Origin of the sequence: Parabacteroides hominis (genome assembly GCF_014287585.1) — a bacterium.
Lineage (GTDB): Bacteria > Bacteroidota > Bacteroidia > Bacteroidales > Tannerellaceae > Parabacteroides > Parabacteroides hominis.
Genome location: NZ_JACOOJ010000012.1, coordinates 57,672 through 111,245, shown reverse-complemented (window position 1 = coordinate 111,245; position 53,574 = coordinate 57,672). Strand labels below are relative to the sequence as shown.

Genomic DNA, 53,574 nt, shown 5'->3' with positions numbered 1-53,574 from the left:
ACCGAAGGATTTGTCAACAAATTAAAGATGATTAAAAGAATGTGTTATGGACGAGCAAGCATAGAACTTCTCAAAAGAATGATGATTTGTGTATAAGGCAGCAAATGTGAACAAGACCCAATCGATCTACACAAGCGGGTAATATTATTTAACATATTATTATTAAGGCAAAACCGCAGAAACAGGTTGCAATTTGTCAATTCATGGGAAGACTGGGCTATGTCCTATTCGAGCTTACAGCCCAAAGAGAACCTTTCGTCAAAAACTAATGGCAGGAGGAATTACCGATCAGGCAGACCAGTATGGACAGGATGTCGAGGCGCACCAAGTGATTGCGTATCTCGCTCAATGCTTTGGAGATATGTTTTTCTACCGCCTTCTCGCTGATTTCCAGGCAGGCGGCTATTTCTTTGTTTCGCAGGTTCTTTTCGCGGCTCAGCTTATAGACTTTCCGGCATTGGGGCGGGAGGGTGTCGACAAACCGGTTGATCTCATCGGTGATCTCTTTCAGCAGAAGGGTGTCGTGCTGGTTATAGCTGAGGATTTCCTGGTTGATCAGTTCGTCGATCGTGTCTGCTCCCTCGATTCGTTTCTGCACCAAGGCGGAGTTCAGGTAGTTGATGGAACGGTTGTAGGCGGCACGGTAGAGGTAGGGCTTGATCGGGTTGTCGAAATCTATTTCCTCTTTCTTTTCCCAAAGTGCCATAAAAACATCCTGGATGATATCTTCTGCCGTCTGCCAGTCGTTGACGAAGCGGTAGGCGTAGGTGGCCAGGGACTGAAAATAGGCGTCAAACAGTTGCCGGAACAGAGAGATGTCGCCTGCTCTGCTGCGTACTGTCTTTAGACTGTTTTTCTCCGATCTTTTCATTTCTGCCTCACTGCCTCTGATTATTTTTTTGTAAAAATAGTGTTTTTTTCTGGTTCGAAGGTAGGGATATTCCTTTTTGTTTTGTGATAGATATAAAGGTGCATAATAAAAGATGAACGATATAATCATAAAATATTTACAAGGTGATGCCTCGGAAAACGAGAAACAAATTATTCTAAACTGGCTGAAAACAGGCGAGGCGAATAAGAAGACTTTTTCCGAAATCAGGGACAGGTGGTTAGCCGCCGGTGCAACCCCGGTAACCGCTCCGGGATATGTGGAACAGGCTTTTGCGCGTTTCACGGCACAAGTTGGAGAACAGGACAGGAAGCGGAAACAACTTCGCAACTCCTATTATATGAAGGTTGCGGCTTCTGTCGCTATCTTGCTGATTTGTTCGCTGGGTAGCTATTTTGCCGGGCAAAAGCATTTCTTCAGCCCATCCTCTTCGAAGCAATTGGTCATGAACCGCGCTATTATGGGAAAAGACAGCAAAGGCGCTGTGACATTGCCGGATGGCACAACCGTCTGGCTGAATGCCAACAGTGTGTTGGTTTACCCGGAGCATTTTCAGGCAGGCAAACGCCATGTACAGTTGGAAGGCGAGGGCTATTTTGAGGTGATGCGGAATGAAAAAGCGCCTTTCCTCGTCGAAACGGACGGGATGGTTGTCAATGTGTTGGGAACTCACTTTAATGTAAGCAATTATAAGGGGAAGGAAACAGTCGAAACTACTTTGGTTTCCGGAAAAGTGGAAGTCTTCCTGCCCGGATTGGATAAGAGCATCATATTGAAGCCTAATCAGAAAATATCCTGCAACAGACGGAACGGGGCTTATAAGCTGGACGATGTGGATGCTTCCGATTATATCATCTGGATAGGCGACAAACTGGTTTGTACGAACGAAAAGCTGTCTACTGTCCTGCATAAGATGAAGCATTGGTATAATATGGATGTGGAATGTACGAACGGAGTCCTGCTCGACCAGCGTTTGTCGCTCACAATCCGGAAAGAATCGCCGGAAGAAATCCTGAAACTGCTGGCTCTGATCAGCCCGATCCGGTACACGATAGAAAAAGATAAAATAATTATAAGTCCTAAGTAATAACAATAAACAAAATTGCCTATGATCTGAAAAAGACGGAAAAACACTCAAAAAAATCAGGCAGATGTTACCAGCATCCGCCTGATGTAAAACTAAACAAACTGCTCTCAAAGGTAAGAGAGTGAGAGCAAAATGTAAAACTTTAAACATTCAAATGTATGAAAAAAAAGTCCACGTATGGGATAACCATACCTATTCTTAACATTAATTTATTCAGGAAAATGAAGCTAATACTTTTATTTGTTACCATTTCCCTTGTTCAACTCTCGGCAGTTGAAAGCAACGCTCAGAATGCGAAGATTAACCTGAGTCTGTCCAACGTAACGCTTGAAGAAGCGATTAAAACTATTGAGGCGAAGACGCAATTTGTCTTTTTCTTTAATAATTCTTCCATCGACATGACGAAACATGTCGATCTGGATATCAGAAACGGGAATATCAAAGAAGTTCTGAACCAGATACTGTCTTCCTACAAATATCGTATTGAAGATAATAAGATCGTTCTGCTGGGCGAAGTAAAACAGCAGGATGGCAAGATCTCCGGTGTCGTTTCGGACGCTTTCGGCCCGATCGCCGGCGCCAACGTGGTGGTAAAGGGCACGACAAACGGGACGATCACCGACATGAACGGTCATTTCTCGCTCGATGCCCCGAAAGGAGCCAGATTGCAGATTTCCTATATCGGCTACATCACAAAGGAACTGACGGTAGGCGATAAGACAGACTATGCTATCCAGTTGGCCGAAGATTCGCAGGCGCTGGAAGAAGTGGTCGTTGTCGGCTACGGTACGGAAAAGAAGGTGAACGTGATCGGTTCGATCGCCCAGATCGGTAGCGAGAAACTCGAAAACCGTTCGACTCCGCAGTTGTCGAATGCACTGACCGGACAGATGGCGGGTGTGACCGTAATCCAGCGTTCGGGACGTCCGGGCAATAGCGGCGGCGAGATCCGTGTACGCGGGGTCGGCACGTTTACCAACTCGAACGACGACAAGGCGGCTACCAAGTCGGATGCCTTGGTGCTGATCGACGGTATTCCCGGCAAGCTGAACGATGTCAGTTCGGAAGATGTGGAATCCATCTCCGTATTAAAGGATGCTTCTACGGCTGCTATCTACGGGTCACGCGCTGCAAACGGCGTCATCCTGGTGACCACCAAGACGGGTAAGGAAGGCAAGGTATCGGTGGGTTACAACGGATATGTCGGTTTCAATACGCCGACGGCTTTGCCGGAATTTGCCGATACGTGGCAGTATGCGACTCTCTATAACGAAGCGGTAGGCCGTGAAGCCTATACGCAGGATGAAATACGGAAGTTCAAGGACGGAAGCGATCCGGATCATTATGCCAATGCCCGCTATCTGGACGAAGTGTTCTCGCGCAAAGGCTTGCAGACCGGACATGACGTGACGGTGAACGGCGGGAATGCGCAGAACCGCTATATGGTATCTTTCGGTTATCTGAAACAGAACGGTATTGTCGAAAAGAACGACTATCAACGTTACAATGCCCGCGTCAACCTGATCAACGAAATTCTGCCGGGGCTGAAACTGACCAGCCGCTTGTCCGGTGTTTACGGCAACCGCAAGGAACCGATGGCTCCGGGTGGGGATGATGCCGATAATATGTTGGTTTTGATTCAGAAAGCGTTGCGTTTCCCCGGACTGACACCGACTGTTTTGTCTGACGGGACGTTCGGCGCGGGACGTGAATTGCACGGGACGCCTGCCGGATGGATCAAGAGCGATTCTTTCTATGAAAATCCTGAATTTTCGTTGAATGCGAATGTCCGCTTGGACTATAACCCGATCAAGGACTTGCAATTGTCTGCCATCGGAGCTTACACCTATACCAACGGCGAAGAGCGTACGTACCGTTCTACGATGAAGCTGTCCGGCGACCGCGTGTTGGGACCTTCCGAGCTGATACATAAAATGGGGAAGACGATCTATAAGACTTTCCAGGCAACGGCGGAATACAATAAGAAGTTTGGCGGACACTCTTTCGGAATCCTGGCCGGTTACTCCTGGGAACAGGAAGATTACCGCTACATACAGGGTTCACGCGACAAATTCCCCGGTAACGACCTGCCTTATATCAACGCCGGTTCGCCGGATAACCAGAAGGCTACCGGTTCGGGTAATGCCTGGGCTATCCAGTCCGGTTTCGGACGTCTTCGTTATAATTTTAACGAACGCTACCTGTTTGAATCGACAGTGCGTTATGACGGTTCTTCCCGTTTCCCGAAAAATAAGAAGTTCGGTTTCTTCCCGTCTGTTGCAGCCGGTTGGAGACTTTCGGAAGAAAACTTCTTCAAGGAAAACGAATCGCTGGGCTTTATCTCCAACCTGAAACTGAAAGCATCATGGGGACGCCTGGGTAACCAGAATATCGGTAACTATCCGTACCAGTCCGTATATGAATTGGGACAGAACTATCCTTTCGGAGATACTTATATGCAGGGGGCAGCCGTTACGACTGCGGTAGACCCGACGATCAAATGGGAAGAAACGGAAACGATCGATGGCGGTCTGGAAGCTGTTTTGTGGAACGGCCTGCTGAGTGTGAACGCTTCTTACTTCAACCGCCGCACGTATGACATCCTGTATAAGCCGAGCGGAAGTGTCTCTACGATCCTTGGACAGAAGATTTCGGAAATGAACACCGGAAAGTTGAAAAACTTCGGTTGGGAATTCGAAGTCGGACACCGGAATACGATCGGCGATGTCTCTTATAATGTCAATGCGAACCTGTCTATCATCAAGAACAAACTGACGACTTTGGGCGTCGGCAATGTCGAACAGTTGAACGGCATGGTCGGAAACGGTAGCGATCTGTTTGTCGGTTATCCGATCAATATGTATTACGGTTACGTGTCGGACGGCGTCTTCCTCGATGAAAATGACATCAAGGCTTGGCACGACCAAAGCAAGGTGACTCCCAATGCCCGTCCCGGAGATATCCGCTACAAGGATATCAGCGGACCGGACGGTGTGCCCGACGGCAAGATCGATCCGAACTACGACCGTGTATATCTCGGTTCCCGGATTCCGAAGTTTACGTTCGGCCTGAATTTGGGCGTGGAGTATAAAGGCGTGGACTTGTCTGTCCTGTTGCAGGGTATTGCCGGTGTGACCGGTATGCTGGACGGCTTTGCCGGTTGGGCATTCAGAGGTGACGGTAATATCCAGAAATGGCAGGCCGAAGGACGTTTCGATCCGGCTAACCCGACCCGCTACCCGGCTTATCCGAGACTGGAAGACCTGAGCAATTCGATCACTCCGAATATCGAAACTTCCGATTTCTGGACACAGGATGCTTCTTATATCCGTCTGAAAAATATCCAATTAGGCTATTCTTTCCCGAAAAAGATGTTGCAAGCAGCGAAGATAAGCAATCTGCGTGTGTATGTGCAGGCCGAGAATCCTCTTTGCTGGAATAAGTATAAACCAGGATGGGACCCGGAAATCAATACTTCCGGAAACTATTATCCGATTTTGGCGACTTATACAATTGGTGTAAACTTTAAATTTTAAAAAGTCATGAAACGAATCAAATATTTTATTTTCACTTTGCTGGCAGCAACAGCTACTTTCGTATCGTGTGATCTGGACCGCACTCCGCTGGATCAGTTCGCTGAAGATGATTTCTGGACCAGCGAAGATAATGCAGAGTTGGCTTTGACCGGCGTTTATAAAGGAAACATCTTGTTTAACTCGCCTGAATATACACCGACGGACTGGTGGTCGTATGGAGGTCTGATCTTTATGGAGTTTCCGACGGACAATGCTTATGACCGCCGCGGGACGAATTCCAATTTCCATAAAATGTCAAACGGGGCGTTATTGTCGAATAATGCCTACACAAAAGCATATTGGGACAATTCGTATGCCAAGATCGCCCGTTGCAACCGTTTTCTGGAAGGTATCAGCCATCTGAGCGATCCGGCTGTCGTGGCTCGTTTCACGGCAGAGGCCCGTTTCATACGTGCAGCCCAGTATTTTTATCTGTCCCAGTTCTTCCAGGACGTGCCGTTGGTAACGAAAGTGCTGACCAAGGACGAGGCAAACACGGTAAAGAAGAATACGAAGGAAGAAATAACGGACTTTATCATTAAGGAATTCACCGAAGCGGCTACCGGTCTGCCCCGTTTCAAAGATTTGAAAGCCTCCGAAACGGGACGTGCCTGCAAACAGGCTTCTCTCGCATTCCTGGGACGTACATTGCTGGCCGCCAAGAAATATAGCGAAGCCGCCGCCGCTTATAAAGAGATCATCGATTTGGGCGACAATGCGATCGATCCTGATTATGCCTCCCTTTTCCTGCCAGGCAACGAGAACAGCAGTGAAAATATCTTTTCTATGCAGTATTTGCAAGATCAGGCCGGAAATGCACTGCCGCAGCATGCTTTCCCGGTGAAAGACGGGGGCTGGTGTCTGATTAACGTTGCTGCCGGTTTGTTTGAAGCCTACCAGTTCAGAGACGGCACGCCGTTCAGCTATGACAGTCCGCAGTACAACCCGAATAACTTAGGCGAAAACAGAGATCCGCGTCTGGATTATACCATTTATTATAACGGTTCTGTTTTTAAAGGTTCCACTTATGATTGCCATCCGGATTCTCAAAGCCCGGATAAGGTGATGGGCGGACAGACTACACAGACCGGCTTGATGATGCGCAAGTATTTCGACGAGACTTTCTCCGGTGACCTGAACAGTTACGGAGGAAACGTGCCTGTTATCCGTTATGCCGAAGTGCTGCTTAGCTACCTGGAAGCCAAACTCGAAGCCGGCGAGGGAATTACCCAGGCTTTACTGGATGAAACAATCAATAAGGTAAGAGGTCGGGCATCTGTACAGATGCCCGCAATCACGGAAGTGAATGCCGGGAAGCTGCGCCCTATTCTTCGGAACGAACGCCGCGTCGAACTGGCGATGGAAGGTATCCGCTATTGGGACTTGCTTCGTTGGGGTATTGCACATGAAGCATTAAATGGCGATATTTACGGTGCTCCTTTCCCCGGTTCGAAGCGTACGAGCATTAAGCCGGACGGTGAACCGGACAAATACGGCAGATGGTGGGTGAACAGCCGCGCTTTCCGCCAGGATCAGGACTATAAGTGGCCGATCCCGCAATCCGAACAGGATATCAATCCGAATTTGCGATAAGGTGCAGTCATGTGAAGCGATATAAATAAATTATTATCATGAAATCAACAATCGTATTAGGAATAGGAGCCACCTTGCTGGCCTCCTGTTCCGGAAACAAACAAAAAACGGAAGAGAAAGTAACGCAGCAACAGAAGCCGAACGTTATTTTCCTGATAGCCGATGATATCGGTTATGGCGACCTGAGTTGTAACGGATCGAAAACGATTCATACGCCGAATGTGGAAAAGCTTGCGGCACAGGGCGTCCGTTTTACGGATGCGCATGCGGTGGCGGCTACCAGTACGCCGTCGCGCTATTCCCTCTTTACCGGGCATTATGCCTGGCGACGGAATGATACGGGAATTGCTGCCGGCGATGCCGGAATGGTGATCCGTCCCGAACAGCCGACCGTCGCCGATATGTTCCGCGAATGCGGCTATACGACCGGTGCGATCGGGAAGTGGCATTTGGGATTGGGCGACAAGACCGGCACGCAGGACTGGAACGGCTTTATCACTCCCGGACCGAAGGATATCGGTTTCGATTATTCCTACCTGATGGCGGCTACCGCCGACCGTGTCCCCTGCGTTTTCGTAGAGAACCAGCGGATCGTCAACCTCGATCCGAACGATCCGATTGCCGTCAGCTACAAGGAGCCGTTTCCCGGCGAACCGTTGGGAAAAGACCATCCGGAACTGCTGACGAAGCTCAAACCGAGCCCGAACCACGGGCATGACATGGCGATCGTAAACGGTATTTCCCGTATCGGGTATATGAAAGGCGGCAAGCAGGCTTTGTGGGAAGACGAGAACATTGCGGACAGCATCACTTGCAAAGCTGTCCAGTTTATCGAAAACCATAAGGACGAACCGTTCTTCCTGTATGTCGGAACTAACGATGCGCACGTTCCCCGCTGGCCACATCCCCGCTTCGTAGGCAAAAGCGGCATGGGACCTCGTGGCGATGCTTTGCTGCAATTCGACTGGACAGTCGGCGAAGTGATGGCTGCACTCGAAAAGGCAGGCATTGCTGAAAACACGCTGATTGTTTTGAGTAGCGACAACGGCCCTGTCGTAGACGATGGTTATGCAGACCGTGCCGTCGAACTTTTAGGCGACCATAAACCCTGGGGACCCTTCCGTGGCGGCAAATATAGCATCTTCGAAGCCGGAACGCGTATTCCGATGATCGTGAGCTGGCCGGCACAGGTGAAGCCGGGCGTTTCCGATGCATTGGTTTCGCAAGTGGATCTCTATGCTTCCATGGCAAGCCTGATGGGTAAGACGCTTGAAGCGGGAGCCGGCCCTGACAGCCAGGATCATCTGGATGCTTTCCTGGGCAAAGACCTGAAAGGGCGCGACTATGTGGTCGAAGTCGCCGGTTCTCTCTCTGTTTCCGATGGTGAATGGAAGTATATTGCTCCGAGCAATGGCGCTGCCTACCAGAAATTGACTAATATCGAATTGGGCAACAGCAAGGAAGAACAACTTTACAACTTGAAACAGGATATTGGCGAAAAGAAAAATTTAGCTGCCGAACATCCTGAAATCGTTGCAAAATTGAAAGCAATATTGGAAAAAGAAAAGGCTAAATAGTCTTTTTTCATAAAGTGTGAAAACGCCTGTAGGTAATCTAAAAAACATTCCTGCAGGCGTTTTTTTAGTTAAAATGAACAGGTTCATTTTATTCTGCTCTCGGTTTGCGTTATCTTTGCAAATCATTTGGCAGAAAATAGAAGGATAATGCTGGGATTGATAAGTAAAGGAATTGTAATTGGCGTACTGGTTTCCGCCCCGATGGGTCCGATCGGTATGCTGTGCATACAACGAACGCTGAACAAAGGACGCTGGCACGGATTTGTCACCGGATTGGGGGCTGCCCTGTCGGATGTGATTTATGCTGCGCTGACCTGTCTGGGGATGGGGGTCGTGGTGAATTTTGTGGAGGCGAACCAGGCTCCCTTGCAATTGATCGGCAGTATCGTATTAGGTATTTTCGGCTATTATATATTCCAATCCAACCCTGTCCGGAATCTGAAAAAACGGCGGGAGAAAAAGTTATCCTTCACCCAGGATTTTATTACAGCTTTTCTTCTTACCTTTAGCAACGTTTTAATTGTCTTGCTATATATCGGTTTGTTTGCCCGCTTTGGCTTTGTCCTGCCGGAACATTCTGTCTGGATGTTGTTGGGAGGCATTGCTTTTATCGGGGTGGGAGCTGTCCTCTGGTGGTTCGGAATCACTTATATAGTGGCTAAATTGAAGAAATGGTTTAACGTGCGAGGTATATGGTTGTTGAATAGGATTGTGGGATCGGTCATTATTGTCTTGGCGATCATCGGAGCTTTATCCGTATTGCTGACTTCTTATTTGCATTTGCCATTACTCCAAATCTATAATTGAAATGAAGAAACTGAAAGTCCCTTATTTGGAAACGCTGGATGTACTGGACCTGTCGTCCGTAGGCTTTTTGATGGAAAAAGCCCAGCGAGAGTCGATCGATGTGATTAACTGGGAGGAATATCCCTATAAACCGATCGTGGCATTCGATATTGCAAGATCGAAGTGTAATTTGTATATCCGTTATTTTGTAAAAGGAAACTCCCTGAAAGCGCTTTATGAAGCGGATGGTTCGCCTGTCTATCAGGATAGTTGCGTGGAGTTTTTTATGAAGCGGCTGGATGATCCCAATTACTACAATTTCGAGTTTAATTGTATCGGGACATGTGATGCCTCCTACCGTGAATCGCGTGATTCGAAGAAATCGCTGACAGCTGAAGAATACGCTTCCATACGTCGTTTTTCGAGTTTGCCGCATACTGCTTTTCCTGAGAAACTGGGTGTCTATAGCTGGGAATTGGTGGTTGCCATTCCTTTCCGCTTGATGGGCCTCGATCCTGACAACCTGCCGGAAAAGATAATGGGTAATTTCTATAAATGTGCGGACGATACGGAATTTCCGCATTTTGTCAGTTGGAACCCGATCGGCCTTCCTTCTCCAAACTTCCATTGTCCGGAGTTCTTCGGGGAAATCTATTTATAGTTGAAAGTTGAGAGTTGAAAGTTAAGGGGAAATATAAACTTTCAACTCTCAACTTTCAACTATAAACTTTCAACTATAAACTTTCAACTCTTAAGCTCCTTGATTTTTACTTCCGAAATACTTGCATTGCCGGAGGTTATTACGATACGGATATCACTGGCGGTCGTGCCTTTGAACCGGTAATTCTTCAGTTCGTTCGTAGCCTCCACTGTTCCTTCATATACGGTCAGGAACTGGCCTCCGCCACCGGAGAGTTGGATTTCAAATTTAGCATCTTTACTTTTTTCTTTCCAGGCAATCGCGATGCTGTTAGGCGAAGCGTTGTTTTCGAGTGCAAATGTGATGTATTCGCCTTTGTTGGCTTTCCAGGCCGTAGACAGGTTACCATCCAATACCAACGTGGCAGACTCTTGAGAAGAGCTGGCAATAACTGATTTCTGCTGCCGGGAAGCTGCCGATGCGTTTGTTGGCTCTTTACCATATTCCACTACAGTGAAACGGTCGTTCAGGCGGATGTCTTCGGACGAGGCGCCGACCATGACCTTGAAATCTCCCGGTTCTACCACCCAATGGTTATCGCTGTTCAGCAGTTGCAGGTCGCGCGGCTCGATCGTGAAGGCAAGCTCTTTCGTTTCTCCCGGATTCAGATGGATACGGTCGAAGCCGACGAGGTTCTTTTCGTAGGTCGTAACGGTGCTGAGAACATCGCGTACATATAATTGTACCACTTCATCTCCGGCGCGTTTGCCTGTATTCGTTACCTTGCAACGGACGGTGACCGGTTGAACCTGCGTCACGACAGCAGGCTGAATCGAAATGTCCGAGTATTCGAAAGTCGTATAACTCAATCCGTAGCCGAACGGGTACAACGGGCCGTTCACGCGGGACATGTTGCCGTCCAACCCTTTGTTGCGTCCGCCGTCGACCTGTGCATTCGGTTTGGTCGGGAAGTTGAACGGAATCTGTCCGACTGTCTTCGGGAAGGTAACGGTCAGCTTTCCACCTGGGTTATAGTCGCCGAACAGAGCGTCTGCAATGGCCGTACCGCCTTGCGAACCCGGATACCAGGCTTCGAGGATGGCCGGAACATATTTGTCCGCCCAATTGATCGACAACGGACGTCCGTTGATCAGCACCAATACGACCGGTTTTCCGGTGGCTACGACAGCTTGCAGCAAGTCGAGCTGGCGGCCCGGCAGTTCGAGGCTGGAGCGCGATTTGTTTTCCCCGCAGGTGCGGTTGCTGCCGCCCAGTACGACAACGGCTACATCACTTTTCTTTGCGTTTTCGACCGCTTTGTCGATTTCACTTTGTTCTTCGCCTGTCAGCGGGTAACGGATCAGCTCCGATTCCGGCCAATTGGCGTCTACCAAGTCGCAACCTTTGGTAAAGAGCACTTCCGTACCCGGTTTTACCTTATTCTGAATACCTTCCAATACGGTTGTCACCTCTACGGCAAGCGGGCCGTAGTGTGTCAAAGCGTATGCCTCTTCATTGGCATTCGGGCCGCATACGGCGATCTTGGAAACGCTGTTAACGTCTAAAGGAAGAACGGCGTCCTGGTTCTTCAACAGAACGAGCGATTCTTTTGAAGCCTGCAAGGCAACCTGCTGGTTTTCGACGCTGTTCACCTCTTTGTCCGCTTCTTTCAGATCGATCTGATACGGGTGGTCGAACAATCCGACGAGGAATTTGACGCGCAGGATGTCACGTACGCGGTCGTCGATCGTGGACATCGGCAGAGCACCTTCCGCGATCAGTTCGCGAAGCGGCAAGACGTATGAATCCGGTGAGCGGAACGTACAACGTATGTTCAATCCCGCCAATACGCTTTGCAGCACGGATTCTTTCATGTCGGCGGCAGTCCCGTGCTTGGAGAAAAGATATTCGACGGCGTCGCTGTCCGATACCACATAGCCGCGGAAACCGAATTCGCCGCGCAGACGTGTCGTCAGCCAGTAATAGCTGCTCTGGATCGGGAACCCGTCGTAATCGTTGTACGAACTCATGACTCCAAGGATGCCGGCCTCCTTGATAACCCGTTTCCAGGGATATACATGGATCATCTCGACTTCGCGTGGTGACATTTGCGGGTCTACGCGCGCCATCCCTTCACGTCCGCCTTTGTTGTTGCTGTAGGCGATGTAGTGTTTGGAAGTAGCGGCCACCTGGTAATCGGTCTGCATGCCTTTTGCCATTTCCACGCCCAACTCGGCTACCAGATACGGGCTTTCGCCATATACCTCTTCATAGCGTCCCCAACGCTGGTCGCGACCGACATCGAGGATCGGGGCATAGACGTTGGTATATCCTAAGAGACGTCCTTCGCGTCCGGTGATATACCCGACTTTGTGGACGAGGTCGCGGTTCCAGGTATGTCCCAATCCCAACTGTGTCGGGAAGTTGGTGGCGATGTAGCTTTCCACCCCGCGAATGCCTTCGTTCGTGAAATCGGTCGGGATGCCGAGGCGTGTCTCTTCGATAAAGAACCGTTGCACTTCGTTCAAAGCCCAGGCGTGGCGCGAAGCCGGCCAAACATACGGGTTGTCGGAAGGGGGAAGCCCCCATTGCTGGAAACCGTTCAGATGTTCGTCGATGGCTCCCATTCCGTCTTTCCAGAGCTGGTTTTTCCACTCCGGCGTCGGCAGGTCGTCTTTCAGCACCCGCTTGTAGCCGTAGAGCGTAACCATCTGGCAGGTCTTCTCTTCGACGGTCATTTGCGAGAGAAGGTCTTCGATACGTGCGTCGATCGGGGCCGCAGGATCTTCATATACATCCTTTTTCCCGTTCTTGTTGAAGTCTATCCAACCGTTCCGGTAGATGGACTTATTCGTTAATTTGTAGGTATCCGGTATCCGGATTTCCTGTGGCGTTTTGTTTTGCGCCTGCGTGCAGAGTGTCCCTGACAGGACAAGGCACGACGCGAGGAAAGTAAGTTTGTTTTTCTTCATGGATTATAATTTGATGTCGTTTAGTTCAACTAATTTGTTAACAATGGCGTATACGGTCAGACCACTGGCACTGTGTACCTGCAATTTCCGGGCGATGTTGCGTCGGTGCGTGACAACGGTGTGTGTGGAAAGGAACAGGCGGTCGGCTATTTCGCGGTTTGTCATCCCTTTGACGACGCAGACCACGATTTCCTTTTCGCGTGTGCTGAGTGTCTGCTGTTCTTCGTTTTCGGCCTCCGCTTCCGGCGGCGTATGGAGGCGTTCCAGTTTGTGGCGAATCTCGTCCGGGCTGTCGTAGATGCTGATCTGGTCGTCGTAGGGCCGTAGCAGGGCATGGTCGGCGACGGCATACAGCAGGGCTATGCATTTCGTCTCCGTACAGCCGGTTTCCTCCCTGAGAAGCTGCATGGTGTAGCAACCGGGAAGCGACGGGTTGATAATCAGCATATCCGGTTTGTGCGAGCGAAGCGTCTCCTGCAAAAGCTCCGCAGTGGCTATTTCGATGATCTGGATGCGGAATCCGGGAAGCCGCTTCAATACCGCTTCGAGCCCGCTCCGGATGATGGCGGACGGTTCGGCAATCGCTATGTTTAATAAGGTGCTCATAGGCATCACTGTATTGTTTTTTCGAGAGCCAGGATCGCCGGCACGAAAAGATAGTCTTCCACATGATTATGGGAAGCCAGATCCTGTTCGGTCGCGAAGATGTCGAACAATACGCTGTTCAGCAGGTTGCTGCCGGGCCCCGGATAGTATTTGATCAGGATGTTTTTCAGCTCGATGATCTTCATCTCGATCTGGTCATGATGTTTCCTGAAGATCGTTATATTGTATTTCGGATCTTTCACGCCTTTCAGCAATCCCCGTACATAAGGGAATACCGTCTTTTCCTCATACGACATGTGTTTGTTCACCTCTGCCGCATATTCATCAAAGAATTTAGTGATGACGAACGCCACATCTTTCGGGCAGCCGGCAATCGCTTCCGTCAACTTGCGGCGGATATGGGGCAACCGGAAGTCCAGGAAATAGGCGTGTGCATTATGCAGATAAGTGATCAAAGCCTCGATCGACAGGCATTTGTCAATGTTTGTCATCGGCGCGGAGACCTCTTCCGTCAGAAAGTTCACGACGGTCAGGAACGTGCAGGGATCGACACCGTTTTGGCGGCACACCTCTCCGATGTTCTTTTCTCCGAATCCGAGTGCAATACCGAAGCGGCTCATAACAAGCACCATCGGATAATTCTCGCAGATCAGATCGCTCATTTTATCGGTCTCCCGATATTTACCATTCTTATACATAGGCTTTTCTCTCTTGTCTTGGTGTTTGAATAGCCAAAGATACAACTTTTTTTGTAAGTATCTCTTTCTGTAATCATTCCGTAGCTTTCCAGTTACGGGCCTCTTCGTTTTTTTCAGCATGTTCATTTGCATGAAAATAAATTTTCATGCCGGTGAAAATAAATTTTCTCACCGAGGAAAATAAATTTTCATGCTGGGGCAACAAAAAGAGGGATGTGTTCGGGGATTGGCCTCATCTTGTTCAGGGGAGGAATTCCGCTGGCGTTTTTTTGCCAAAATAGGGCCGAAAATGGGGCAAAATCGCAGAAAGGGCGATTTTGTCATTTTATCGTTTTTGAAAAGTGGTTGATTATCAGCCTAATATAAATCATTAATAATGTACGCATGTACCTATATTATAAGGGCGAAAATGGGGTGAAAATCGTTTGTAAGTGATTGAATATAAAAAGGATAGGAGGCATATTCAAAATGACTAAAGAAAACGTACGTTTAAATTCGTCATTTTTCAGCTACAAAAATACATATACTTTTTAAACCTGCAATCCTTTTCTCAAAGAAAATTTCTTTTTCTATATCCTTTCTTATCAATCAGATAGCTTACTTAGGACGAAAAACGCTCTTTTTAATACGAACTTCCCGTCACCTCTAAAAAAATGACTAAAAAAAACGTACGTATTCGATTTCAAAAGACAATAGTTAACAAACGTACGATAGAACTGAACTTTTTATAAACATTAGTATTAATATTAAATTTAGAATTATGAACAAAAAGTTTTCTACTCTTTTGGCAGGACTTGCATTGTTGGGTGCGATGAATGCCAATGCAGGGGATCCTGTAACATCCTTGAAGAAGACGGGTAATGGCTTGTACCAATTGAAAGCTGATGATGGGGTGTTAGCTATGACTCCTAATGGCGCTTTGAGATTGGAAGCTACTACTACTTCTGCAAATTTAGCAAGTACATTGTGGTGTGTTGAAGTAACTGAAGAAGGTTATGGTAAAGCTCCTATCTTCGACTTCACAAACAAGGCTACCGGCCAACGTCTGGATATCCAGTATGCAGGTACTTTGTTGGAAGGTTTGGGAGGAAGTACGCCTACTTATACTGATACTGATTCTACCCGTGTAGGTGGTGAAGTTTCAGGTTGGGCTTATTTGAACCAGTACACATCTATTCCGGTTGCAGAACAAACAGGTAAGACCCTGTATTCTTATTTCAAAGCCGACTCTGTAATCGGTTTGGTTGCTGATGGCACAAATATTCAGGTTACGAAGTTGGCTGCTGCTGAAGCTTATGCAGATGCTGCTACAGGAAGTGATTTAACAATGTTCTCTCTTGTAGAAGCCGACATGATCCGTTTGCAGGCTCCTGAAATCAATACTATTTTAGGTTTACAGGCTGCTGATAAAGGCGTAGCTTTGACATTTACACCGGATGAACAAGGTGAAAAGGTTACCGTAGCCAACCCGTTCAACGGAAAGAATGCAGGTAAGTTCTTGGCTGAACCAACTACAGGCGGTGATGCTGCTGATTATGTTTTCGTACTGACTACTGACAGTTCTTATTTGCGTGTCGATACTTCTATCGTCAATGCAAGTGGCGAAAGATTCCGTGCATTCAAATGGTCTGATCTGAGCTATGCTAAACGTCAGGCAAGTACAGCTGCAACAAAGCCGACTTCTGCTGCTGACTCTATTAGTAAAGTAACAGGTCTTGCTGATCAGTATAAGTTTGCTTTCTCTTATTATCCTTCAAAAGATAGCTTGGTAATCCAGGTTAAATCTGCAATGGATTATGATCCGGAAAACGCCACTAATGGTTCTAATTGGGTAGCTGATGCTGATGCAACAGTGCTTCCGACAACAGCTGGTGGAAAAGGCACGAACAACTTCGTAACCGTTCAGGATTTGATCGAAAATAAAGTACGTATTGTAACTATCTATGACAAGAAAGAAACTGATATCAATTTAGGTTTCAAAGGTTGTGAAGCCGGTTACAACGGTCGTACTTCTATTGCTGACGGTCTGTATTTCATCATGAACCAGAAAGGCCAGTACTTGGCTTCTCCGATCCACAAGGATGGTGATTTGGAATGGGTTACTGTTAAAGCAGACGAACAACTTCCTGCTCACATGCCGGCTTACCAGTGGGTTGTATTGAAGAAGAACACAGGTGATAAAGTGAAAGATTATTCTCCTGTAAGTGTAACGAACCGTGAATATCCGACTCAGACAACTCTGTCTCAGTTGATGCAGGCTGAAGGTGCAAAATATATGACTGCTTCTGATGCTCTTTATCAGAGTGAAGATTCTCTGATCTTCGTGCAGGTTAAAGAAGCCGAAGGTGTTAAGGGTAACGCTGCATTGATCGCTGAAGCTTATCAGGATACATTGTTAGGTTACAAGAACATTCCGGATGCCAAGTTCTTCTTAGATGAATATACATTCAAATATCTGCACCCGTATGCAACTGGCGAAAACAGCAAGTATCTGGCTAAGGGTGACGGTAAAGACTCTCTGTTGAACGTATTGAATGGCAAGGACGCTTTCCGTCTGGTTGAAAAGAAATGGGCTACATTTGGTTATGCCGGTACTACGGCTGAATTGAATAGAGCCGGTATCAAGAAACTTTATAGAGTTTCTTATTCTATCCAGTTGAAAGACGCATTCATGGGTGAAGCCGCTGAAGACAAATATGCAATGTCTAAATACTTCGGCGCTCCTGCTGACAGCTTCTTCTTCAAAGAAAACAACCATCATGAAGGTGAATGCTTCTATGCAATCGTAAAAGCAGAGGATACTGAGATCGGTGATTATAAAGCCGGTGTAACGGATGATATCCTGGATGCAACAGTAAAAGTTCAGCCACTGGAAGAAACAAGAACATCTGCATTTGCAATCAGCCCGGACAACACTCCGTTGTATCGTCGTTTCAACAATGTAAATCTGGATGAAAGCGCAACTGACGGCCGTGATAGCCTGAGATTCTTCGAAAATGTTCGTAAAGAATATCTGATGGATGAAAACAACCGTGATGGTGGTTTGATGGATGAAAATGTAAACTATGCCGGTATGTGGACTGCCGATAAAGCAACAGGCTTGGCATTCCAGATCGATACTGCTTGGGTTGGTCGTGGCCGTGGTTATATCAAACCACAGTACCTGATCTCTGTAAATCATAAGGATTTCGAAGGTGTAGCCGGTACTCCTTGTACGGAAGGTGCTCCTCATATCAAACCTGACGGAACTTTGACTGACGATCCTATGGAATGTAAACATGCTCATCCGGCTATTCCGGGCTTCGAAAGAGCTAAATATCTGGTAAGCTTCCAGGATTCAGTTGCTCTTAACGGTCTGGATAAACCTTATGCAGATATCGCTGGTGGTTATACTCGCGTAGGCTTTGTTGAAGGTATCCGTATCGCTGATACATTGTGGGTATTGCCGGCAGAATACAGAAGCGTGGCTAACGACAAGATCGACTTCAAAGCATTGGCAAAGGCTGATTCTACTATGCGTGCTGATTATGGTGTAGGTATCAAGAACCTGTTGTCTGGTGACAACCACAAGAACTACACTTGGTCATTCCGTTATGTACATCCTGAAAATGCTGCTAACGTAACTGCTGAAGGTAAAGAAAACTCATTCCTGTTCGAATCCAACAACTATGACGGCGAAAATATCGCTCCTGAAAATGCAGCATGGTTGAAGATCCAGAACGGTTGTGTTGTTCTGACAAAAGATCCTTCTTTGTTCGCTAACGCTAAGACCGGTGGCGACGGCGCCCTGATCTTCAACGTTGAAAACAAAGAAAACGACGAATTGGCTACAGACAATGAAGTAATCGCTACATCTGAAGTAACTGTTATCGCTGGTAACGGAAACATTCAGATCGCTAACGCTGCCGGCAAGAAAGTTGTTATCACTAACATCTTAGGCCAGACAGTTGCTAACACAGTTATCACTTCAAGCAACGCTACAATTGCTGCTCCTGCAGGTGTAGTTGTAGTAGCTGTCGAAGGCGAAGAAGCTGTTAAGGCTATCGTTAAATAATAACGACATATTCATCATAAGGTAGAGATGCGGGTAACCGTATCTCTACTCAGATTGAAATAAAGAATTTATAATCAAATAATGAACCACGTGTCCGGTCTTTCCGACCGTTCAATTACCCCGCGAGGGCGAACAAGTGGTACATTAATACTAAAGTAAAAAATAAGAATGCTGCCCGTACTTCTGTGAGGAAAGAGAGCAGACAAAAAACAAGCCCCGGTTGTATTCGTACTGCCGGGGCTTCGTTATTATTCAAATATAGGAATATCGAAAAACTATTTCTTGTTATAATGCCGCAAACCGTTCATCCCCTTTTGCAGTCACCGCCGTACATTCCATCTCGACCAGCCAGCCGGTCCGGCAAACCGGAGCACGCACGATAATATAAGGGAGATTCGGATGATGTTCGTCCATATACTGCTTCACCCGTGCATAGTCCGCCGTATCGCGGATATAGATCACCGCCTGCATGATATCGTCTAAAGTGGCATCCGCCTCTTTCAGCAGGGCTTCGATATTCCCGATCATCCGGGAAGCCTGTTTCATGACATCGCCGGCGTGTACGATCTCCCCGTACCGGTCGATACTGGCTGTACCGGAGATAAAGATATGGCGGCGGTCGCCGTAGGTGACAGTTGTTCCCCGTTCGAACGTGACGCCATATTCATACGTGCGGTTCAGGTGTTCGGGAGCGTATAGATAGCGGATTTGTTCAGGGCAAATACCGGAAACGGCATACGTGTCCATTGTCACGAACACCATCGGGTCGAAATAGCGGCCCTCGATCCCCGTACTGGCGATGAAATGAGTTTCTTCCGTCAGGTTCTGTGTCGCGAACACCTCTTTGCGGGCTTTTACCACACCCGGATAATTTACGTCTACATTCTGTACGAAGATCCACGTACGCAGGCAGTTGGCAGCCAAAGTGCAATGGGCTTCCGTCAGTTGCAGGATATAATCGCGGAAGATCAGGCGGGTCTGGTATTCCGAATTGGCCGCCCGGTTGCATTGGTTGGCGCCTAAAAGCTGGCCGTATGCACCGTGATGCGCCTCGAACAACCCGCTCGGCAATACCTGTGTCTGTACACCGGTCTGCAACCAGGCCCACAACGCAATCTTCGTCCCGTTCATCGGAGCCTGCTGCACGATAGACAGTGCGCAATAGGGAAAAAGGCGTTCCCGTTCCATCAGTTTGTCGGTCTGATTGGTTACGTCGCTCAGGAAATAACGCCGGAAGATGGCGACCGGATTGCCGGGCAACTCTTCTGCACAACGCATATAAACATCTTGTATATGCTGCAACTGAGAGTGAAAATCCTCCATGCAGTCCGTCTGCTGGAAGAAGATATGGTATTCTGTTATACCTTTGGATGATTGGAATGAGGTGATTTGCACCTCCGTCGTGCCGTATGTTTTTCTTATCAGGTTCATATATGTATTGTGTTTTTGCGGTATAGATCGTAAAAATAAGGTTATTTAATTGAAAATTGAAAATTGAGAGTTGAAAATTACTTAATAACGTAAGGAACGGTACTGTTTTTTAGCCGTTCAAGTCCTTCAACTCTATCAATTTGTTCACGATGGCATAGACGGTCAAGCCGCTGGCACTGTGCACCTGCAATTTCCGGGCGATGTTCCGGCGGTGGGTGATAACGGTGTGGGTGGACAGGTACAACCGGTCTGCAATTTCCCGGTTTGTCATTCCTTTCACCACACAGACGACAATTTCTTTTTCCCGGCTGCTCAGTGTCTGCTGGTCGTCGTTTTCTTCTTCTTCGGGCGGAACTTCTTCGGCGTTGAGGCGTTCCAGTTTATGTTTCAACTCGTCCGCGCTGTCGTACACGGATATCTGGTCGTCGTAAGGGCGAAGTAGGAACGGGTCGCTCACATTATATAGAAGGGCGAAGCATTTCATATCCGGACAACCGCATTCGTCTTTCAGATGTTGCAGGTTGAAGCTCCCCGGAATGGAAGGATTCATAATCAGAATGTCCGGCTTATAAATGCGTAAGCCCTCTGTCAGACAGTCTGCCGCTGTAATCTCGGATATCTGGATACGGAATCCGGGTAAGCGTTTCAGCAGCGTTTCCAGTCCGCACCGGATGATGGCGGACGATTCGGCTATCGCAATTTTAATGTTAGTGGACATGGCAGGTGGTTTTATTGTTTTTCTAAAGACAAAATAGCAGGCACGAAGATGTAGTCTTCTACCCGGTTATGAGAGGCAAGGTCCTGTTCCGTTGCGAAAATATCGAACAAGACACTGTTGAGCAAGTTACTGTCCGGTCCCGGATAATACTTCAGGATCAGGTTCTTCAGTTCCGTGATTTTCATCTCGATCTGGTCGTGCCGCTTACGGAAGATGGTGATATTGTATTTCGGGTCTTTCTTCCCTTCCAGCAAATTGCGGACATACGGGAAGACGGTTTTCTCTTCGTACGACATATGCTTGTGTACCTCTTCGGCATATTCGTCGAAGAAGCGGCGGATCACGAAAGCCACATCTTTCGGGCAACTCACGATCGCCTCTGTCAGCTTGTGGCGGATATGGGGAAGACGGAAGTTCAGGAAATAGTCGTGTGCATTATGCAGATAAGTGATAAGCGAGGAGATGGAGATATCCTTATGGACCTCCGCTACCGGGACTGTCTTCGTTTCCGTCAGAAAGTTGACGACAGTCAGGAAAGTATGTGTGTCGATCTTATTCTGCCGGCATACTTCCCCGATGTTTTTCTCTCCGAACCCCAGGTCGATACCGAAGCGGCTCATCACAAGGACCATCGGATAATTCTCGCATATCAGGTCACTCATCTTGCTTGTTTCCCTGTATTTTCCGTTTTTCATGTTTTCCATATCTTTTATCATTAGTATAGTAGGTTGATTATAAGCATGCATATTGAGGTGCATCCGCCGGTACGACAGCTATGCATTCCGTTTCGATCAGCCAGCCCGGACGGCACACGGGAGCATGTACGATCAGGTGTGGAAATGACGGATAGCGGCTTTCGATATATTGCTTGACGACGACGTAATCAGCCGGATCGCGCAAATAGACGATCGCCTGCATGATGTCCTCTAATCCGGCATCTGCTTCCTGGAGCAAGGTGTCGATGTTTTCCAGCATGCGTTCCGTCTGCTTCAGGATATCGCCCGGATATACGATCTCGCCTTTGTTGTCGATACTTGCAGTCCCGGAAATAAAGATTTGTTTCCGGTCGCCATAGGTTACGGCTGTCCCCCGCTCGAAGGTCACCCCGTATTCGTATGTCGGATTCAGGTGGGTGGGAGCATAGAGGAACTGGATTTGTCCGGGCTGCAAGCCTTTTACGGCATAGGTATCCATCTGGACAAAAACGTCCGGATCGGCATGGCGCCCCTCTATTCCCGTACTGGAGATATAATGGGTCTTTTCCGTCAGGTCTTGCGTGAAGAAAACCTCTTTGCGGGCTTTGACGACGCCGGCATAGTTGACATCCACGTTTTGGACGAAGAACCAGGTACGGATGCAATCGTTTGCCAATTTACATCCCTGCTCGGTCAGTTGCAAGACGTAATCGTTCAGCAAAAGCCGGGTCTGGTACTCGGAGTTGGATGCCCTGTTGCAAGAGCCGCCGGTCCAGTATTGCGTATAATGGTTATGTTCGGCTTTCGACATTCCGTTTTTGATCGTTTCGACGGCGATACCGGTCTGGAACCAAGTCCACATGGCTATTTTGCTCCCGTTCAGCGGAGCCTGCTCCACAACGGAAAGCGGGCAATAGGAATTTTCGCATTCCCAAGCCATCACCAAGTCGGCCTGGTTGGCTGCGTCGCTCAGGAAATAGCGGCGGAAGACGGCGGTCGCATTGTCGGGCAACGCCTCCTGGACAACTGCCGCGTAGGCCCGTTGGATATTCTGAAGTTGTCCGGAAAACGGCAAAGTCCGGTCCGTAATAGCAAGCAGGACGTGATATTCGGCAACCCCGCCTTTCCCGGTAAAAGTAGAAATTTGAACTTCGACAGCTTTGTCTGTATATGTCTTTTTGATATAATCCATGTAGTATGTGCTTTCTTATTCTTTAGCTCCGTTATTGATCCAATCGTCGAGCAACGTCAGGGTGCTGGACGTTGTGATGATGTTGGTATGATCGTATTTGACAATGTTTTCGTGCAGGATGACGTGTAGGAAACTTTCCTCCGCACTTCCCGGCTTGACCAGCTTCAGCCCTTCTTCGCTTTTATCGGCCACGACATCGACCAGGGCCTTGTAGCTTTTCCCTTCCGTGAGGTACAGCCCCGCAGCAGGTTCCGTGCTCCCTCCGTGGCAAGCCGTACAGGAACGGTTGAAGATTTCGGTCTGGATGCTGTTGAACATGCCGGCATCCAGGTTTCCGGCATCCAGGCGTATGGTATCCGCCTGTTCCGTGTAGTCGGCGGTATAAAAGCTGGCGATCCTTTTACGCAGCTTGTTGATGACACAAACTTCGATCTGCGTGACTTCGCCGGGAATACCGGCCAAGACCATGTCTATCGTCCCGTCGGCCGTCTGGCTAATCCCTTTTGCCGTTTGGGCGAAAGCATTGTCGGGAGTGAATCCGGCCAGCACGACGCTGTAGCCGCCCGGCCAGGAATCGACCCCGCTGATTTTGGCGGTCAACTTCACCGTTCCTCCCTCTCTTTCCGTCTGACTGTTTTCATCATATATCTTGCCATCGTCACAGGAGATGGCAAGACCGGAAAAGAGCAACAGTCCGAAGATGCATGAATAAACTTCTCTTTTCATGACGTTACGATTAGAAAGTGTACTGAAGTAAAACGGTTCCGGAATGCATGGCCAATCCTAAGTCGTCGTTGTCGCGGTCAAGCTGCGTGTCATGCCCGGTACGTCCGATGAATTGATACATGGCTTGCAGTTTCAGGTTGCAGCCGGTGAAGAAATAGTTGAAACCGACAGCCGGCATATTCAGGAAACCGTTTGTGTCCAATCCGTTGCGGTTGAAGAAGTCATAGCGGGCTGTTGCCTGCAATTTGTTGGTAACGAAATAACCGCCTTGCACGTAACCTCCTAAATAGTTATAGCTCTCGTCGATTTTCTGCCGTTTGGTAAAACCAACATTCATATAATAGATTTCAGCGCCGAGATACAGGCGGTTCTTCAACATGGCGAATTCGGCTCCTGCCCGGAAGTCGTTCGTACTTTCGCTTTCGCTCTCCACATTCAATGAAGTGGAAAGACCGAACAACATCTTGTCTTCCTTCAAGCGGTTCGGGCTACCCTGGTTTGACGGCATGACTCCTTTCGGCATATAAGTGACGCGGCCGGCATACAGCAATGACGGGATATGCCAGTCGTCGCTGAACGTTTTGGACGCCACGTTGACGGAGCTTCCCGTTCCGTTGAAAATCCCCACTTCGTAGCCGAACTTCTCTTTAACCAACCCGTGTACTTCCACTCCGAGGTCGAATCCCATGCCGATATTCGGTGTCACGGCATTAAGGGAATAAGGCAGGATAACGGATGAGGTGAGCGATGCCGGCAATGTCGGCATTAACGTCTCGCCCAGCGTAGTCAGGTAAGCGTGCGAGAACGGAGTCTTGAACTTGCCGACACGTATGGCGAAGCTCTTCTTCATCTCTACGTCGAACCAAGCCTGTTGCAGGATGTTTCCTCCGCTTCCGGCGGCATTGATGGAGAGGTTGAATGTCACCCGATCGAATGCCTTGCCCGTGAAACCGAGGATGGCGTAGGGGATCGAGAAACCGCTGTTGTGTATATTGTCCTGATTGTAGGCCGGGTCCAGCCCTTCATCGTCGTAGTAGTTGATGTTAGCGCTGGTCTGAACCAACATATAAGGTTTGAAAACAAAATCCCCCTTCTTGGTAGCGATCGTAAAACCTTCTTTGCCGTTTAATGATACGACACCGTTTTCCGTATCTTCCTCATATTGGGCCATGACGGTCAACGGTAAGAGTAATAATGCCGCAATTATGATTATCAGTTGTTTCATTTTAGTCTGTCTTATGGATAAATTATAAGGAGTTGAGGAATGCGATCACTGCCTCACGCTCTTCCTTGCTCATTTGTTTGAATAAATTTTTAGAGGCTTCCCCTTCGCCGCCGTGCCACATGATGGCTTCCGTCAGGTTGCGGGCGCGTCCGTCGTGGAGGAAATAGGTATGACCGTTGACTTTCTCCTGCAGTCCGATGCCCCAGAGCGGCGTGGTACGCCATTCGTTTCCTCGTGCTAAGCCGCTGACATAATTGTCGTTCAACCCGACTCCCATGATTTCCGACCCCATGTCATGCAGCAGGAAATCCGAATAAGGATGGATGGTCTGTCCGCCGAGCCACGGCAAACGTGTGCCGTTGAGCAGCGTGGAACCGCCCGCTTGCGTATGCAGCGTAGTGACGTGGCAGAGATGGCATTTCGCCTCGTAAAACTTTTGTTCTCCCAAGATGACCTGAGGGTCGTTTATGTTGCGCCGCGCCGGCACGCCGAGGCTTTGCATATACAGGTCCACATCTTCCATATCGGCGGTCGATATATCGAGCTGGTCGTACGAGAGTCCCATCATGCTGCCCTGGTTGATCTGAGCCTGCCCTTCGCAAATCTCTTCCGGATAGCGGCTGTTGGTCACGCCCATGTCGCTTGAAAAACCCAGTTCGACGGTCAGGTCGAGATGCTGCGCCTTGTTGCCGGAAAGGCCGACACCGGTGACACCCTTCTCGGTGATATAGTTGCAACGTCCGCTGATGCCGTATTCGGGATAATTGCTTTTGGCTGCAAGCGCTTCGATTTCCCGGCGGTCGATCGCCATCATCTGCCCCATGCCGACGTGGCGTAACGGGATGCGTACGGTACAGAACAAATCTTCCGGGGCGATACTGTCTTTATACCATTCGGTTATCGTGTAATTGGGTTTGCATAGTTCGTAAGTCTCCCCGTCGGGGAAAGAAAAAGTCTGCTTGTCGTATTTGACGGACAACTTGCCTTCCGGTTTGACGCCGTAGATGGCCTGGTCGTGCAATACCCGCCCGTAGTCGCGGAAGAAAGCACCGTTGCGGCGGGAAATATAGACAAGCATGGAAGAGAAACCGTAGTTGCCCGATCCCCCGTTTTCCCACAATGTCGGCTTGGTCCTTCCTGCGTTGCGATGGCAACTGCCGCAGGAATAACCGGCATAGACAGGTCCGAGGCCGCCTCCGTCACCGTTGTTGCTGGTGCGTACGTCGTCGTAGAGACCGTCGCCATTGTTGAAACGGATCGAGTTGGCTCCTGTTATCCAGTCGGCGTTCGTGTCATAGGCGACCGATGAGTTTAGGAAAATCGTTGAAGTCCCTGCTGACAGCGCATATCCGTTCGGGACATTTATTTTATCCATATCCATTTTATCCTGCTCTTCACAGGCAGCGCATGCAAAGAGCAGGAATAGTGAGGATGTTAACACGTAAAATTGCTTCATATATGTCTTAGATGCACGTTTATTTTGCTCCGTCAACAGTACGGGGTTGTCCGTCTTTGAACAGGAGATATTCCAATGTATGGTAACCACGTACGCTCTGTGCGGCCCCGATGGCTTCATCTTCTTCGTCAAAGTTTCCGCTCCATTCCAGATCATCCCAGTTCTGGGAGTTCAATACCTGTACGATACCGTTCTGGTCCAAAGGCCAGCTGTCCATGTTCGGGTCCAGACCTAAGTTGTCAACCGGGCCGATAAGGAAGGCTTCGCTCTTTTCCCACGGTTCGCGTGCCGTGATCCATAAGTTGCAAGCCTTTTCGAAGTTGTCGTTGCTTGGGTTCTGTCTGAACTGGTTCACCGCATCCAGCAAAAGTTTGTTCTTTTCCTGCAAGTCTTTGTAGGTCGGAAGAACGACCGCATCGACAAACTGTTCGGCTATTGCATCCAGGTCATCGTCGTATTCAGGATCGCTGAAAGTTTCGTTTACATACGGTTTTACTTCGTTTAGCAACAGGTTGGCCAGCTCCATGCAAGTGTTCATCGCCGCAACAGATTCTTCACTGTCGATATTGTTGCGGAACGGCTGCGGAATAGCCTGGATCGCCTTTGCAGAAGCGAAAATCAGGGTTTTGATTTCTTCGTCGAGAGCCGGGTTGGTAGATGCGATCAGTTTTGAGAGCGAGTGCTCTGCGATGTCTCCTTCATCGTCGAAGTCCTTGTAAGAGTTGAACGCGCTCAGGTTTCCGTCCACTTTGGACACGTCGTTGTCGTCGATACGTCCGTAATATGTGTTACGGATGGAAAAGATATTGTTCGTATAGTCGTCACGCGAGTGCCAGCTATACCATGATTCGACGGCATAAAGGCCGCCTTCCTTGTCGCCGCTCGTATATTTGGTATACGGGTCCTTGATCTTGGCGTCACCTACTTCGTTGGCGATATTCCACATTCCACCTTCAATCATCTGTCCGATACAGTCGAGCGGGCTTTTATAGGCTCCGGCAGTCTGGTCTTTGAAGATTGTCGAGTACGGGCCGTGTGAACCCTGTTCATCGACGTAGTCGGTTACCCAGGAGTTGTAGAGCGTGGTTGCATCGTTGTTCAGCAACATTGCCACGTTATACATATAGTTGCCCCATGCACTGGCGTTTTCAGAACTGTAATCCAGGCTGACCGGATCTTTTCCGCCACCATCCGGTTCCGGATCGTCGTTGTCGCTACATGCTCCCATCGAGAATGTCATGGCGAGCGATAAGGCTGCCAGATAGAAATAATTTTTCTTTTTCATTTTGTTGATAAGTTATTAAATTGTTTATGTTGTTTTTATTTACTGATGAACCAGCCGATGTAGGCGATAGCCAGGCTGAATTCGTTTTCGCTGTTATATTTTCCACCTCCGATTTTGCGTGTCGTGTAGTCTGCCTTCACGACAAGGTTCGGCAGGGCGTACCAGTTGGCGCCGGCTGTCCACATGCTTACTTTGTTGCGTAAATCCATCGTGTGTTTGCCTTCGCCTTTCTCCTGCGGGTTGTAGTATTCGTAGCGGACGAACGGGTAGATCACGGGCACGCTCATGTTGTCTTTACAAAGCGCACGCAGGTTGAAGCCCACTTCGCCACCGTAGCTGACCGCACGTTTGGCGATCGGGGTTGTCTGCGTGTAAGGCGAGCCGCCGCTCTGGTGGTTGTTGACATTGCTGAGGTCGTCGGCTTTGCTCAGGTCGCCGCATATCATGTTTGCGCGTGCGGTGACATATTTGTTTTTATATTGCAGGTCGGCCGTATAGATGCGCAAAGGGATGTTTCCGTATTTGACGTAGGTTTCCGGTTTGTCGGAATTGGCTCCCGTGTTGTGGCAATAATAGAAGGAACCGCCTATTTTCAACCCCGGTACTCCCAAATAGTTCAGGCGCGCCACGTAGCCCGGCGAGGTGAAGTTGTCTGTTTCGAACAATCCCTGCTTGCCGCCGGCGACCCATGTGTTGCGGTCGAAACCGTTGGCGTTCAATCCGGCGACGACCAAAGCCTGGTAGTTGAAACGCGAGTAGTTACGTCCGAACGTACCGAACACTTCGATACCGTTCTCATGCCAGGTGGAAGGAAGGAGAGTCGTTTCGCCTTCCGGGCGGGAAGTTCCGAAGAAGTTGACCGGCTCGTGATGCTCGTTGGTCAAACCGACCGGGACGATCAGGTGGCCGGCACGGACATTGAAGGCGGGATGGACAAGACGTGTGATGTGGAATTGTTCCAAAGCGACTTCACCGCCTTTTTCCACTTCCATCTCGTATTCTCCGTTTTCCGTGTTTTCTATCTCATAGGCACTTCCCGTACCTCCTGCCTCAAATTCTATTTCTGCTCCTAATACCCATTGGGAATTGAATTTGTAATCGAAAGCCAAGACAAAACGAGGTATGGAGATCGAATTGCGATGGTCTTTTTTGCTCCCGTTGTCCGTACCCCGGAAACGGTTGATGCCGTAGTCCATAAAGTTCGCGAGGATTTCCCCATATCCGCCGAAACGGAACTTATTATATCCGGCGGCATAAATGTCTGCCGACTGTTCCACTGCGGATTTTCCTGTCGTTGTTTCTTCTTGTTCCTGTGCAAATGCTGTTGCACAAGAGGTTAGTAGAGTAATTGTTAATAAATTAGTTAACCTTTTCATTGCGTTTTTTAATTTTTGGCAAAATTAGAGGGGCTACGGACGGTGTGCAATCGCAATTAGTAGGTAAAAAGATGTCAGTGTTACCTATTTGTAGGTATTGTGCGCAAATATCACCCTGATTAGGTAGCAAAAGGCGTTTTTTTACTCACATATAGGTATTGTAGGAGGCCGGAAGTGCCCGTATCTTTGCAATGTCATTAAGTAAAGTAACACTATTAGTATAATCGCTATATCAAAACCTTTCGCTAAATTATGTAAGCATATAAGATGATTAACTATATCGGAAAGTTTTTATTGGTTATTTTCGATATAAAAAAGAAGCCTCTCTGTGAAGAAAGGCTTCTTTTTTATTATAAGGCTTCCGCCTTTTTACCTGGCTACGGGTTCGTAGCGGAAATCCCCCAAAAGCCGTCAGTCTCTCTTTTGCCGTCTGCTTCGGCAGACGGATAGATGATTGCTCCTGCTTTGCCGGTTCCTCTATGGGTTTTACCCCCTTTAAATACATATAGATAAAAGGGTCTAAAGCCCACAGAGGAAGAGGCTTTGCCTCCAGGCCTTTTATACCGTCTGCTGAAGCAGACGGCAAAAGAGAGGCTGCTTGCCATTATGTTTTATTAACAACAGAGAAGCGATGCAGAGGGGCTGATTCCAAAAACAGGTCGATTTGGGCTATTCCGGCAGTAGAGACGGGATGAGCGCGGGTGTTATGTATATAGCTGATAGACTTGGGTTTACAAACTAATATAGGTACATGTGTACATTAATATAAAAAGGGGGAATTTTGCCTTGTTTTAGGCGGTTTTTATGTTTGTAAGTGATTGGATATAAAAAAGATAGGGGTCATTTTCAAAATGACTAATGAAAACGTACGTTTTCTCTCGTCATTATACAGGAATTTAGTTAACTCTTGTAAAACAAGGGCTTTCAGAAGATACGATACATATATAGATATACTATTTATTAATTAAACATTTTAGAATTATGAACAAAAAGTTTTCTACTCTTTTAGCAGGTTCAGCTCTCTTAATGGGTGTTGTATCTGTTAATGCGCAGACCATTGGGAATTTCTGGGACTCCCGACTTCCTGAATTGGAGAAAGACGGCAGTGCTTTGAAAAATTTTGATGCTGCAGCAAAAAAAGGCTCCTATCAATTGGCAACAGCCAGTGGCGATAGCGTGCTCTATTTACGTACTCCCCTGCCTACTGAAAGTGGAGTTACTGATACATTAAAATTTGTTCCGACTCCTGCAAGTTCAGACAGTTTGGCTAACACACTTTGGTGTGTGGATGTTACCGAAAATGTATTGAGCGACGGTTCTACAAACTATGTTTGGGAATTCTTTAACGTAGGTGGACAGAAGCATTTGGACTTCCCAATGCCGGATCTGTCCGCTGCCGGTTATTTCCATAATCAAGCAGCAAAGACGGAACGTATTACTCTGACAGCAAGTGACTCTACTGCAATCGGCGGTGACTTGGGTAGCTGGGCATTCAACCGTAATGTGAATAACTTGAATACCACGGGGATGCCCCTTTATTCCTACTTCACTCAAGACTCTGTAATCGCTTTAGCTAAAAAAGAAGGTGGTCATGGTGTTTACTTTGTAAAGGATGACGCTAACAGCATTGTTTCCAATGCTTATGCAGAAAAGCTCCATTTACAGAAAGCAGGTGAAATCATCCTGAGTGCAAAAGAACTGAACAACAGACTGGGTGTACAGAAAGAATCCGACGGTGTGAATCTGACATTTAAGAGCAAGTTCACACAGAATGCGCTGAAAGACGGTACATTCTTTGCTGAACAGGTTAGAGAAAGTGATTTACGTGGCACAGGTTTAAGCACAAGCGACTCTTTGCAGTATGTATACTTGTATAAGATGAACGGTACTGATACAACAGCTTTCTTGAAAGTCGATACCAGCTACACCAATAGCAATAAGACACACCTGGCATTCAAGTGGGATGATAAAGTGATCAAGGATCGTTTCAATAAGACTACAACTACTATCCATGACTCTTTGAAATTCTCTGAACTGAAAGGTCAGTACATGTTCTTGTTTACTTACAGACCATCTGTAGACAGTATCAACGTATATGTAAAACAAGCTACATGGTTGAAGAACCCGGCTACTTCTCCTAATTTCAGTGCTGCTGATACCACAAGAAAAGCAAACGTACGTGCATACGCTGCAGACGTAGTTGTCGGCTCTGACTATGTATTGAGCGTTGACTCTAACAACGTGCTTACACGTCCGCAGAACACTTGGATCACTTTCGGTGGTGCAATGAGTTGCAGTGCAAGCGATAATAACCGCGTCACAAAAGAAAGTGGTTTGTATGTGATTTACAATAAAGACAGAAAGAAAGTTCTGGCTGGTCGTATCGATGAAAACGGAGCAAATTACCGTTGGGTAGAACTGTCTCAGCAGAATCCGGAACATATGCCGGCTTACCAGTGGTTAGTATTAAAGAATCGCGAAAATAGCGCTGAATCTACACTGACGTTGATCAACCGTGAGTTTAAAGGCAAGGCTACAAACGTACAGTTGTATAAGGATGGTACAGCAGGTCGTTTCTCAATCAGTACTACCAGCTCTTCTCCTGCTACTTTTGGCGCTGATGAAGTTTTTGATTTCGATCAGATCACCGACTCTGCAACTATTAAGAACGAACATCTGGGTTATGGTTATTATTCTAAAGATGATGTAACTGTTGCACAGTATAAGTTTAACTATCTGAATACACTTAATATGGACAGATGGTTGAACACAAGAGAAAAAGATTCAATTCTTTGGGCTGCCGAAGATGCCGGTGCATTCAACTTTAAGTTTGGTAAGGAAGCTACATACGGTGTTGATGTAGACGACGCTATTCTGGATAAAATTTCAGGTTTGGCACAGTTGAAGAGAGCTACTTATGTTATTTACATGGATCAGGATACTCTGCTTGCAAATGGAGACAACCGCTATGCAGTTGGAGAAATTGCTCAAGCTGACAGCTTCTATTTCAAAGAAAATAACTGTATTGAAGGTGAACACTACTATGCAATCATCAAATCTTACAATGAAGGAATTCTGAATGATACTAAGAAAGGCGGTATCTCCGATATTGGTGACGAACTTACTCTTAAAGTAGAAGATCTGGGTGAAGTCAGAACATCTGCATTCGCTATCAAAGAATACGACACACCTCTGTATCGTAGCTTCAACAAAGCAGTCCTGGGTGAAAATGAAGATAACTCAACAGACAGCCTGTTATTTAGAGAAGCATTCCGTGAAAATGAATACTTGATGGATGAACACAACAAGACATTCATGCATAAAGATGTGGATTATGCAGGTATCTGGACAGTAGACAAAGGTCAGAACAAAATCGGTTTCCGTATCGATACAGCTCGTATGTATTGTGATGCAGGTAGCAGAATCAAACCTCAGTATCTGCTTTCAGTTGCTAACGTAGTTGTTGAAGCAAAAGCATGTACAGAACCTTCTGGTCACAGAGACATCAACAATAATGAAACAGACAAATGGGGATGCGTTCACGGAACTCGCGGATTCATTTACGGTAAATACATGGTTAGCTATCAGGATAGCGTAGATGCCAATGGTGGTAAAGCTGCCAAGAAAGCTCTTCCGTTCCTGGATAACATCAACGGTTATACTCGCGTAGGTTTCGAACCTGCTATCGTAACTGGTGATTCTCTGATCTTCCTGGTTGGTGAATTTGAAACAATGCCGGTTGAAGAATTGAATGTAAATACCATTTTGAAAACTTATGCCGACAAGAAGATTACAAGTGACTATGTCAAAGTGTTAGGGAAGGGCATGTCAAACGCTCACCACAACTACACTTGGTCATTCCGCTACATCAATCCGTTAGAAGCAGTAGGCGTATCAAAAGAAAGCAAGGAAAATGCATTCCTTATCGAATCTGATGGTGCTACAGATATTGCTCCGAAAACAGGTGTATGGATGAAACAGCAGAATGGTTGTCTGGTACTGACTGAACCGACAGCTACATTCGATAAAGCTGTAACAGGTACTGATGGTGCTCTTATCTTCAATGCTTATCAGAAATCTGACAACGAAGAAATGGCAACAGATAACGAAGCAATCGCCACTTCTGAAGTAACAATTATCACCCAACAAGGTGCTGTTAGAATCGCTAACGCAGAAGGCAAGAAAGTTGTTATTACCAACATCTTAGGCCAGACAGTTGCTAACACGGTTATCACTTCAAGCGACGCTGTAATCGCTGCTCCTCAGGGGGTAGTTGTTGTTGCTGTCGAAGGCGAAGAAGCTGTAAAAGCTATCGTTAAATAAATTCGATGCATTTATATAAATAATTCTTCGGTTGCGCGGATTAATCCTCCAACTAACCTGTGACAGGCGAACAGGCAACCGGATTTAATATTAATAATACTAAAGTATATTGAATTTAAAAGTTCAAGTAGCCTTTCCCCTGTGAAGGACGAAGGCATACACAAAACAAGCCCCGACAGTATTCGTGCTGTCGGGGTTTCGTTATTGGGAGGGATTAATGATGATTCATCTTATAAAGACATATTTAAAATGAAAAAAAACAGACGCTTTCCAAGAAAGCACAGGAAGTGGCGGAGTTGTACACCCGCCTGGAAAACCTCAAGTCGAAACAGGTAGAGGGAGTCAAAACAACGCGCTACACGGCCGATACCGCACGCACTTGCCGCAAGCGCATACACGAACTGCTTAAAGAGGTCGACGGGGCCGAAGGCGGACAGATACGGGTGGAAGACGCACGCACGCTTGTCGAATATTTCAGCGGGATACGCAACCTGCCGGAATTTGAAAAAGATACGGATAAAGCCGCAGGGCTCTTCAAGGCCATGCAGGTTATCTTCAGTTTCGGTGTCGTGGTCAAGACGCTGGCCACCTATTATTATTCAAAAGATAAAAGGAGCCTGGAGGATCGTTAATTTTCGTAAAAAGAATAGAGGCAAAAGTAATGTATTTTGTCGGGAATCAGTTTTACAGAATACTGATACTGACATCTTTAAACCCACGTAAACATGCCTCTAATATGGTTGCCGGTATGATTTAATACGCTTACCTTTGTCGTATAAATCAACCGGCAATCTTTTTTGCCTTAAATATCATATAAGATGGAAAAACAAGAAAATGTTTCCTTTTATGTTAGCTTGTACCGGGCCGAAAGCCAAGTGTTAACCTTTGAAGAGATCATCATCCTGATCCGGCGTCGCCAGTGGATACATGAAATCATCGCCTACCGCACGGCTCTCACGGAAGGGAAAGCCGAAGAAGCCCGCAAGCTGAAGGGCGGATTGCCGGGGTTCACCCCTTCGGGCGTGTTCGGCGGCGGACATAAAGCGGAAGCGTTGCAGGAATACAGCGGGATCATCGGGCTGGACTTCGATCATGTGGACGACCTTGCGGCACTGATCATCGTCCTCAAAATGTTAAGCTACACGCTGGCGATGTTCGTCAGTCCCGGCGGCCACGGGCTGAAGGTATTCGTCCGGGTCGACAGCGACGCCGGACGACACCGCGAAGCCTACCTAACCGTCGCCGCCTTCTACGAGAAGGCAGGCGGGGTGGCGAGCGATGCCAAATGCAAGGATATCAGCCGCTGTTGTTATGTGAGCGACGACGAGGAGGCGTATTACAATCCGGAGGCGGAAGCCTTCCACGTCCCCGAACAGCCCGCGGCGTCAAAAGGCGTCGATGCCTTTGTCGATGCCTTCCTCAGCCGTAACCCGGCGATGCCGGGATCGCGCAACGAGACGGTCTACCGCCTCGGCTGCGAGGCGAACCGAAGGGGCTTTTCGTATGCCGAAACGGCCTCCTGCTGCACCCTCCGCCTGCAAGCCGCAGACTTCACCGCGGAAGAGATCGCCCAGGCTTTATCTTCTGCCTTTCAAGGAAATACGAATGAGCATGCGACTTTTAAAAGCGGAAAAGGACACAAAAGGCCTGAAAAGGCGCTCTATACACTCCGGAGCGCGGAAGAGCCCACGACCGACCCCGAAGAGTCAGGCGAGCGGCTCCGCGAACAGACCCCTCTCCTGCCCGAAGAGCTGTACGGGCTGCTCCCTCCGCTGCTCCGCGAAGCTACGGCCTTCTATCCCCAGCGGCGCGAACGCGACATGGCGCTCCTCGGAGCCTGCACGGTGCTGAGCGCCTGCCTGCCGGAGGTGTTCGGCATCTATCATCGCAAGCGTGTCTACCCTCACCTGTTCACGGTCGAGGTGGCTCCGGCTGCCAACGGTAAGGGGTGCATCAACGACATGCGCCACCTGGCCGACCGCTATGCGGAGATGATCGAGGCGGAAACGGGGCGTGCCGAGGAAGAATACCGGCAAGCGCTGGAAGACTGGGAACAAAAGAAAGCGGAGGCGCACAAGAACCGCCAGCCTGTCTCGGTAAAGGATGCCCCGACGCCGGTCGCCAAGGTCTACCTCCATATCCCGACGCAGATCACGAAAGCGAAGCTGCTCGTCCACCTGCGCGACAACGGGAGCACAGGCGGTCTGATGTCCGACAGCGAGATCGACACGATCGTGTTGGCGAGCAAGCTGGACTTCGGGATGTTTGACGACCTGCTCCGCAAGGCGTTCCACCATGAGCAGGTCGCCTCGTCGCGCAAGACGGACAACGAGCTGATCCGCATCGAACGCCCACGCCTGGCTCTGCTCCTGGCCGGCACGCCGGGACAGTTCGCCCGCTTGATCCCCGATGCCGAGAGCGGGCTGGTGAGCCGTCTGCTGCTCTACACGTGCCGCAACGAGGCGATCTGGCAGGATGTCTCGCCCGAAAGCGACGGGATGGGGATGGAACAGACGCTGGCCGAACTTTCGCAGCAGGTGATGGAGGCAGCCATGACGCTCCGCAAACGCCCGTTGCAGGTATGCCTGACGGCACGGCAATGGAGCGAGTTGAACCGGCGTTTCACGGAATGGCTGCGCGAGGCGGATTTGTTTGGCGACGAGGCCTTCCTTGGGGTCGTAAAACGCTACGGGCTGATCTTGTTCCGCCTCTGCATGGTCTTCACCGCGCTGCGCTGCGGCACGGCGGGCTACGGGATGGACCGCCAATATTGCGCGGACGAGCATTTCCGGGCGGCTTTCCTCATCATCGAGACTTGCCTTGAGCACAGTCGCCTGCTGCTGACGGGGCTCCAGCACGACGAAACCTCCCCCGAACTGACCTTCCCCCGCAAGGCACACCGCCTGCTGGACAAGCTACCTGCCGCTTTCACCTTACAGGAGGCTTACACGATGGGAGAACAGGAAGGGATGTCGCAACGGGCGGTCAGACGCTTCTTAAACAGGCTTACCCCCTTGCATTTCAGACGTATAGCACGAGGAGAATACGAAAAGACAGACTCCCCTATTCCAAAAAAACAATAGAACGCCTTTTCAGGCCTTTCGTGTCCTTTTCCCCCAAAAACCTATATCTTTCCCCTCAAAAAGCTATAGCTTTCGGAGGAAAAGGGTATAGGCTTTTCCTTGATTGGTTATAGGCGGCGGGGGGAATAAATCCAGGGCAGCCGCACCCAATTTTAGCAGAAACATAAATGCTGATTTATCTGTTACTTTTGGCTTGATCCCCAAGTAACCAAAAGATCAAGGCCGAACCTGCTTCGCTACTCCGTTCCATCCGGACGCTCACTGCGGTCTCTGCGCTTAACGCTCACCAGCTTAGGCCGGAAATAGAGCCTGACGGCTCTTCGGGGATGGCCGATACCGCCTGCTTCTTTGAGATCCCGCGTCAAGCGCGGGAACGGGCTTGTCCTGCACTTGTCCCCCGTGCCACAGAGGAACTGTGAGGCAATCCTCGTGCCGCAGCCTCTCTTTTGCCGTCTGCTTCAGCAGACGGATAGATGATTGTTCCGGCTTTGCCGGTTCCTATGTGGGGTTTAACCCCTTTTAATACAATAGATGAAAGGGACTGAAGTCCACAGAGGAAGAGGCTTTGCCTCTAAATCTTTTAATCCGTCTGCTGAAGCAGACGGCAAAAGAGAGGATGATGGGGCTTTGGGGATTGCTGATACTGATACCTATACTTATATAACAGGCGGTATCGGCAATCCCAAGAGAAAGCGCAGCTTTCTTGGAAAGGCCTAAACGGACGGGCGTTTTTCCCTTCTCCTTCCCCTCTTTCCGCGCAGTTCCGCCACATTCCGCAAGGGCGTCGGGGGAGTGCAGTTGCCCTGAAATAAATCAAAAAGATGTTGCTTTTGTTTACTAATTCGTTATCTTTGGCGAAGTAAAACCTAAATCATGGAAAAGAAAAGACAATATATCCGTCAGGTAGTAGCCTTTGGCAACTATTTTAAGGATTTCAAAAAGACCTTGTCCCGGAATACATTGAGCAAAATCTACCAGACTTTTGTTTATATCATGATACTGGAGCAAGTGCCCGAAAAATACCTGAAAGCCATAACCACCGTAAAAGGGCTGTATGAAGTACGTGTGGAGGAAAGCGGAAATATTTATCGGATTTTCTGTTGCATGGATGAGGGTAACTTGGTAATTCTATTTAACGGTTTTCATAAAAAAACACAGAAGACGCCTCCAGGCGAGATAGAACGAGCCAAGCGAATCATGAACGAATATTTTTCCGTCAAAAAGACGAAAGGAGGGACAAACAATGAATAAAAAAGATTTGGAAGCGTTAGGATGCACCCCTATCGAGGATTTGATCACCGAGGATTTCGGTACACCGGGTACACCTCAACGGAATGAGTTCGAAAGCAACTGCGAGGCTTTTATCATCGGCGAACAGTTGAAAGCAGAACGCTTGAAAGCAGGCATGACACAAGAGCAACTTGCCGCTAAGATCGGGACGAAGAAAAGTTACATCTCCCGTATCGAAAACGGGCATGCAGACATCCAACTATCCACGCTGTTCAAGATATTCCAAGGTCTCGGACGAAAAATCAGCTTTAAGATTTTGTAAGAAACGACTCAGGAGGAGAAGTTAGATTACACAGATGTTCTCTGGCTTCTTCCTGAGTATAATAATAACTTTCCTCGTTTTTCCCTTCTCCTTCCCCTCTTTCCGCGCTGTTCCGCCACATTCCGCAAGGGCGTCGGGTGCGGTTGTATCTTTGTTATGTGATTAAGAAACAGATGTTTTTACATTAAAATCCAGATGTTATGCCAGCAAAGTACAAATTGGTCCAGCGCAAAGATATGCGCAAGGATGCTGCCGAAGATTCGAAACTGTATTACGCCAGTGCCAATACGACCGGCACGTGCGATGTGTATGAATTGTGCGACCTGATCTCGGCCCAGTCAACCGCCTCGTCCGGCGACGTGAAGCTGATCCTCGACGAATTGGTCAACGTGATGCGCCGTAACCTCGGCAAAGGCGAGGTGGTCCAGGTCGGCGAGTTAGGTAATTTCCAGTTGCAGTTCGGCAGTACCGGCACGGTGACTGAGAAGGAGTTCAACCAGGCGCTTATCAAAAGCCGCCGCATCGTCTTCCGTCCCGGCAAGCAGTTGAAGGAAGCGGTCAAGAACTACACATTCGAAAAGATCGCTTCCGCCCCGCCTGCCGAAGGAGGAGGGGGCGAAGAGGAACGACCGGGAGAACTTTGATTAGTTGAAAGTTGAGAGTTGAAAGTTGAAAGTTAGGCTTCGCGTTTGTATAAATAACTTTCACCTTTCCACTTTCCACTTTCACCTCTTCACGGTTCTCCGAGGTGGTCCACTATGTAGTTCTTTTGCCTGGGGGTGAGGTATTTCTTGCCCGGATGCCAGCCTGATTTTTCCAGTTGTCCGACCAGATCGTCACTGACGCGTATCCATTTCAATAATTGCATGGTCGCGCTCTTCTGCGAGATATTCGGGAAATAGAGCAGGGCCAGTTCGCCCCACCCCCAGACTTTGTTTTGATTCTGTGAATTTTCCATTGTGTTTCTTCTTGATTATGATATGTAAATATAAGCATTATCAATCTGAAATACAAATAAATACAATATATTATGGATAAGAAAATCAACTTTTTACACACTTGCGGGGAGGCTGCCGCCGAGGCGGAAAAGCTGTTCGGCATGAACGCCCGGATCATCCTTGCACAGGGTGCGCTCGAAAGCGGCTGGGGGACTTCCCTGCTTGCCACGGAACATCATAACTTCTTCGGGCTGATGGGCTATGGCGCTTCGAACGCGCATTGGCACGGGCAGCGGGCTACATTCGAGACGGCCTACGGGAGGCATCATTTCAGGCATTACGAATCCACGCTCCTCTCTTTCCTCGACTTCGCCCGCCTGATCCGATCCGCCTATCCCCGCGCCTATCATTTCAGCTTCCAACCCGAAGCCTACGCAAAAGAAATCGCCTACAGCCCCTACATCAGCGAACAAAACGGCGACAACCGCGACTTGTACCGCCGCAACATCATCGCACTCGAAGCGGAGATCGGGAGGCTGCTGGAGTTGTTTGAGTTGAAAGTTAAGAGTTGAAAGTTGAAAGTTATAAATCATAATTCATAATTCATATCATGAGCAAACTTAGACAAATCCTTGAATTTATCAGAGCCCTGTTGGGCTTCTTGTTGAACCTGAAAAAGAAGAAAGCGGATGAGAAAGATGGAAAGCCGGTTCGCCCGATACCGGAAAAGTTGGCGGACGAAATGCCGGACGATGCGCTTGCGGAAGGCATTGGCATTGTATCTGGCCGTCCTTGGGATAATGGCCCTGTGGGCGGACCGTTCAGAGGTGGTATTAGGATGTGTAGGAGCCCTCTTGACACTCTCGGAGTACGGACCGCCTACACGGGACAAGCTGCCTCCTTCGTAGGATGGACGCTGTTTACATACGCAGTCGGGATGTCTTTATGGGGAGCTTGAACAGGCGTTAGCGGATGGACACCTTACGAACCGTGTCGCCGATGCGGACGATGTAGTACCCTTTGGCAATATCCACCGCATATTCGCCGGAGGGTTGCTTCATCGGTATCTCTTTCACCCGGATGCCTACCACGCTGTAGATTTCGAGCTTGCTGCCGGCCGGAGCATTCTCCACAACGATCTTGTTATCGTAGGCGCTGATCTCTACAGAGTCCGGTTCTTTGTCTTTGGCGGCGGTCGTCCCGGACACGGTCGTATTCGCTTGCTGTGCCATCACCTCAAGCGGACAACCGGCCCATGCAGCCAGCAACAAAACGATTGTAATTAATACCTTCATATTCCAAACCCTAAGATTGTACAAATGTAGGAATATTTTTTTGATAATGTAGAAAGTTCTGTATTATTAATGATTAAATCGTTTCCAAAGTTTTTTTGTACTTTGCCGGCAGTCCCAGATGGCAGCAAGGTAGATCGTGTGATTCCTTATGTAATATATGATCTTGAAATTTCTCCTGACTGTAAGTCCCCGGTACTGTTTCGGGCAATTTTCCAATGAAAGTTCGATTGGAGCCATCTCCGGAAAAGAACATAATAGTTCTATTGCATCAAGAATAGCATTATATAAATCTACTGCTGCTTTTTCATTTCCTTTGGAGTAATAGCTGTAGATTTTATCAAGGTCTTGGATGGCTTTGGTTGACCAATGTAGTGTTAGATTCATATATTGTACTTTTTATGAAAATGTGCTCTTACTTCTTCCGTTGTGTAAACCCGTCCCATCCGAAAATCCTCCTCGGCCTCTTCCAGATGTTTCTTCAGTTCCTCGATGGTGTATTGGCAAGGCGGTTGTTCGCGCATGAGCATACGTTTAAGATATTTTCCTACGCGATTTACAGTATCTTCGGAATCGATCATATCGATCAATTCCCTGAGTTCATCTTTCTTACATTCTAATTCCATAGCTGTCATGATTATATCCTTTCTTTTTATGTATTGATAATAGGACAAATATACAATAATATTTGATTAAAAACGGTTTGTGTTTGATTATAATTGTCAATCAAACCGGTATCACCATTCCTTCATTCCCTAATATCGTACCGGGGAATACTGCTTCGGCTTCTTGGTGAAGTTCGGACAGGTCTTCGTAGCGGGCGGAATAATGGCCGATAACGAGGCGTTTCACCTGGGCGTCGCGGGCTATCTCCGCTGCCTGGCGGGCGGTGGAATGGAAGGTTTCTTTGGCACGGGCAAGATCGCACTCGGCAAAGGTCGCTTCGTGATAGAGCAGGTCCACCCCTTCGATGATCGGGATGACGGAACGGCTATAGGCGGTATCGGAACAGAACGCATAGCGTTTGGGAGGAGCAGCCGGACGGGTCAGGCGGGAGTTGGGAACCACCTCGCCTTCGGGCGTGACATAGTCCTTCCCCAGTTTGATGTCCTTCATGCAACGGACGGGAACCTGATAGAAATCCGTCATCTCGCGGATGATATGCGCTTCCTTCGGCTTTTCGGCGAAGAGGTAGCCGCAAGTAGGAATCCGGTGCTTAAGCGGGATGGAATAGACCGACAACGACCGGTCCTCCATCACCAACGAATGGTTGCGGGTATCGACAGGATTGAAACGAACCTCGAACTCCATGCCCCGGCAGAACAAATCCATCACCGGACGCAGGTAAGTCTCGACCTCCTTCGGGCCATGCACGACCAGCTCGCCGGTACGCCCTAACATGCCGAGCGTGGAGATCAGCCCCGGCAAACCGAAGCAGTGGTCACCATGCAAATGCGAGATGAAGATATGGGCGAGACGGCCGAAACGGACGCGCATCTTGCGCATCTGCACCTGGGTCCCTTCCCCACAATCAATCATATATAACTTATCCCGTAAATCCACTACCTGTGAAGTTGCCAGATGCCGCGTGGTAGGTAACGCCGAACCGCATCCCAATATGTTTATGTTAAATTCTGCCATAAGGTCCATCGGATAATTTGGGTGTAAAGATAATACAAAAGCATTGGCGCACTGTGAAAAATAACAAAAAAAGCAGGGAGATTGTTCCGAGGATGACAGGTATTCTATATATTTGTTTGCTGTCCCTATGGACGCACCTTAACTAACTTTTTCTTTTTGTTTAAAACGGTTAAATGTAGAAACGGCCAAGCGTGAGCTTCGCCGTTTCCTTTGTTTTACGGGGGCGGCTGCAGGGCCGGTCCGCGAACCGGCCTTACATTAGTAGGCATGTGTGTCTTTCTCTTCCATTTCCTTCCCGCTGATCTTCCGAAGGTCCAACGCACGCCAGGCATAGAAAATATAGCCTAAGACGAAAGGCACGAGGATGGATACATAACTCATCACTTTCAGGGTGAACGGGCTGGAGCAGCTGTTCGCGATCGTCAGCGAACTTTGCAGGTCGGCCACCGAAGGATAATAAGCCGTATTGTTCCAACCGGCACAAAGCAACAACGCCAGCACCGTGAGCACCGTACCTGTCCCGCAGAACCAGATTCCCTTTTTCCATGTCCCCGACAAGATCGTACGGACGATGCCATACAAGACACCCGCCACACCCACTAACAGCACAACCGATACGGCAGGCATCTCGATCAGGTTTATAAAGTATTTATAGGGCTGCATATAGATCTCTTTAGTCTCCGGATCGACGGCAAACCCGTCGGCAAGCAACAGATGTACCAGGAAGACAAGGAAGAAGACAAGGAACAACGCCGTTTCGATCACCAAATGCTTGCGGCTGCGTTTCACGATCTCGGCATCGTCGATATTGTTGATGAAATAAAGCAATGCCTGGATGCGTGCTAAGAAGAACACCGCCAATCCGAGACATACGTTCCAGAACACGAAAGCGGCTTCAAGCCCATGCCAGGGGTTCGCCCAGGTGGAGATCACCGGCATTGCGACATCGGTCAACTGTCCTTTGTTGACGACAAACTCGGCTCCGCTAAAGAACGTACCGACAGCCGTACCCAACAGGATCGGACCCAAGATTCCGTTCAGCAGCAGGAAGACCTGATACGTCTTTTTACCCAGCAGGTTTCCTTTCTTCGACTGGTATTCATACGATACGGCCTGTAGAACAAAACAAGCTAATATCAGCATCCACACCCAGTAGGCTCCGCCGAAGCTGGTCGAATAGAACAAGGGGAAAGAGGCGAAAAACGCACCTCCGAAAGTAACCAGGGTCGTAAAGGTAAACTCCCATTTACGCCCGGTCGAGTTCAGCAACATCTTTTGTTGCAATTCGGTTTTGCCGATCGTGAAAAGCAAGGACTGTCCGCCTTGTACGAAAAGCAGGAAAACCAATAGTGCTCCTAACAGGGAAACGAGGAACCACCAGTAATGCTGTAACAATATATATGTACTATCCATAACACTCATTTCTTAATTCTTAATTCATAATTCTTAATTCACCGAAGGTCCTTTCTTGATCGCCTTCACCATAATACCGATCTCCGCGATAAGCAGGACGGTAAAGAGCAACAGGAAGAGGAAGAACGTTGTCTGTACCGACGAAGTAGCCAGCTTGGACACGGATGCACCCGTCGGCAGGATATCCTGGATAGCCCAAGGCTGACGTCCCACTTCAGCCACGATCCAACCCGCCTGTCCGGCGATGTAGGCCAGAGGAATAGTCCACAGGCTCGCCCATTGCAACCAGCGGGCATCGGCAAATTTGTTCTTTTTGCTCCAGATCAAAGCAACAATGAATAGCAAGATAAAATATCCGCCCAGGATCACCATGATGCGGAATGAATAGAAAGTGAGGCCGACGTGAGGAATCAGGTCGGCAGGATCTTTGATATACCCGTAGCCGAAATAAGCGAAGTTTTCGTCCAACAAGGCACGGGCTTGCCCCGCGGCCACCTGGTCTTTGTCCTCGACCGCCTTGCGATAATCGGCAAGAGCCTGGATGGCAATCTGCCCCTTTTCAATCTTCTCGGCGGCAGAAAGGGCGACCGTCCCCTGGTTGGTCGTATAACCGCCCTCTATCAGGTTGACGATACCCGGAACATAAGCGTCCACATCGCGCTCGGCAAGGAAGGACAGCAGTTTCGGAATCTTTATATCGAAGATGAAAGGATTTACATTATCGGTATAGCTTGTCTTTTCGGGATTCAGCAGCCCGATGGCAACCAGCCCCGTGCCGTTACCCCCTTCGTACAAGCCTTCCATAGCGGCCAACTTCATCGGCTGTTTCTGGGCTACCTGGTAGGCGGAACCGTCACCCGTCCATACAATGAGTATAGAAGCGACAAGCCCGAAAACCGCACCGACCTTGATGCTTTCGAGCGAGAACTTCGTCTCCCGCTTTTTCAACAGATACCAACTGCTGATACCGATCACAAAGACGGCTCCCACGATCCATCCGGAAAGAACGGTATGGAAGAATTTGTTGATGGCGACAGGCGATAAGGCCACCGCCCAGAAATCGAACATCTCGTTTCGTACGGTATCCGGATTAAACCGCATCCCTACCGGATATTGCATCCAGGCGTTGGCAATCAGAATCCAGAGCGCAGAAAGAGTCGCCCCTATGATCGTCAGCCAGGTGGAAGCGAGGTGGAAGCGTTTGCTGACCTTATCCCAGCCGAAAAACATCACGGCTATAAAAGTCGCTTCCATAAAGAAAGCTAAGATTCCTTCGATAGCGAGAGGAGCCCCGAAGATGTCTCCTACAAACCAACTGTAGTTAGACCAGTTCGTCCCGAATTCGAATTCGAGGATCAGCCCGGTGGCAACACCGATAGCGAAATTAATACCAAACAGTTTCATCCAGAACTGCGTCGTCTTTTTCCAGAATTCATTACCTGTTTTGTAATAGATGGTCTCCATGATGGCCTGTATAACGCCGAGCCCCAATGTGAGGGGGACGAACAGCCAGTGATACATGGCAGTGAGAGCGAATTGCGCTCTTGACCAGTCAATCAAAGAAGTGTCAATGCTTGCGATCATGATTATATAATTTAAGGAGTAATTGCCCTGTTGATCAATTCACCCGAAACGTGTTCTCCCTTCGCGGAATCTCCATCAAACCGTCCTAAATAATTAGGAAAGAAAAACAGTTTTAAGATAAAAAACATGATGAAGAGCTTGACCAATATGATTAGCCACAGCGTTTTACCCAGCTTCATTCCTCGAAATCCTTCCAGATAAAAATGGTATATCCGTATGTAAATAGGCTCCCTTTTCATATCGGTATCGTACTTTAATAACAAGAGATTGGATGAATAAGTTCTCTTTCTTTACAAAAATAGGAAAAGCGTTAAAATGTTTTCCCCTAAAAGCATAGATATTATTTATGAAAAAATAGACTTTATCTATAACCTCTGTTAAAAAAAACTATTTTAAAGAAGAAAGCCGAAAGGAAGACTTGTTGTTACTTTCGCATTGGTTATATTTGCGTCAGTTTGTGTTTTTATAAGACGAGAAATCACATCGAATATTATAATTAAGTGCTAATCTATAAAAAATTATTACTATGTCGAACATTTCAAGAAGATCATTTCTTCAAAGAGGAGCTGCCGCAGCTGCTGCCTTCTCTATCGTTCCGGGCTCCATCCTGGGAAAATCTCACGGATATGTAGCCCCATCCGATAAGTTGAACATTGCTGCTGTCGGTATCGGTGGTATGGGTAATGCCAACCTTAAGAACATGGAAAATACAGAAAACATCGTAGCGCTTTGCGATGTGGACTGGAAATATTCCAAAAAGGTATTCGATCGTCATCCGAATGCTAAAAAATATTGGGATTACCGCAAGATGTATGACGAAATGGGCAAATCCATCGATGCTGTGCTGATCGCTACAGCCGACCATACCCACGCTATGATCACTGCCGATGCCATGACAATGGGCAAACACGTATATACCCAGAAGCCATTGACTCACTCGGTTTACGAATCCCGTTTGCTGACGAAATTGGCTGCATCCACAGGCGTTGCCACACAGATGGGTAACCAGGGTTCTTCCGCCGAAGGTACAGACCTGGTCTGCGAATGGATCTGGAACGGCGAAATCGGCGATATCACAAAAGTAGAATGTGCAACAGACCGTCCTATCTGGCCGCAGGGTCTGAACACTCCCGAAAAAGCAGATAAGATTCCTTCTACATTGAACTGGGATTTGTTCTCCGGTCCGGCAGAAGTAAAACCGTACAATCACGTTTATCATCCATGGAACTGGCGCGGATGGTGGGCTTACGGTACAGGTGCTCTGGGCGATATGGCTTGCCACATCATGCACACTCCGTTCAAGGCTCTGAAGTTAGGTTATCCGACAAGAGTGGAAGCTTCTTCTACATTGTTGCTTCGCGATTGCGCTCCTAACGCTCAGCATGTGAAATTCATCTTCCCGGCTCGTGAAAACATGCCGAAGCTGGCTATGCCGGAAGTAGAAGTGCATTGGTATGATGGCGGTATGATGCCGAATCGTCCGGAAGGATTCCCCGAAGGCAAACAACTGATGGGTCCCGGCGGTGGTCTGACTATCTTCCACGGTACAAAAGACACGTTGGTTTGTGGTTGTTACGGACAGGAACCGTTCTTGTTGTCAGGTCGCGTGCCTAACGCTCCTAAAGTTTGCCGTCGAATTGACAAGGCTATGAGTGGCGGTCACGAACAAGACTGGATCCGCGCATGTAAAGAAAGCACAGGAAGCCGTGTTCAGACAAAGTCCAACTTCTTGGAAGCCGGTCCGTTCAACGAAATGGTTGTGATGGGCGTATTGGCAGTTCGCTTGCAGGCTCTGAACAAGACGCTGGAATGGGACGGCCAGAACATGCAGTTCACCAATATCAAGGACAATGAAGAACTGAAGATCTGTATCAAGGACGGCTTCACAATCAAAGATGGACACCCGTCATTCAACAAAGACTGGACAGATCCGGTAAATGCAAAACAGTTTGCAAACGAACTGATCAAGCATAACTATCGTCAAGGTTGGAACTTGCCTGATATGCCGAGATAATTAGTTTTAAACAAATAAATAGAATGAAAAAGTCAGTATTATTAGCAAGTGCCGCAATTATGATGTGTTATTTTACATCTTGCGGCGGTGGTAAGAAAACAGAAGCTGCTGCTGAAGAAGAGGCAAAAACAGAAGCTGCCGTTCCTGAATACACACTCATGAACGATCTGCCTACTGTTGACCTGTCTACTTTCCCGAAAGATGCCGATGGCAAAGTCACTTTGTTCGACGGTAAGTCTTTCAATGGTTGGAGAGGTTACGACCGTACGGATGTACCTGCTGCCTGGGAAGTGGTAGACGGTACGATCCATATCAAAGGGTCCGGTGCAGGTGAAGCTGGTGCTAAAGATGGTGGCGACTTGGTTTTCGCTCACAAGTTCAAAAACTACGAATTTGAATTTGAATGGAAAGTTGCTAAAGGGGCTAACTCTGGTGTTTTGTATATGATCCAGGAAGTAGAAGGCCAGAAATCTTACATCTCTGCTCCTGAATATCAGGTACTCGACAACGCAAACCATCCGGATGCCAAGTTGGGTAAAGACGGTAATCGCCAGTCTGCTTCCCTGTATGACATGATCCCGGCTAAACCGCAGAACTCTAAACCGTTCGGCGAATGGAACAAGGGTAAGATCATGTGCTACAAAGGTACTGTCGTTCACTATCAGAACGACGAACCGGTTGTTGAATATCATTTGTGGACACAACAGTGGAAGGAAATGCTGGATAACAGCAAATTCAGCAAAGACAAATGGCCGTTGGCTTACGAACTGTTGCTGAACTGCGGTGGTGAAAACAAAGAAGGTTTCATCGGTTTCCAGGACCACGGCGACGACGTTTGGTATCGTAACATCACTATTAAAGAACTCGACTAATAATCATCGGTCAATACTTTAATTAACTATATAAGGGAGATGTGTTAAAGCATCTCCCTTATTCTTTTTCAGGCACGGATTACACGGGTTTTTACTCTTGTAAATCTATTTTGCAATCACCTTTATGTTGCTATAACTGTTTCCTTCGAAATTGATACGGCCGTTTTTGCCGTTGTTGACATCGAGGGAGTAGTTGTTTTTGTTCCTTTGGTCGTCGCGGCTATCGAAACCGACCGAGTTTTCGTCCTGGTTACGACGTTGGATATTGAATCCGCCTTGAATCTTGCAATTGCCATATTTCATATTGTTGGCAACAACCCGGAAGGAGGCGTTCACATCAATATAAATATTCAGGTTACCGTAGCGGGCATCCACATTGATCTTGTCGAAGTTACTGGCGAGGTCTTTGATGGTAAGCGTGCTGTAGCTCAGTTCATCAACGTTGATGCCTTGTTTCAACTCGTCTATCTTGCAATTCCCGTATTTGAGTTCCATATAGCCGTTGTCCAGCCTGTCGATATGGATGTCACCGTATTTGGCTTCGACATTCATCTTCCGGACATTTCCGAGATTGAGGTTGGAGTATCTGCTGTCGACATTCAGTTGTGAACCGTTGCGGATAGAGGATTTGCCGCAATAGGCCAGGTCCAAAGTCGCGTTGTCGACATCGGTGATATCCAGATTGCCATATTGCACGTCTATGTTAAGAGGCCCCGTGAAATTCCCGCCATTGAGATTGCCGTATTTGACATGCAGGTCGCATTTCCCCTTATTGTTTTCCGGCATGATGATATTACCGTACTTCTGTGTCAGGTCGCAGGTCAGTTCAGACGGCATATTGACATAGTAGTTGATGGTAAAGGATTCGTTGGAGCCGCCTTTCCCGTTTTGCGACCTCAGGCTGGTGACGGCTGAAACCGTATTGCCCATCTTTTCCATCCGGATGCTGACACGGTCGAGGGTCGCCTGCGCCCTTTCCTCGTTGCGGGCTTTCGCCTCGATTACGACACGGATGGAGACTTCGTTCTTGCTCCAGTGCGTGACCGTAATGTTTCCGTAACGGTTGTCCACTTGCAAGATGTCGCTTTTACCGACATTGAAACTTTTGTTGATTTCCTTTTTCTTGATGCTTTCCTGTTTGCTGCCCCAACCGGGTACGCTGCAAAACAAAACCAGGAGCATAAGCAGGCAAGGTCGCAATAAGGACTCCTTGCCGGTCGCTGAATGTTGATGAGTTGCTTTCATTTGCTTGTTTGTTGATTATCTTATTTTTTATTTGTTGTCTTCATATTCTCCATCTGCTTCAACATGATGTTGAGACTTTCCAGGCTGGTGCTGTAATGCAGGTTCATGGCATAAAGGCCGGCATTGGAGCAAGGCAGAGTCGGAAGGACCGTTTCCTCGAACATATAATTGTCTGTCAGGACCCGTTTTGTCTCTTTCAAGAGTTCCTCCGTCCCAGGAGTCCGTTGCTGTTTGTACATCGCCTGCATCTGGGAGATGATGTCGCTCATCTGCATATTGTAGTAGAGACGAAGTTCCTCTATCTCCTCCTTCACCTCGCAGGTATGCTGACCTGTGGCCACCTGTCCGGGCTGCGTATGCAAAGGTGTTCCACCCGGCAGTTTGAAGAGGAACAGCAGGGCGATGCAAGCTGCCGCGGCAAAAGCGCAAAGGCTATATAACGTAGCCCAGCTTTTGCGCGGAGCAGCCAGCTTCTGCTCGAAGCGTTCGAAGTGGCCTTCAGGTAACAGGTCGTCTTCAAATGCTTCCCGGTTCGTGTCTATGAAATTTTTCAGTTTATCCATTTTCTTTATTTGCAGCTATTATATCCAACAATTTGCGCTTTGCCCTTAGATACTGGCTGCGCACGCTCGGCGGCCGGATCTTCAGGATGGAGGCAATCTCTTCCATATCATATCCCTCAAAGAGGTAGAGCGAGAGGATCACGCGATAGCCGGCCGGCAGTTTCTTGCAGGCCTCCTTCACCTGGGCGACCGAATAGCGGATTTCCTCTTCGTCCGACCCGTCGTCGCCGGGTTCGGTGTAGTTATCCGGGAGTTCTTCCCAGTCGGGCGTCTGCCGGCGCACGTAATCAATGGCTGTATGGATGGCTATGCGGTGCATCCATGCTTCGAAACATTGTCCATCCTGATACTGGCCGAGGCGAGTGAATATTTTCAGGAAAGAATCCTGCATCGCTTCCTCCGCCTCTGACGCGTTACCGACAATACGCAGGCAGGCGACATACAACTGCCTCGCGAATTGCTTGTAAAGGGCGAGCTGCGCGGTCCGGTTACCACGCCGACACCCCTCGATCAGATGTGTATTTGTTTCTTCCATTTTCATATATATAAACGAGGGTGACCTGAGAAACGTTGCATCTTTCCGATAAAAAAAGAAACAAAGGCATATAAAAAAGAAAGGCATCATCCCGATGCCTTTCTCCCTGAACTAAATGATAAAAATAAAAGTTATGTGGGAAGGTTATTATTCTTCTGTATCTACCGTATCTTTTGATTTATAGTCCAACTCGACAGTGTTGTAGTCGTTTGAAACGAAAGATTTATATTTGATCTTCAACTTCACCGTCTTGCCTTCCGTGCTCGGCAACTTATCCAGTTTGAAGGAAACCAGGCCGGCTGAAGGTCTGATAGACGAGTCGATATCGCCATAGGCATTATGGCGGAACTCCAGTTCATACGGATCGGCACTGTTTGCCTGTACCAAGTTTAGGAAATGCTTGACATTGTCGTTGTAGCCTCTTTGGATATAGAAGTCGAACGTGATATATCCGTCCTCGATCCACACACCGGTCTTAGACCAAATGCTACCGCCATTCAAGGCCAACATGTCCGTTCCGTAGTAGGAATCGTTCTCCGCTCCCAGATCAGGGGCAATCTGTTTTGTCAGAAGGGTGTCCATTCTCAGCAATTGAACAGACTGATCATAGCCCTCGGTCTTCTTCTCGTCATTCTTATATATAACGAACGCGCGGATTTCTTTCAAATTCTCAGGCGTATATGAGTTTGTCGGAAACAGCGTCGTACTATCGTCGAGCTGCATGTAGTAGGAATTATTGCTCAATGGCTTTACCGTCACAATCGCTTGGATACTATCTCTCCAAAACTCGCTATAAGCATCGTTATCATCCAAACAAGAATAAAAAGCTGTAGAACCTAACAAGATTCCAACCAATAGCATAAAACTTTTCAACGTCTTCATAACATGTATCTAATTTGTTTATTTTTTCTTTCTAAAAAGGAAGATGATAAACACGCTGTAAATGCTGCAAAGAAGGCTGATAAAAGATGTTAATGCTTCAGTGATTGATAGATAAGCTCCGCTGTACGGCGGGAAGCGCCAGGTTTTCCGAGCAGGCGGATAATCTCGTCGTAGCCGTCGAGCATGCGGTTGCGACAGGCCGGATCGTTCAGGACACGTCCCAACTCGTCGTGTATCTGGCCGTATGAAAACCGGGCTCCGAACAACTCCTGCACCACTTCGCGTCCGGCTATCAGGTTGACCAGCGAAATGTATTTCGTATGGAAGAAATGGCGGAAAATAAAACTTGCCAGCCGACCGGCCGCAACATAATAGCAGACGACTTGCGGCACACGGAAAAGCGATGTTTCGAGCGTAGCCGTCCCCGATGTGACCAGCGCCGCATCACTATGGCTGAGGAGAGGATAGGTTTTGCCGAACACGATCTTGACATCCGTATCGCCGATATATTGCCTGTAATATTCAGGTTCCAGGCCGGGAGCACCGGCAATTACGGGTTGGTGGCCCGGATAGGCGGCTGCCACCCTTAGCATGGTCGGAAGGTTGTCTTTGATCTCCTGGCGGCGGCTACCTGCCAACAACGCCAGTACGGGGCGTTCGTCCAGTTGCTCGTCCTCGCGGAAAGTGTCCGGTGCGGCCGCCTGTTTCTCCATATAGCAGGCAACCGAATCTACCGAAGGATTGCCCACATAGTCCACCGGATAGTCGAGGTTACGGAAAAACTCCACTTCGAAAGGCAGGATGCAGAACATCCGGTCCACATAGCGGCGGAAATCCTTGATACGGTACTGCTTCCAAGCCCATATCTTAGGAGAGATATAATAGTAGACAGGCAGCCCCAACTGCGTCTTTACATATTTGGCTATCTTCAAATTGAACCCCGGATAATCGATCAGGATCACCACATCGGGCCTGTACCGCCGGATTTCCTCCTGGCAGGCTTTCATGTTGTCCAGGATCGTACGGAGATTGAGCAGTACGGGGATAAAGCCCATGAAAGCCATATCCCTGTAATGTTTCACCAGCGTCCCTCCGACTGCCTGCATAAGATCGCCGCCCAGGAAACGAAAGTCCGCTTCCGCATCCTGCTCCTTCAGTGCTGCCATCAGGTTGGAGGCATGCAGATCACCGGAGGCTTCGCCCGCTATTAAAAAATATTTCATATTTTTTCAGTTGAGAGTTGAAAGTTGAAAGTTGAGAGTTAAAAGAGTATCAGCATTGTCGGCTTTTCCAACTTTCAACTCTCAACTTTCAACTGATTTTTTAGCGTTGCTAAAAAATCATAGTCCGTCACGTCTATCTTGCAAGGGACAAGCGAAGCGTAGCCGCTGTCGAGCGCCAATGTGTCGTTGTCGGCATGGATCGGCTTGGCATTCTCGAATGCGCCGGCAAGCCAGAACACAGGTTCGCCCGTTGCGTTTTCCGACCGTTTGAATTCATTGGTCCAGCGCCCGTCCGCCTGCCGGCATACCTTCATCCCTTTTACGTTCGGGACATTGGGGACGTTCAGATTCAGATAAGTGCCATGCGGCAACCCTTCTTTTATGATCCGCCGTGCAAGCATGCGCCCTAAGCGGCAGCTCTCGGTAAAGTCGGCATCCGCATGGTGGTCCAAAAGCGACACGCCCATCGAGGGAACATCGAACACGCATCCTTCGGCAGCCGCACCCATCGTACCGGAATACTGGATGCAGATGGCATGGTTGCCGCCATGATTGATCCCGGAGGCCAGCAGGTCGGGCTTGCGCCCCAACACCTCGTTGATAGCCAGTTTCACACAATCGACCGGAGTCCCGGTACAGCTATAAACCGTCAGTCCTTTTTCTTTCTTTACCAATGTATATTTAATCGGTACGAGCGAAGTGATTGCGCTTGCCATTCCCGAACGGGGCCCGTCGGGAGCAAAAACCACAATATCCCCCAGATCCCTGAGGCACTCGGTGAGCTCTTTTATTCCTTTGGCTTCAACGCCATCATCATTTGTAATCAGAATAAGCGGTCTGTCGTTCATCATATCTTTATTTAATTACACACAAATATAAGCAAATTCCCAGAGTTCCCCGCATGCCCCGATAGTTTCCCCTGCGTGAAAATAAAGTTTCACCAGCAAGAAAATAAAGTTTCATCGGCATGAAACAAAAGTTTCACAGGCGGGAAACACAAAGAAACCAACGAGGGAGACGGGCTTCCGTCACCATTCCCCCATATAAAAAGCGCAGACTAACGCAGACTTACCCTTTATAGATAATAACATCTGCGTTACTCTGCGCTCGTCCGCGTTGTTTGCGTCCGGTAAACTCTGATTAAAGAACCTGGATGCCTTCTTCACGGGCAGCTTCTTCTCCGGAAGGAGTGATCAGCTTGTAGCCCTTACCGTGAATGTTGATGATTTCGATTCCCGGATCGTCCTTCAACAGTTTACGAAGTTTCGTGATATATACGTCCATGCTGCGGGCATTGAAGTAGTTATCGTCTACCCAGATTGTCTTCAGCGCATAATTACGTTCCAAGATTTCATTTGCATGTGCGCAAAGGAGACTCAGAAGTTCGCATTCCTTAGTTGTCAGCTTCGTAACCTTGTCGCCGATAGCCAGTGTTTGTTTCTGGGTGTCGAACAAGAAGTTTCCTAACTTGTAGAAAGGAATATCTTTCATCTTCTTGCCTTTCACGCGGCGAAGGATCGCTTCGATACGGAGCAAGAGTTCTTCCATGCTGAAAGGTTTCGTCAGATAATCATCCGCACCGATTTTGAAACCTTCCAGGATATCTTCCTTCATAGTCTTGGCCGTAAGGAAGATAACAGGGATATCAGGGTTGATAGAACGGATTTCCTGAGCCAGAGTGAAGCCGTCTTTTTTCGGCATCATCACGTCAAGTACGCAAAGGTCATATTTGCCTTTGGTGAAACCTTTGTAACCGGCTTCTCCATCGGAGAAGAGGTCAGTCACATAACCTTTTGCCTGCAAGTATTCTCTTAATAGCATACCCAGGTTCTC

Annotated in this window: 46 protein-coding genes (1 of these 46 cut by a window edge); 18 read left to right on the top strand and 28 right to left on the bottom strand. The window is 48.2% G+C overall.

What is annotated here, in order from left to right; all coding sequences use genetic code 11:
- Positions 1–265: 265 nt before the first annotated feature.
- A complete protein-coding gene (locus H8S65_RS09105) occupies positions 266–871 on the bottom strand; it encodes an RNA polymerase sigma-70 factor (protein WP_186929681.1) in 606 nt (201 codons plus the stop codon).
- A 112-nt stretch (positions 872–983) separates the two neighbouring features.
- Here H8S65_RS09105 and H8S65_RS09100 point away from each other — a divergent pair, with 112 nt between their 5' ends.
- The 6 genes from H8S65_RS09100 (at position 984) to H8S65_RS09075 (ending at position 10,168) form a co-directional block, all read left to right on the top strand.
- Positions 984–1,976 (top strand): FecR family protein, encoded by a 993-nt coding sequence (locus H8S65_RS09100; protein WP_186929680.1) that lies wholly within the window; start codon positions 984–986, stop codon positions 1,974–1,976.
- 221 nt (positions 1,977–2,197) lie between these two features.
- Positions 2,198–5,512: a TonB-dependent receptor gene (locus H8S65_RS09095; RefSeq protein WP_255489120.1), complete on the top strand. Its 3,315-nt coding sequence runs from the start codon at positions 2,198–2,200 to the stop codon at positions 5,510–5,512.
- A gap of 6 nt (positions 5,513–5,518) precedes the next feature.
- The gene (locus H8S65_RS09090) at positions 5,519–7,144 is read left to right on the top strand and encodes a RagB/SusD family nutrient uptake outer membrane protein (protein WP_186929678.1); all 1,626 of its coding nucleotides are present in this window, start codon (positions 5,519–5,521) and stop codon (positions 7,142–7,144) included.
- Positions 7,145–7,182: 38 nt separating this feature from the next.
- On the top strand, positions 7,183–8,721 hold the full coding sequence (locus H8S65_RS09085) for a sulfatase family protein (protein ID WP_186929677.1): 1,539 nt from the start codon (positions 7,183–7,185) through the stop codon (positions 8,719–8,721).
- Positions 8,722–8,868: 147 nt separating this feature from the next.
- On the top strand, positions 8,869–9,528 hold the full coding sequence (locus H8S65_RS09080; protein WP_186929676.1) for a LysE family translocator: 660 nt from the start codon (positions 8,869–8,871) through the stop codon (positions 9,526–9,528).
- 1 nt (position 9,529) lies between these two features.
- Entirely contained in the window at positions 9,530–10,168 is a 639-nt protein-coding gene (locus H8S65_RS09075; protein ID WP_186929675.1) for a carbohydrate-binding family 9-like protein, read from the top strand.
- An 83-nt stretch (positions 10,169–10,251) separates the two neighbouring features.
- Here the strand turns inward: H8S65_RS09075 and H8S65_RS09070 are convergent, their stop codons facing one another.
- The 3 genes from H8S65_RS09070 to H8S65_RS09060 are packed head-to-tail and all read right to left on the bottom strand — an operon-like array spanning position 10,252 to position 14,423.
- On the bottom strand, positions 10,252–13,119 hold the full coding sequence (locus H8S65_RS09070) for a beta-glucosidase (RefSeq protein ID WP_186929674.1): 2,868 nt from the start codon (positions 13,117–13,119) through the stop codon (positions 10,252–10,254).
- A gap of 3 nt (positions 13,120–13,122) precedes the next feature.
- Positions 13,123–13,725: a response regulator transcription factor gene (locus H8S65_RS09065; protein ID WP_186929673.1), complete on the bottom strand. Its 603-nt coding sequence runs from the start codon at positions 13,723–13,725 to the stop codon at positions 13,123–13,125.
- A gap of 5 nt (positions 13,726–13,730) precedes the next feature.
- Complete coding sequence (locus H8S65_RS09060) at positions 13,731–14,423, bottom strand: hemerythrin domain-containing protein (RefSeq protein ID WP_186929672.1); 693 nt, start codon at positions 14,421–14,423, stop codon at positions 13,731–13,733.
- 760 nt (positions 14,424–15,183) lie between these two features.
- On the opposite strand from H8S65_RS09060, the gene H8S65_RS09055 reads away from it, so the two are divergent.
- A complete protein-coding gene (locus H8S65_RS09055) occupies positions 15,184–18,477 on the top strand; it encodes a DUF6383 domain-containing protein (RefSeq protein WP_186929671.1) in 3,294 nt (1,097 codons plus the stop codon).
- 285 nt (positions 18,478–18,762) lie between these two features.
- On the opposite strand, the gene H8S65_RS09050 is transcribed toward H8S65_RS09055, so the two are convergent.
- The 9 genes from H8S65_RS09050 to H8S65_RS09010 form a co-directional block, all read right to left on the bottom strand.
- Complete coding sequence (locus tag H8S65_RS09050) at positions 18,763–19,908, bottom strand: Rid family hydrolase (RefSeq protein WP_186929670.1); 1,146 nt, start codon at positions 19,906–19,908, stop codon at positions 18,763–18,765.
- Between the two features lie 109 nt (positions 19,909–20,017).
- Positions 20,018–20,626, bottom strand: coding sequence for a response regulator transcription factor (locus H8S65_RS09045; RefSeq protein WP_186929669.1), 609 nt, complete (start codon positions 20,624–20,626; stop codon positions 20,018–20,020).
- A gap of 11 nt (positions 20,627–20,637) precedes the next feature.
- A complete protein-coding gene (locus tag H8S65_RS09040; RefSeq protein ID WP_186929668.1) occupies positions 20,638–21,342 on the bottom strand; it encodes a hemerythrin domain-containing protein in 705 nt (234 codons plus the stop codon).
- 16 nt (positions 21,343–21,358) lie between these two features.
- Positions 21,359–22,513 carry a Rid family hydrolase gene (locus H8S65_RS09035; protein WP_186929667.1) on the bottom strand — a complete coding sequence of 385 codons (1,155 nt, stop codon included), beginning with the start codon at positions 22,511–22,513 and terminating at the stop codon, positions 21,359–21,361.
- A gap of 15 nt (positions 22,514–22,528) precedes the next feature.
- The gene (locus H8S65_RS09030) at positions 22,529–23,239 is read right to left on the bottom strand and encodes a hypothetical protein (protein ID WP_186929666.1); all 711 of its coding nucleotides are present in this window, start codon (positions 23,237–23,239) and stop codon (positions 22,529–22,531) included.
- A gap of 10 nt (positions 23,240–23,249) precedes the next feature.
- Positions 23,250–24,464: a porin gene (locus H8S65_RS09025; protein ID WP_186929665.1), complete on the bottom strand. Its 1,215-nt coding sequence runs from the start codon at positions 24,462–24,464 to the stop codon at positions 23,250–23,252.
- Between the two features lie 22 nt (positions 24,465–24,486).
- The gene (locus H8S65_RS09020) at positions 24,487–25,920 is read right to left on the bottom strand and encodes a di-heme oxidoredictase family protein (RefSeq protein ID WP_186929664.1); all 1,434 of its coding nucleotides are present in this window, start codon (positions 25,918–25,920) and stop codon (positions 24,487–24,489) included.
- Between the two features lie 19 nt (positions 25,921–25,939).
- Positions 25,940–27,205, bottom strand: a complete 1,266-nt coding sequence (locus H8S65_RS09015) for an imelysin family protein (RefSeq protein WP_186929663.1) — start codon at positions 27,203–27,205, stop codon at positions 25,940–25,942.
- A 35-nt stretch (positions 27,206–27,240) separates the two neighbouring features.
- Positions 27,241–28,581, bottom strand: a complete 1,341-nt coding sequence (locus H8S65_RS09010; protein ID WP_186929662.1) for a putative porin — start codon at positions 28,579–28,581, stop codon at positions 27,241–27,243.
- Between the two features lie 1,263 nt (positions 28,582–29,844).
- On the opposite strand from H8S65_RS09010, the gene H8S65_RS09005 reads away from it, so the two are divergent.
- The 7 genes from H8S65_RS09005 to H8S65_RS08975 all read left to right on the top strand — a co-directional run bounded on the left by H8S65_RS09005 (position 29,845) and on the right by H8S65_RS08975 (position 38,183).
- Entirely contained in the window at positions 29,845–32,904 is a 3,060-nt protein-coding gene (locus H8S65_RS09005) for a DUF6383 domain-containing protein (protein ID WP_186929661.1), read from the top strand.
- A gap of 287 nt (positions 32,905–33,191) precedes the next feature.
- Positions 33,192–33,536, top strand: a complete 345-nt coding sequence (locus H8S65_RS09000; protein WP_186929660.1) for a hypothetical protein — start codon at positions 33,192–33,194, stop codon at positions 33,534–33,536.
- 186 nt (positions 33,537–33,722) lie between these two features.
- Positions 33,723–35,987, top strand: a complete 2,265-nt coding sequence (locus tag H8S65_RS08995; RefSeq protein ID WP_186929659.1) for a DUF3987 domain-containing protein — start codon at positions 33,723–33,725, stop codon at positions 35,985–35,987.
- A gap of 531 nt (positions 35,988–36,518) precedes the next feature.
- Positions 36,519–36,704: a hypothetical protein gene (locus tag H8S65_RS08990; RefSeq protein ID WP_186929658.1), complete on the top strand. Its 186-nt coding sequence runs from the start codon at positions 36,519–36,521 to the stop codon at positions 36,702–36,704.
- Positions 36,705–36,860: 156 nt separating this feature from the next.
- Positions 36,861–37,238, top strand: a complete 378-nt coding sequence (locus H8S65_RS08985; RefSeq protein ID WP_186929657.1) for a type II toxin-antitoxin system RelE/ParE family toxin — start codon at positions 36,861–36,863, stop codon at positions 37,236–37,238.
- Positions 37,231–37,539, top strand: a complete 309-nt coding sequence (locus H8S65_RS08980; RefSeq protein WP_186929656.1) for a helix-turn-helix domain-containing protein — start codon at positions 37,231–37,233, stop codon at positions 37,537–37,539. The genes H8S65_RS08985 and H8S65_RS08980 overlap by 8 nt, the downstream gene beginning before the upstream one ends.
- Positions 37,540–37,739: 200 nt before the next feature.
- Positions 37,740–38,183, top strand: a complete 444-nt coding sequence (locus H8S65_RS08975) for an HU family DNA-binding protein (RefSeq protein ID WP_186929655.1) — start codon at positions 37,740–37,742, stop codon at positions 38,181–38,183.
- Between the two features lie 89 nt (positions 38,184–38,272).
- Here the strand turns inward: H8S65_RS08975 and H8S65_RS08970 are convergent, their stop codons facing one another.
- A complete protein-coding gene (locus H8S65_RS08970) occupies positions 38,273–38,497 on the bottom strand; it encodes a DUF4248 domain-containing protein (RefSeq protein ID WP_186929654.1) in 225 nt (74 codons plus the stop codon).
- Positions 38,498–38,569: 72 nt separating this feature from the next.
- On the opposite strand from H8S65_RS08970, the gene H8S65_RS08965 reads away from it, so the two are divergent.
- Positions 38,570–39,049 carry a glucosaminidase domain-containing protein gene (locus tag H8S65_RS08965; protein WP_186929653.1) on the top strand — a complete coding sequence of 160 codons (480 nt, stop codon included), beginning with the start codon at positions 38,570–38,572 and terminating at the stop codon, positions 39,047–39,049.
- Positions 39,050–39,087: 38 nt separating this feature from the next.
- Positions 39,088–39,435 carry a hypothetical protein gene (locus H8S65_RS08960; protein WP_186929652.1) on the top strand — a complete coding sequence of 116 codons (348 nt, stop codon included), beginning with the start codon at positions 39,088–39,090 and terminating at the stop codon, positions 39,433–39,435.
- Between the two features lie 7 nt (positions 39,436–39,442).
- Here H8S65_RS08960 and H8S65_RS08955 read toward each other — a convergent pair whose 3' ends face one another.
- The 7 genes from H8S65_RS08955 to H8S65_RS08925 form a co-directional block, all read right to left on the bottom strand.
- On the bottom strand, positions 39,443–39,772 hold the full coding sequence (locus H8S65_RS08955) for a hypothetical protein (RefSeq protein ID WP_186929651.1): 330 nt from the start codon (positions 39,770–39,772) through the stop codon (positions 39,443–39,445).
- Between the two features lie 66 nt (positions 39,773–39,838).
- Positions 39,839–40,156: a type II toxin-antitoxin system RelE/ParE family toxin gene (locus H8S65_RS08950; RefSeq protein ID WP_186929650.1), complete on the bottom strand. Its 318-nt coding sequence runs from the start codon at positions 40,154–40,156 to the stop codon at positions 39,839–39,841.
- Positions 40,153–40,395: a hypothetical protein gene (locus H8S65_RS08945; RefSeq protein ID WP_255489112.1), complete on the bottom strand. Its 243-nt coding sequence runs from the start codon at positions 40,393–40,395 to the stop codon at positions 40,153–40,155. The genes H8S65_RS08950 and H8S65_RS08945 overlap by 4 nt, the downstream gene beginning before the upstream one ends.
- A gap of 100 nt (positions 40,396–40,495) precedes the next feature.
- A complete protein-coding gene (locus H8S65_RS08940) occupies positions 40,496–41,410 on the bottom strand; it encodes a ribonuclease Z (RefSeq protein WP_186929648.1) in 915 nt (304 codons plus the stop codon).
- Positions 41,411–41,668: 258 nt separating this feature from the next.
- On the bottom strand, positions 41,669–42,823 hold the full coding sequence (locus H8S65_RS08935) for a cytochrome d ubiquinol oxidase subunit II (RefSeq protein ID WP_186929647.1): 1,155 nt from the start codon (positions 42,821–42,823) through the stop codon (positions 41,669–41,671).
- A gap of 33 nt (positions 42,824–42,856) precedes the next feature.
- The gene (locus tag H8S65_RS08930) at positions 42,857–44,407 is read right to left on the bottom strand and encodes a cytochrome ubiquinol oxidase subunit I (RefSeq protein ID WP_186929646.1); all 1,551 of its coding nucleotides are present in this window, start codon (positions 44,405–44,407) and stop codon (positions 42,857–42,859) included.
- Between the two features lie 11 nt (positions 44,408–44,418).
- On the bottom strand, positions 44,419–44,646 hold the full coding sequence (locus H8S65_RS08925; RefSeq protein WP_186929645.1) for a DUF4492 domain-containing protein: 228 nt from the start codon (positions 44,644–44,646) through the stop codon (positions 44,419–44,421).
- Positions 44,647–44,933: 287 nt separating this feature from the next.
- On the opposite strand from H8S65_RS08925, the gene H8S65_RS08920 reads away from it, so the two are divergent.
- Together H8S65_RS08920 and H8S65_RS08915 are read left to right on the top strand one after the other, a co-directional pair.
- Complete coding sequence (locus tag H8S65_RS08920) at positions 44,934–46,421, top strand: glycoside 3-dehydrogenase (RefSeq protein WP_186929644.1); 1,488 nt, start codon at positions 44,934–44,936, stop codon at positions 46,419–46,421.
- Between the two features lie 23 nt (positions 46,422–46,444).
- Positions 46,445–47,293, top strand: a complete 849-nt coding sequence (locus H8S65_RS08915) for a 3-keto-disaccharide hydrolase (RefSeq protein ID WP_186929643.1) — start codon at positions 46,445–46,447, stop codon at positions 47,291–47,293.
- 105 nt (positions 47,294–47,398) lie between these two features.
- Here H8S65_RS08915 and H8S65_RS08910 read toward each other — a convergent pair whose 3' ends face one another.
- The 7 genes from H8S65_RS08910 to rprY all read right to left on the bottom strand — a co-directional run.
- Positions 47,399–48,538: a hypothetical protein gene (locus H8S65_RS08910; RefSeq protein WP_186929642.1), complete on the bottom strand. Its 1,140-nt coding sequence runs from the start codon at positions 48,536–48,538 to the stop codon at positions 47,399–47,401.
- A 20-nt stretch (positions 48,539–48,558) separates the two neighbouring features.
- Positions 48,559–49,101, bottom strand: coding sequence for a hypothetical protein (locus H8S65_RS08905; RefSeq protein WP_186929641.1), 543 nt, complete (start codon positions 49,099–49,101; stop codon positions 48,559–48,561).
- A complete protein-coding gene (locus H8S65_RS08900; protein WP_436277872.1) occupies positions 49,094–49,642 on the bottom strand; it encodes an RNA polymerase sigma factor in 549 nt (182 codons plus the stop codon). The genes H8S65_RS08905 and H8S65_RS08900 overlap by 8 nt, the downstream gene beginning before the upstream one ends.
- A 141-nt stretch (positions 49,643–49,783) precedes the next feature.
- A complete protein-coding gene (locus H8S65_RS08895) occupies positions 49,784–50,518 on the bottom strand; it encodes a NigD1/NigD2 family lipoprotein (RefSeq protein ID WP_186929639.1) in 735 nt (244 codons plus the stop codon).
- Between the two features lie 89 nt (positions 50,519–50,607).
- Positions 50,608–51,741, bottom strand: a complete 1,134-nt coding sequence (gene lpxB / locus H8S65_RS08890) for a lipid-A-disaccharide synthase (protein ID WP_186929638.1) — start codon at positions 51,739–51,741, stop codon at positions 50,608–50,610.
- A 74-nt stretch (positions 51,742–51,815) separates the two neighbouring features.
- A complete protein-coding gene (gene surE, locus H8S65_RS08885) occupies positions 51,816–52,592 on the bottom strand; it encodes a 5'/3'-nucleotidase SurE (protein ID WP_186929637.1) in 777 nt (258 codons plus the stop codon).
- A gap of 289 nt (positions 52,593–52,881) precedes the next feature.
- A protein-coding gene (rprY, locus tag H8S65_RS08880) for a response regulator transcription factor RprY (protein ID WP_005634267.1) crosses the window boundary here: on the bottom strand, positions 52,882–53,574 show its 3' portion. The gene runs 39 nt beyond the window's last position; the window shows 693 of its 732 coding nt (coding positions 40–732); the start codon falls outside the window, past its right edge; the stop codon is at positions 52,882–52,884.

Coding starts and splice junctions, on each gene's coding strand:
- H8S65_RS09105 (WP_186929681.1), bottom strand. CDS start 871: ATGAAAAGATCGGAGAAAAACAGTCTAAAGACAGTACGCAGCAGAGCA.
- H8S65_RS09100 (WP_186929680.1), top strand. CDS start 984: ATGAACGATATAATCATAAAATATTTACAAGGTGATGCCTCGGAAAAC.
- H8S65_RS09095 (WP_255489120.1), top strand. CDS start 2,198: ATGAAGCTAATACTTTTATTTGTTACCATTTCCCTTGTTCAACTCTCG.
- H8S65_RS09090 (WP_186929678.1), top strand. CDS start 5,519: ATGAAACGAATCAAATATTTTATTTTCACTTTGCTGGCAGCAACAGCT.
- H8S65_RS09085 (WP_186929677.1), top strand. CDS start 7,183: ATGAAATCAACAATCGTATTAGGAATAGGAGCCACCTTGCTGGCCTCC.
- H8S65_RS09080 (WP_186929676.1), top strand. CDS start 8,869: ATGCTGGGATTGATAAGTAAAGGAATTGTAATTGGCGTACTGGTTTCC.
- H8S65_RS09075 (WP_186929675.1), top strand. CDS start 9,530: ATGAAGAAACTGAAAGTCCCTTATTTGGAAACGCTGGATGTACTGGAC.
- H8S65_RS09070 (WP_186929674.1), bottom strand. CDS start 13,119: ATGAAGAAAAACAAACTTACTTTCCTCGCGTCGTGCCTTGTCCTGTCA.
- H8S65_RS09065 (WP_186929673.1), bottom strand. CDS start 13,725: ATGAGCACCTTATTAAACATAGCGATTGCCGAACCGTCCGCCATCATC.
- H8S65_RS09060 (WP_186929672.1), bottom strand. CDS start 14,423: ATGTATAAGAATGGTAAATATCGGGAGACCGATAAAATGAGCGATCTG.
- H8S65_RS09055 (WP_186929671.1), top strand. CDS start 15,184: ATGAACAAAAAGTTTTCTACTCTTTTGGCAGGACTTGCATTGTTGGGT.
- H8S65_RS09050 (WP_186929670.1), bottom strand. CDS start 19,908: ATGAACCTGATAAGAAAAACATACGGCACGACGGAGGTGCAAATCACC.
- H8S65_RS09045 (WP_186929669.1), bottom strand. CDS start 20,626: ATGTCCACTAACATTAAAATTGCGATAGCCGAATCGTCCGCCATCATC.
- H8S65_RS09040 (WP_186929668.1), bottom strand. CDS start 21,342: ATGATAAAAGATATGGAAAACATGAAAAACGGAAAATACAGGGAAACA.
- H8S65_RS09035 (WP_186929667.1), bottom strand. CDS start 22,513: ATGGATTATATCAAAAAGACATATACAGACAAAGCTGTCGAAGTTCAA.
- H8S65_RS09030 (WP_186929666.1), bottom strand. CDS start 23,239: ATGAAAAGAGAAGTTTATTCATGCATCTTCGGACTGTTGCTCTTTTCC.
- H8S65_RS09025 (WP_186929665.1), bottom strand. CDS start 24,464: ATGAAACAACTGATAATCATAATTGCGGCATTATTACTCTTACCGTTG.
- H8S65_RS09020 (WP_186929664.1), bottom strand. CDS start 25,920: ATGAAGCAATTTTACGTGTTAACATCCTCACTATTCCTGCTCTTTGCA.
- H8S65_RS09015 (WP_186929663.1), bottom strand. CDS start 27,205: ATGAAAAAGAAAAATTATTTCTATCTGGCAGCCTTATCGCTCGCCATG.
- H8S65_RS09010 (WP_186929662.1), bottom strand. CDS start 28,581: ATGAAAAGGTTAACTAATTTATTAACAATTACTCTACTAACCTCTTGT.
- H8S65_RS08995 (WP_186929659.1), top strand. CDS start 33,723: ATGGAAAAACAAGAAAATGTTTCCTTTTATGTTAGCTTGTACCGGGCC.
- H8S65_RS08990 (WP_186929658.1), top strand. CDS start 36,519: ATGAAAGGGACTGAAGTCCACAGAGGAAGAGGCTTTGCCTCTAAATCT.
- H8S65_RS08985 (WP_186929657.1), top strand. CDS start 36,861: ATGGAAAAGAAAAGACAATATATCCGTCAGGTAGTAGCCTTTGGCAAC.
- H8S65_RS08980 (WP_186929656.1), top strand. CDS start 37,231: ATGAATAAAAAAGATTTGGAAGCGTTAGGATGCACCCCTATCGAGGAT.
- H8S65_RS08975 (WP_186929655.1), top strand. CDS start 37,740: ATGCCAGCAAAGTACAAATTGGTCCAGCGCAAAGATATGCGCAAGGAT.
- H8S65_RS08970 (WP_186929654.1), bottom strand. CDS start 38,497: ATGGAAAATTCACAGAATCAAAACAAAGTCTGGGGGTGGGGCGAACTG.
- H8S65_RS08965 (WP_186929653.1), top strand. CDS start 38,570: ATGGATAAGAAAATCAACTTTTTACACACTTGCGGGGAGGCTGCCGCC.
- H8S65_RS08960 (WP_186929652.1), top strand. CDS start 39,088: ATGAGCAAACTTAGACAAATCCTTGAATTTATCAGAGCCCTGTTGGGC.
- H8S65_RS08955 (WP_186929651.1), bottom strand. CDS start 39,772: ATGAAGGTATTAATTACAATCGTTTTGTTGCTGGCTGCATGGGCCGGT.
- H8S65_RS08950 (WP_186929650.1), bottom strand. CDS start 40,156: ATGAATCTAACACTACATTGGTCAACCAAAGCCATCCAAGACCTTGAT.
- H8S65_RS08945 (WP_255489112.1), bottom strand. CDS start 40,395: ATGGAATTAGAATGTAAGAAAGATGAACTCAGGGAATTGATCGATATG.
- H8S65_RS08940 (WP_186929648.1), bottom strand. CDS start 41,410: ATGGCAGAATTTAACATAAACATATTGGGATGCGGTTCGGCGTTACCT.
- H8S65_RS08935 (WP_186929647.1), bottom strand. CDS start 42,823: ATGGATAGTACATATATATTGTTACAGCATTACTGGTGGTTCCTCGTT.
- H8S65_RS08930 (WP_186929646.1), bottom strand. CDS start 44,407: ATGATCGCAAGCATTGACACTTCTTTGATTGACTGGTCAAGAGCGCAA.
- H8S65_RS08925 (WP_186929645.1), bottom strand. CDS start 44,646: ATGAAAAGGGAGCCTATTTACATACGGATATACCATTTTTATCTGGAA.
- H8S65_RS08920 (WP_186929644.1), top strand. CDS start 44,934: ATGTCGAACATTTCAAGAAGATCATTTCTTCAAAGAGGAGCTGCCGCA.
- H8S65_RS08915 (WP_186929643.1), top strand. CDS start 46,445: ATGAAAAAGTCAGTATTATTAGCAAGTGCCGCAATTATGATGTGTTAT.
- H8S65_RS08910 (WP_186929642.1), bottom strand. CDS start 48,538: ATGAAAGCAACTCATCAACATTCAGCGACCGGCAAGGAGTCCTTATTG.
- H8S65_RS08905 (WP_186929641.1), bottom strand. CDS start 49,101: ATGGATAAACTGAAAAATTTCATAGACACGAACCGGGAAGCATTTGAA.
- H8S65_RS08900 (WP_436277872.1), bottom strand. CDS start 49,642: ATGAAAATGGAAGAAACAAATACACATCTGATCGAGGGGTGTCGGCGT.
- H8S65_RS08895 (WP_186929639.1), bottom strand. CDS start 50,518: ATGAAGACGTTGAAAAGTTTTATGCTATTGGTTGGAATCTTGTTAGGT.
- lpxB (WP_186929638.1), bottom strand. CDS start 51,741: ATGAAATATTTTTTAATAGCGGGCGAAGCCTCCGGTGATCTGCATGCC.
- surE (WP_186929637.1), bottom strand. CDS start 52,592: ATGATGAACGACAGACCGCTTATTCTGATTACAAATGATGATGGCGTT.